The sequence below is a fragment of the Cupriavidus sp. UGS-1 genome, assembly GCF_021213615.1.
Taxonomy (GTDB): domain Bacteria; phylum Pseudomonadota; class Gammaproteobacteria; order Burkholderiales; family Burkholderiaceae; genus Cupriavidus.
Genome location: NZ_JAJQJF010000007.1, coordinates 172,808 through 229,990 on the forward strand (window position 1 = coordinate 172,808; position 57,183 = coordinate 229,990).

Genomic DNA, 57,183 nt, shown 5'->3' on the forward strand with positions numbered 1-57,183 from the left:
TCTGACGCTGGTCAAGGGTATCCGCCGGCTGAGCCTGGGCGAGCATGCGATTCTCGGCAGCCTGAACTGGGTGTCGGGATTCCCGCAGGGTCTGACCGACTCGCCGCACTTTCGCGACGCTGCCGACCGCGATCCGGCGCTGGTGATCGGGCGGCATGCCGCGATCACCTCGCGCCATATCCTCGATTGCACCGATACGATCACGGTCGGTGCCTATTCGACGGTGGCCGGCTATCGCAGCCAGATCCTGACGCATAGCGTGTCGATCCGCGAATCGCGCCAGCGCTGCGCGCCGGTGACGATCGGCGCCTACTGCTTCGTCGGCACCGGCTCGATCCTGCTGCCGGGCGCGGCGCTGCCCGACTACAGCGTGCTGGCCGCCGGCGCGGTGCTGAACCGCAGCATGGCGGCGCCGCACATGCTGTACGGCGGCTGCCCCGCCAAGGCGGTGCAGGAACTGCCGGAGGACCTGGCGTATTTCCGCCGCGAGGAAGGGTATATCGTCTGAGGCCGCACGGCGTGCGAAGCGGCCCGACGTCGTCCCCGCGAAGGCAGGGATCCAGCGACTTCGGAAGACACCCGCTTCCCGCATGCGCGCGCGGGAATGACGCGTCGCACGGCCGCATGTCACGGCCGGCATTCACGGCCGGCATGTCACGGCCGGCATGTCACGGCTTCACCAACGCCCCCGCCAACCCATGCCGTGCGAATCCATGGATCTGCGGCAGCAGCACCAGCAGGATCAGCAGCTCGGTGGCCAGCACGCCGAACGACACCGCCGGCTGCCCGAACAGCTTGCCACCGACCACCGCGATCAGCAGGCCCGCGACATTGGCGCCCAGGTAAACCAGCGACAGCCGCGCATGGTTGTTGGTCGAGGTGACCATCACCGAGGCCGTGTGCCACAGCGAATTGACCACCGCGGCGGCCAGCAGCCAGCTGTAATCCGGATGGATCGGCGCGATCTTGCCGTGCGTCCACAGCTGGCAGATCCATTCGCCGGCGACGTACAGGAAGATGCCGCAGGCGGTGGCAAGGCCGACCGATGCGGTCAGCGCGTGGCGGAACAACGCGCGCAGCGCGGTGGCGTTGCGCTGGCCATAGAGCCGGCCGATCTCCGGCGACAGCGCCTGGCTGATCAGCTGCCCGAGCTGGTAGGGGATGCGCGACAGCGTGCGCATCGCGCTGAAGTACGCCACGAAGGCCGGCCCGAACACAAAGCCCGCGCACAGCACCATCCCCTGCATATTGAGCGCATTGCCGATCGGGAAGGCATTGAGCGCCAGCGCCGGCAGCAGCATCTCGCGCACCTCGGCGCGCGAGAAGGCCGACACGCCGGCGCGCGCCCACGGGGCGAACGCCATCATGCGGCGATACATGACGACCACCAGCAGCACGCGGACGATCGCCAGCAGCGTCAGCAGCAGCAGGAAGCCGCCGTCGAACAGCAGCACGCCGGCCGCCAGCGCGCCGAACTCGAGCAGCCGGAACAGGTTGAACCACATCGTGGCCTCGGCGTAGCGGCCCGCGCTCCAGAACACGCCGTGCGACAGCAACGCCAGCATATAGGTCGAGACCTGGATCGCGATCATCAGCATCGCCAGCACCGCGGCGCCGCCGGCCAGGCCGGTCCAGCCCTGGATCGCGTTGCCGAACGCCGCGCCCAGCAGCATCGACAGGCCCGCCAGCACGGCACCAATCGCCAGCAGCAGCACCAGCGCCGACTGGTAGCAGACCACCGCGGCGCGCTGGTTGCCGGCGGCGATGCTCATGTTGATGCGGTTGACCGCCACGCCGGTGAAGCCCAGGTCGGCCAGCCCCAGATAGACCGGCACCGCGATCACCATCAGCCAGGTGCCATAGCGCTCCGGACCCCATGCCGCCAGGAACATCGGCACGCTGAGCAGCTGGGTCACGATGGTGACCGCCTGGCCCAGCGCGTTCGCGCCGATTCCGCGCAATATCCGCTCCACGCTCGCCTCTTCCGTTTGCGGCCCGGCTGCCGCGGCAGGCCCGGGCCGTCATGCCATGCGCTTATGCGTTCAAACTCGTGTCCACCGCATCATTCGTGATGGTCGTAGGCGCGGAAGCCCGCCAGCTTGCACAGCGCATCGCGCCGCGCCGCCGCGTAGTCGGCGCCGATCATCTCGCGCACCAGTTCGTCGAAGCTGGTGGTCGGCGACCAGCCCAGCCGCTCGCGGGCCCGGCTCGGATCGCCGAGCAGCGTGTCGACCTCGGTCGGGCGGAAGTAGCGCGGATCGACCCGCACGATCACATCGCCGACCTTGCGCCCTGGCGCCAGTTGCTGGCGGCTGTTGTCGATCGCGGCGATCACGCCGATCTCGTCGACGCCGCTGCCCTCGAAGCGCACCGTGATGCCTAGCTCGGCGGCGGCGCGCTGCACGAACTCGCGCACGCTGTGCTGCTCGCCGGTGGCGATGACGAAGTCCTCGGCCTGCTCCTGCTGCAGCATCATCCATTGCATCTGCACGTAGTCGCGCGCATGGCCCCAGTCCCGCAGCGACGACAGGTTGCCCAGATGCAGCGTGTCCTGCAGCCCAAGCGCGATCCGCGCGATGGCGCGCGTGATCTTGCGCGTCACGAAGGTCTCGCCGCGCAGCGGGCTCTCGTGGTTGAACAGGATGCCGTTGCAGGCGTACATCCCATACGCCTCGCGGTAGTTGACCGTGATCCAGTACGCGTAGAGCTTGGCGGCCGCATATGGGCTGCGCGGATAGAACGGCGTCGTTTCCTTTTGCGGAATCTCCTGCACCAGGCCGTACAGCTCGGACGTCGAGGCCTGGTAGAAGCGCGTGGTCTTTTCCAGGCCGAGGATGCGGATCGCCTCCAGCAGCCGCAGCGTGCCCAGCGCATCGGTATTCGCCGTGTATTCCGGCTCTTCGAACGACACCTGCACATGGCTCTGCGCGGCCAGGTTGTAGATCTCGTCCGGCTGCGATTGCTGCACCACGCGCACCATGCTGGCGGTATCGGTCATGTCGCCGTGATGCAGGATCAGGCGGCGGTCCGGGGCCTGCGGGTCCTGGTACAGATGGTCGATCCGCTCCGTATTGAACAGCGAGCTGCGCCGCTTGATGCCATGGACCTCGTAGCCCTTGGCCAGCAGCAGTTCGCACAGATAGGCGCCGTCCTGTCCGGTAATGCCGGTGATCAGCGCCCGCTTGCGGCGCGAGCCGCCGCCGGCCGTCGCCTCGTCGTGCTGCCGCGGCTGGAGTTCGAGATCGCCGGCCGCCAGCGGGCCGAGCGGTTGCAGGTCAAGTGCGCCCATAAATATCTGCCATCCTGATGATGTCGTCTTCGCCAAGGTACGAGCCGGACTGGATCTCGATCAGTTCGAGCGGGATCCGTCCGGGATTTTCGAGACTGTGGGTTTCGCCGATCGGGATATAGGTGGACTGATCCTCGGTCAGCAGGAATTCGACGTCGCCGCGGCGCACCCGCGCGGTGCCGGACACCACCACCCAGTGCTCGGCGCGGTGGTGATGCTTCTGCAGCGACAGCTTGGCGCCGGGTTTGACGCTGATGCGTTTGACCTGATAGCGCTGGCCGTGGTCGACGCTGTCGTACGACCCCCAGGGCCGGTAAACCTGCCGGTGCTGCGTGGCCTCGGGACGCCCCTGTGCGCGCAGCGCTTCGACCAGTTGCTTGACGTCCTGCGCATGGTCCTTGTGGACGACCAGCACGACGTCGGGCGTTTCCACCACGATCACGTTCTCCAGTCCCGCCACCGCCACCATCCGGTGCGAGGCATGGACCAGGCAATCGCGCGCGCCGTGCGTGACCACATTGCCGACCGCCGCGTTGTTGCCTTCGGACTTGTCGGCGGCCTTCCAGACCGCGTCCCACGAGCCGATATCGCTCCAGTCGGCCGCCAGCGGCGCCATGCGCCCGTCGCGCAGATGCTCCATCACGGCGTAGTCGATCGAATCGGACGGGCACGCGCCGAACGCATCGGCATCGAGCCGGCAGAAGTCCAGATCGGATTTGCCGCGCGCCACGGCCTGTTCGGCGGCGCGCAGGATCTCGGGCGCGAACTGCCGCAGCGCGTCGAGATAGACCGACGCTCGGAACAGGAACATGCCGCTGTTCCAATAGCAGTTGCCCTCGCCGAGAAAGTCGGTCGCCTGCTCCAGCGAAGGCTTCTCGACGAAGCGCTTGACCGTCAACAGGCCGGTGTCATTGGTCGGTACCGCCTTGATATAGCCATAGCCGGTCGCGGGAAAGGTCGGCACCACGCCCAGCGTGGCGATCGCACCGGCGGCCGCGCCTGCGCTGGCCGCCGTCACGGAACGCGCGAAGGCCGCGTGGTCGCGCACCAGATGGTCCGACGGCAGCACCAGCAGGATCGGATCGTCGCCGCCGGCCTGCGCCTTGAGCGCGGCGACCGCGGCGGCCGGCGCGGTGTTGCGCGCATGCGGCTCGAGCAGGATCGCCGCCGGTTCGCAGCCGATCTCGCGCGCCTGTTCGGCGACGACGAAGCGATGCGCTTCATTGCTGACCAGGATCGGCGCGCCGACGCCGTCGATGCCGCGCACGCGCAGCAGCGTGTCCTGCAGCAGGGTATGTTCGCCAAGCAGACGCAGGAACTGCTTTGGATGGCCGTCGCGCGACAGCGGCCATAACCTCGAACCGGTGCCGCCGCACAGCACCACCGGTACGATTCGATTCTCGCTTGCCATGACACCTCCAATCGGCCGCTGCGCGCGTGCCGATGCGATTGGGTGAAACCGTCAGGGCAAGTGTATCGACCGCTGTGCTGCAGCAATGTTTGCTAGGCAACAGAGGTCGACGGTCACCGATTGGCGCCGCAGGTGGCGCAGCGATGACAAAAAGGGCCGGCGCAATGGCCGGCCCTCGGTGAGGTGACGTGAGCGGATGCAGGCGGTTCTGGCGCCGGGGCGAAAGCGGGCGGCCAGTGGCTCAACGTGCCTGGAACCCCGCCTTCGCAGGGACGGTGGCGGGATTCACCGCACCCAGTGCCCCGGCCGCATCACCCACCCATGCGGCCCGCGCACCCAGCGCTCGGGCACATAGCGGTAGCCGGGGCGGGCGCGTTCCCAATGGCCCGGTTGCCACACATAGCGCGGACCGGCCGCGCGCCAGTAGCCCGGCACCCACACCTGTCCGCGGCGTGCGGCTCGTGGCGCTTCGTAGCGCGGCGGTGGCGGCGCAACGCGGCGGTAGCCGTGGTCGCGATCGTAGCGATGGCCATCATAGGCCTGGGCGGGCGACACGAATCCGAAGGCCGAGCCGGCGGCGAGGGTGGCGAGCGCGAGAATCAAGGGGCGGGTCATCGGGTACTCCTGCTTCGGGGAACAAGCTTGGGATTGCTCTGATGCGGTCCGGCCGGTCGGCGCGACCGCATTTCAATCAATAACGGTGATGGCGATGGTGATGCCCGTGTCCGTGTCCATGCGGCACGACGATGCAGGCGGACAGCATGGCGGCGGTGGCGGACAGCAGCACGAGAATCGACAGCGTTCGTTTGGTTCGTTTCATCTTTGGCTCCTTGGCGGGGCGCGTTGAACATGGCTGCAATGTAGCGGTGCGCATGCTGCGGCGGCCGTTGCACTTGTAAGGCTCTCTCACAGCGCAATCGGACGGCCATGACCTCACCGGTCAAACGTGCCGATCGGCGTATCTCCTTGCGAGGCAAGGCTTTTTTGGCGGGATGAGGACGTGCGGAAACGGCGCGGCGCATGGCGCGCCGCATTCCGCACGTAATGCGGCGTTACATCGGAAAAGAATGCGGGCAGCGAACAGCGATTGCGCCAGGGAGAGCGCGTGCTGATCAGCGAGAGCTGTGGATCAACAGACGATCGGCAGAGACCGTTGGCCTACGCAGAAACGGGTACGGACGGCGTCAGCATCGCGGCCACAGTACGCAGAAATTGGTACGCCACTAGAGGTTGGGGATGACGCATGCATGTCTGGACGGTCGGGATGTGAGATCCGTAAATCGAGGCCGATCGAGACCGTGACGCGCAAAGTCGACGGGAGGAAAAGTGCATGGCGAGGCGAAGACCGAGGCCTTCGCCTTCGCAGGGCAGGCCGTCAGGCCCGGCTCGGCATCGCGGCCAGATACCGGCGCGGATCGAAGCGCGTGGTGGCGAGCATCACCAGCACCACCGCGGCGAGGTGGTACCACCAGGCCGCGGCGAAGCTGCCGGTGGCGTCGTGCAGCACCGCCGCCAGCCACGGGGCGCAGCCGGCCAGCAGGAAGCCGCCGCCCTGCATCAATGCGCCGAGCGCGGCGGCGTCCTCGGGGCGGGGCAGGTGGTCCAGCGCGACCACCAGATAGAGCGAGAAGCAGCCGCCGAGACCGGCGCCGCCGATCACCGCCCATGCAAGCGGCGCAAGGTCCGGCCAACCGGCCAGGCCGGCGAAGCCGATTGCCTGCAGGGCGAGCGCGAGCGCCAGCCAGGCGCGGCGATCGGGACTGCGGGCCGCCAGTGTCGGCAGCGCCAGCGCAGCAACGGCCTGCGCCACCGACATCACTGCAATCAGGCCGCCCGAGGCCGGACCGCTCCAGCCGCGCTCCTGGTAATAGGCGGCGAGCCACGCGATCAGCGAGGCATAGCCGCCGTTCATCACGCCGAACGAAGCCATCAGCAGCCAGGTGCGTGGGCGTCCGAGCAGGCGCAGCACCGGAATCGTGGTGGGGCGGCTGGCATTCGCGTCGGCTTTCGCTTCGGCTCTGGCGTTTGCGTCGGCGACGTCGCCGGCAAGAGCCGCTGATGCGACGGCCGCATCGCGCGGCAGCGTGCGCCATGCCAGCAGCCATCCCGCCCACGCCGGCAGCGCCCACACCGCGAGCCCTGCATGCCAGCTGCCGCTTACCCCGGCGACCCACGGCGTCAGTTGTGCACCGAGGGCGCCACCCGCCATCAGCGCGGCCGAATACAGGCCCATCACCATCGCCATCCGCCCCGGAAACTGCCGCTTGACGATGGCGGGCAGCGCCGCCTGCGCCGCCGCCGTGCCGAGGCCGCACAGTGCCGCGGTCGCAATCAGCGCCGTGCCGCCGGGCCAGGCGAGCCGCAACAGCGAGCCGATGCCCACCAGCGCCAGCGCAAGCAGTACCGCTCGACGCTCGCCCAGCCATCGGCGCATCGACGGGGCGAGGCAGGCGCCGACGCCGATCAGCACCATCGGCAGCAGCGTCAGCCACGCCATGCCGCGGTAGTCCAGGCCGGTGCTGTTGCGGATGACCGGCGCCAATGGGCCGATGCCGGTCAGGAAGGGACGCAGGTTCAGGCCGGCCAGCACGATCGCGGCCAGCGCCCAGCCGGGTGCGCCGATGCGCGGCCGGCCGGCAGAGACTTCAACTGCCATGAAGATCAACGGCCATAGACGGCATCGGCGCTGATTCCCACATCGAGCCGGATCAGCGGCAGCGGCGCCGGATCGAGCGTCAGCCGCAGCGCCTGGTAGGTGGCCTCGCTGGACAGGCCATACGGCGCCGCGTCGTTGTTGTCGAAGGCGTAGTAGACCTCCTGCACGCCGCTGATCACCAGCGCCGCCAGGCACATCGGGCACGGATGGCCGCTGGCATAGACGGCGCAGCCGCGCAGGTCAGGGCTTTGCAAGCGCCGACTGGCGGCGCGGATCGCCTCCATCTCGGCATGGCTGGTCGGATCGTGGCTGTGGACGATGCCGTTGACGCCGGTGGCGATCAGCTGGCCCTCGCGCGCCAGCACGGCGCCGAAGGGCCGGCCGCCGCGCGCGCGGTTGGCCTGCGCCAGATGCACGGCCTCGCGCAACAGGGATTCGTGGGTGGACATGGGATTGCCTCGCGAAAAAGAGCCTGCGGGTAGAGGAGCAGACTGTACGCGCGCGCTTGGCAATTGGGAAATTAAATGATGGAATGCGCTGCAGTGAGAAATCAAATAACGCGCTCTTGCCCGCGTCCACGACACCTTTGAACGACATCCTCGATCCGCAACTGCTGCGCAGCTTCGTTGCCGTGGCCGACAGCGGCAGTTTTACCCGCGCGGCCGAGCGCGTCCACCTGACCCAGTCGACCGTGAGCCAGCAATTGCGCCGGCTCGAGGAGCAATGCGGCTGCGTGCTGCTGGACAGGGGCGGCCGCTATGTCACGCCGACCCCGGAAGGCGAACGCCTGCTCGGCTATGCGCGGCGGATCCTGCAGCTGTCGGGCGAGGCTGTCGCGGTAATCCGCGACAGCGCGGTGCAGGGCGAAATCCGGCTCGGCGTGCCGGAAGACTTCGCGGCGCAGACGCTGACGCCGGTGCTGGCCGCTTTCGCCGACGCGTGGTCCGGCGTGCGGCTCGAGGTCACCAGCGGCCTGAGCCACGAACTGTGGCAGGGCTTCCAGGAGGGCGATTTCGACCTGGCGCTGATCAAGCAGCGCGAGGGCAGCGCGGCAGGGCTGGCGAACTGGCCCGAGCCGCTGTGCTGGATCGACAGCCGGCGGCGCCCTGCGTTCGAGCGCGATCCGGTGCCGCTGGCCGTCTTTCCCGGTGGCGCACTGTATCGCGGCGAGATGACGCATGCGCTCGAGGCGAGCGGCCGGCGCTGGCGCATCGGCTTCGTCAGCGCCAGTCTCGCTAGCCTGAGCTCGGCGGTGGCGGACGGCCTGGGCATCAGCCTGTTGCCGCGCCGCGTGGTCACACGCGCGCATCGGGTGCTCGACGAGCCGGCGCTGATCGGCGCGGTGCCGCCGGTCGAGCTGAGCCTGCATGTCAGGCCGGAACCGTCGGCGCCCTCGCGGGACATGGCGGCGCGCCTGCAGGCGATGTGCGATGCCGTGATGCGGCGCGACCAGCGGCGGGGGTAGCGGGCCAATCGCGGCCCAGCAGCGGCCCCAGCAGCGGCCCAGTAGTGGCGCGGACTCGCGGCGCTCAGCGGTCCGGGCGGATCGGACCGAACTGGACCGGCACCCAGGTATAGCCGTTGCCGTCGGCCCGCACATGGCCGATGCCGGGGAAGGGCAGGTGCATGCCCGCGACCCACAGCTTGTTGCGCGCGGCGTCGTTGAACAGGCGTTTGCGCGTGCGCACCGCGGCGCGGCTGTCCACGTCGAACTCGATCGCCACGTCCGGCCGGCGGAACTGGACCGCATGGCTGTGCACGATGTCGCCCCAGACCAGCAGGTTCTGCGCCTTGCCGTTCTTCTCCGAGCGCACCAGATAACCGGTATGGCCGGGAGTGTGGCCATACGCGGCCACCGCGGCGATGCCCGGCAACAGTTCGTCGCCGGCCTTGAAGGTACGGAAGCGCCCGCCCGCCTGATAGGGGGCGACCGAATCGCGCGCCAGCTTGAAGAAGGGCTGGGCATCGGCCGGCGCCTTGTCGGCGACCTCCTGCGAGAGCCAGTAGTCGGCGTCGATCTGCGACGCGTAGACGGTGGCCGTCGGGAACACCGGCTTGCCGTCGACCGCAAGGCCGCAGGCGTGGTCGCCGTGCAGATGGGTCAGCAGCACCGTGTCGACCTGCATCGGGTCGTAGCCGGCCGCGCGAACGTTGTCGGCGATCTTGCCCAGCGCGGGGCCGAAGCACGTGCCGGCGCCGGTGTCGATCAGCACCAGGTTCTTGCCGGTGTGGATCAGGAATCCGTTGACCGCGGTCTGCACGCCGGGGGTCGACTCCACGAACATCCGCGCCAGCAGGGTTTGCACCTCGCGGGCGCTGGTGTTGCGCAGCAGCTTGGGGTCCAGATCGATATAGCCGTCGTACAGCGCGGTGATCTCGAACTCCCCGAGCATCATCCGGTAATAGCCGGGCACCTGGCTCTGCTGCTGCGCGGGCACGCCTTGCGCGTGGGCCGGCGCGCCGGCCAGCGCGGCGCACGCCAGCGCGGCGGCGAGCGCGATGGGAAGAACACGGCGCGGGAGGGCAATACGGGACGGGCTCATGCGGCGCTCCATGGGCGTACGGTGACCGTGAGGACGGGTGAACGGGAAAGGCGGAACAATGCAGGAACAATCGTCCCGCTAATGTAGCACTCGTCACATTTTCTTGCAGTGAGTGTCGCGTAGGCGACTCGCTTGCCGACGCTGTGCCGTCCCCCTATAGTCGGGCCAATGTCCTTCAACTCGGGAAACGGCATGACCAACAGCGATTCCGCTCCGAAACGGCAAGGGGCCGACCTCTCGACGCCCAGCACGGCCGACTCGCGTGGCCACGTCGTCGAGCAGCCGGTGTCGGAGCGCATCCGCGCGCGGCTGATCGCCGCGCGCCAGCGCTTTCACGCCAACGACAATATCTCGCGCTTCATCGAGCCCGGCGAACTCGACCAGTTGTCGAAGGAGGTCGAAAACCGGCTGGCCGACGTGCTGCGCAGCCTCGTGATCGATATCGACAACGATCACAACACGCAGGAAACCGCGCGCCGCGTCGCCAAGATGTACCTGAAGGAAATCTTCGCCGGCCGCTATGTGCATGCGCCGAGCGTGACGGAATTCCCGAATGTCGAGCAGCTCAGCGAACTGATGATCGTCGGCCCGATCCGCGTGCGCAGCGCGTGTTCGCACCATCTGTGCCCGATCATCGGCAAGCTGTGGGTCGGCGTCATGCCCAACCAGCATTCGAACCTGATCGGCCTGTCCAAGTATGCGCGGCTGGCCGAATGGATCATGTGCCGTCCGCAGATCCAGGAAGAGGCGGTCAGCCAGATGGCGGACCTGCTGCAGCAGAAGATGAATCCGGACGGCCTGGCCATCGTGATGGAGGCAGAGCACTTCTGCATGCACTGGCGCGGCGTGCGCGATACCGACGCCAAGATGACCAACAGCGTGATGCGCGGCTCCTTCCTGAAGAACGACAGCCTGCGCCGCGAATTCCTGACCCTGCTCAATCTGAACCGCGGCTGAAGGAGGCCACCATGCTAGTTCGTCTGCTTTACGCGAGCCGCGCCCGCCAGCCCGCCGGCGAGGATCTGGTCGACACCATCGTCGCCACCAGCATCGAGCGCAATCCGCCGCAAGGCATCACCGGCGTGCTGTGCTACGGCAACGGCGTGTTCCTGCAGGCGCTGGAAGGCGCCCGCGCCGAGGTATCGGCCCTCTATCACCGGATCGCAAAGGACCCGCGGCACGAGGACGTCGTGCTGCTGCACTACGAGGAAATCGGGGAGCGGCAATTTGCCGGCTGGGCGATGGGGCTGGTCGACACCTGCCGCATCAATACCGCCACGCTGCTGAAGTACTTCCCGCGGGCGGAGTTCGATCCGTACCGCACCAGCGGCCGCGCCTCGCTGGCACTGCTCGGCGAGCTGATCGCCGGCAATGCCGTGGTGGCGCGCAGTGCGGAGCGGACACGCTATTGAGTTGCTGAGGACGACGTCGTCCCCGCGAAGGCGGGGACCCAGCGGCGGTCAGAGGCGCCGGATTCCCGCATGCGTGGCAACGACAGACCGGGCCCGTCAGTCCTTGCCGAGCTCGTGGCCGATATAGCCGCCGACTGCCGCCCCGCCGATCGTGCCCCACGGGCTGCCGTCAGTGACTTCGTGGCCGACCGCACCGCCGGCAACCGCGCCGCCCAGCGTACAGCCCTGCATCGAGATGGTCATCGCGCCCGCCGCAACGAGCGTTGCTATCAGCTTCCACATGATGATCTCCTGAGCGGCGTGGTTGCCGCCTGATGCGTCCAGCTTAGGCCCGCCCGAGGCGCCGTCGATTCGGCCCGGGACTGAATTGCCTGTAGGAAAGGGACGACACCTGGTGCGGCGAGCGTGTCACAGTCTGGGTGCTCGCTGTGCGGTGCCGCATGCCAACTGGGCATGCTGGCCATGCCGAGGCCGCGCTTGAGCGCCGCCGGATCCGTGGGCGATCATCGTGGCGTCGTTGCAGCCAACGAGGAGAGACGATGCGCCCCGCACCCCCGCCCACGCTGGAGTTCTGGTTCGAGTTCGGCAGCAACTACAGCTACCTGAGCGCGATGCGGATCGAGCCGCTGGCGGCCCGGCACGGCGTCACGCTGGCGTGGAAGCCGTTTCTGCTCGGCCCGGTGTTCTCCGCCCTGGGCTGGCAGGGCTCGCCGTTCGTGGTGCAGCGCGCCAAGGGCGCCTACGCGATGATCGATACCGCCCGCCAGTGCGCCAAATACGGGCTGCCATGGCGGCAGCCGAGCCAGTTCCCGCGCCGCGCGCTGCTGCCGATGCGCGTGGCGCTGCTGGGTGCCGGCGAACCGTGGATCGGGGCCTATTGCCGCCGCATCATGCGGATGAACTTCGCCGAGGACCGCGATATCGACAACGCGGAGGCGGTCGGCGAGGCGCTGGCCGAACTCGGCCTGCCGGCCGACGCGCTGCTGTCCGCCGCGGTGCTGCGGCAGAACAAGGAGGCGCTGCACGCGCAGACCGACCGGGCCCTGCACCGCGGCGTCTTCGGCGCGCCGACCTTCTTCGTCGGCGAGCAGATGTTCTGGGGCAACGACCGGCTGGAGGACGCGCTGGCGTTCGCCATCGAACAGCAGGCGGTAATAGGATAAGGAGGATAAGGGCCTGACGGCATGCGGCGGGGGCGCGCAGGCACGCGTGCTACCATCGTCGCCCCATGCCGACCAATATCGAAATCAAGGCCCGCGTCGACGACCGCGACGCCCTGGCGCCCCTCGCGGCCGAACTGGCCGACCACGGTCCCGAACTGCTGCAGCAGGACGACACCTTCTTCCATTGCGGCAACGGCCGTCTCAAGCTGCGCGCGTTCCCCTCGGGCCGCGGCGAGCTGATCTTCTACCGTCGCGCCGACGACAGCGGTCCCAAGCCAAGCCACTACCAGATCGTGCCGACCGCCGAGCCGGACCGGCTGCGCGCCGCGCTGGCGGCCGCCTACGGTGAGGCCGGACGCGTGCGCAAGGCCCGCATCCTGTACCTGGTCGGCCGCACCCGTGTGCATCTGGACCGGGTCGAGGGACTGGGCGACTTCCTCGAACTGGAGGTGGTGCTGCGCGACGGCGAAGCGGCCGAGCAGGGCGTAGCCGAGGCGCATGCGCTGCTTGGCAAGCTGGGCGTCGATGCCGGCCAGCTGGTGCCGACGGCCTATGTCGATCTGCTGCGAGCGCGCGGCTGACGCCCTCCGGCTTTTCGCAGAGGACTTAATTCACCGCGCTGTTTTCCGGCGGACCAGCCTCGCTTCAGCCGGTGCCATTCCCGTGAACACCCTGATTTCCACTTGCCTTGATGTAGTACATACTGAACGTCCATTCGGTAAACACTACATCAACGGCGCCGCCGCGCGGGTCCGTCTGCCAGCGCACTGCCGGCCGGCGAGCGCGAAGCCGATTGACATGGCATGCTTGTACGGATTGGCTGGGCCTGCCGCTGGCCCGTTCCTTGCGTCAACCGGTCCGCCGCAGTTGATGTAGTGAATCCTGAATGAAAACAGTGCGCGGCGCACCGCCCGGGCGGGCGTGCCGCACCAGCGCTGTGCCGGCCGGGAGCCGGCGTGCCACGCTGTTGCAACCTCCGTTTCACCGTCGATCCAACGTCCATCCCGCCTACCGGCGACCCGCTTCAGCAAAGGAAGAACGATGCCCAACCGAATCCGCCCCCAACGACGACTGCGCCGCGCCACCGCCGCCGTGGCAGTCACCGTGTCGGCGCTGCTCGGCAGCGCCGCGGCGCTGGCGCAGAACACCATCAAGATCGGCGAGATCAACAGCTACAAGGCACAGCCGGCGTTCCTCGAGCCGTACAAGCGCGGCTGGGAGATGGCGGTCGAGGAAGTCAATGCGGCGGGAGGCGTGCTCGGCAAGAAGCTGGAAGTGGTCTCGCGCGACGATAACGGCAACCCGGGAGACTCGGTGCGCGTCGCGGAAGAACTGGTGGCACGCGAGCGCGTCGCGCTGCTGTTCGGCGGCTTCCTGTCGAATACCGGCCTCGCGTTGACCGACTATGCCAAGCAGCGGCGCGTGTTCTTCCTGGCCGCCGAGCCGCTGACGGACAAGATCGTCTGGCAGAACGGCAACCAGTACACCTACCGGCTGCGTCCGTCGACCTATATGCAGGTCGCGATGCTGGTGCCCGAGGCGGCCAAGCTGAAGAAGAAGCGCTGGGCCATCGTCTATCCCAACTACGAGTACGGCCAGTCGGCGGTCGCCACTTTCAAGAAGCTGCTGAAGCAGGCCCAGCCCGATGTCGAGTTCGTCGCCGAGCAGGCGCCGCCGCTGGGCAAGGTCGACGCCGGCTCGGTGGTGCAGGCGCTGGCGGACGCCAAGCCCGATGCGATCTTTAACGTGCTGTTCGCCGCCGACCTCGGCAAGTTCGTGCGCGAAGGCAATACGCGCGGCCTGTTCGAGGGCCGCGAGGTGGTGTCGCTGCTGACCGGCGAGCCGGAATACCTCGATCCGTTGCGCAGCGAGGCGCCGAAGAACTGGATCGTGACCGGCTATCCGTGGTATGCGATCGATACGCCCGAGAACAAGAAGTTCGTCGAGGCCTATCGCAAGAAATTCAACGACACGCCGCGCGTCGGCTCGGTGGTCGGCTACGCCGCGGTCAAGTCGATCGCGGCCGGGCTGCAGAAGGCCGGCACCGCCGACAGCGACAAGCTCGCGGCCGCGTTCTCGGGCCTGCGCGTCGACACGCCGATGGGGCAGATCGTCTACCGCCCGCAGGACCATCAATCGACGATGGGCGCCTATGTCGGGCGCACCGGCGTGCGCGACGGCAAGGGCGTGATGACCTCGTTCGTCTACGTCGACGGCGCCAAGGTCCAGCCCACCGACGCCGAAGTGAAGGCGATGCGGCCGGCGAAATAAGCAAGATGCACTAGGCGGATGCAACAAGGCCGGCGCGTCCCGGCTGGAGTCGACACATGACACTGACAAGCTTGCTGGCCCAGTTGCTGAATGGCCTGGCCGAAGCCTCGACGATGTTCCTGGTGGCCGCCGGGCTGTCGCTGATCTTCGGCGTCACGCGCATCGTCAATTTCGCGCACGGCTCGTTCTTCATGCTGGGCATCTACCTGTCCTATACGGTGGTCAGCCGCATTGGCGAGACCGCCGCGGGCTTCTGGGGCGGCGTGCTGGTGTCCGCGCTGCTGGTCGCCGCGATCGGCGCGCTGGTCGAGTGCGTGATCCTGCGGCGCATCTATCAGGCGCCGGAGCTGTTCCAGTTGCTGGCGACCTTTGCGCTGGTGCTGGTGATCAAGGATGCGGCGCTGTTCGTCTGGGGGCCCGAGGATCTGTTCGGCCCGCGCGCGCCGGGCCTGAGCGGCGCGGTGGAAATACTGGGCCAGCGCTTCCCGCAATACGATCTGGTGCTGATTGCGATCGGCCCGCTGGTGCTCGGCCTGCTGTGGCTGCTGCTGACACGCACGCGCTGGGGCACGCGGCTGCGCGCGGCGACGCAGGACCGCGAGATGGTCGGCGCGCTCGGCATCAATCAGGCCTGGCTGTTCACCGGCGTGTTCGCACTCGGCTGCTTTCTCGCGGGTCTGGCGGGCGCGCTGCAGGGTCCGCGCGTGCCGGCCAACCTCGCGCTCGATCTGGAGACCATCGGCAGCGCCTTCGTCGTCGTCGTGGTCGGCGGCATGGGCTCGATTCCCGGCGCCTTCCTGGCTGCGCTGCTGATCGCCGAGATCAAGGCGCTGTGCATCGCGCTCGGCACGGTGTCGTTCGGCGGCGTCGAGATCGCGCTGACCAGGATGACGCTGGTGGTCGAGTTCCTGGTGATGGCGGTGATCCTGGTGGTGCGCCCTTGGGGGCTGCTGGGCAAGCCGCAGGCGCCCTCGCGCAACGGCGCCGAGCTGGAGGCGCCGCTGCGCGCGCCCGGCAGGGCCGTCAAGCTCGCCGGCGCGCTGACGATCGCGGCGCTGCTGGCGGTGCCGCTGCTGGCGCAAACCTATCCGTACCTGACGGTGCTGCTGGTCGAAATCCTGATCGCGGTGCTGTTCGCCGCCAGCCTGCACTTCATCATGGGCCCGGGCGGACTGCATTCGTTCGGCCATGCCGCCTACTTCGGCCTGGGGGCCTATGCGGCCGCGCTGCTGCTGACCAAGTGGCAGCTGCCGATGGAGAGCACGCTGCTGCTGGCGCCGCTGGTGGCCTGCGCCGGCGCAATCGTGTTCGGCTGGTTCTGCGTGCGGCTGTCCGGCACCTATCTGGCGATGCTGACGCTGGCCTTCGCGCAGATCGTCTGGTCGGTGATCTACCAGTGGGACGGCTTCACCGGCGGCAGCAACGGTCTGCTCGGCGTGTGGCCGGCCGGCTGGCTGTCCTCGCCGACCGCCTTCTACTACCTCACCATGGGGCTGTGCTGCCTGTGCGTGCTGGCGCTGCGTCGCATCCTCTTTGCACCGTTCGGCTACGCGATGCGCGCCGGCCGCGATTCGGCGCTGCGCGCGGCGGCGATCGGCATCGACGTCAAGCGCGTGCAGTGGGTGGCGTTTGCCATCGCCGGCCTGTTCTGCGGTATGGCCGGCGTGCTGTTCGCCTATTCGAAGGGCAGCATCTCGCCCGAGGCGATCAGCGTCGGCCGCTCGGTCGACGGCCTGGTGATGGTGCTGCTCGGCGGCGTGCAGACGCTGGCCGGGCCGCTGGTCGGCGCCTCGGTATTTACCTGGCTGCACGACACCATCGCGCGCGAAACCGAATACTGGCGGGCGCTGCTGGGCGCCACCATGCTGCTGCTGGTGATCCTGTTCCCGGCCGGCATCGTCGGCTCGCTGCGCAAGCGCTTCGTGCGCGAGACGGAGCCTGCCGAGGCCGAGCCGGCCGCTGGTGCGCCAGGTGCCGCCCCCTCGCCGTGGCAATCCCCCTCGCTGAAGGAGCCGGCATGACGCTGCTGCAAGTCAGACATCTGGGCAAGGCGTTCGGCGGCGTCAAGGCGGTCAGCGACGTGTCGTTCGACCTGCCGGCCGGCCAGCTGCTGGCGCTGCTCGGCCCCAACGGGGCCGGCAAATCGACCTGCTTCAACATGCTGAATGGCCAGCTGAAGCCGGACCAGGGCTCGATCCGTTTCGACGGGCACGAGATCGCCGGCATGCGGCCGCGCGATATCTGGCGGCTCGGCGTTGGTCGGACCTTCCAGATTGCCGCGACCTTCGGCTCCATGACGGTGGTCGAGAACGTGCAGATGGCGATCCTGTCGCGCGAGCGCAAGCTGTTCCAGCTGTGGCGGCCGGTGCGCGGACACTATCGCGACGAGGCGATGGCGCTGCTCGAACAGGTCGGCATGGTCAGCCAGGCCGAGCGCGCCTGCGGCGTGCTGGCCTATGGCGACGTCAAGCGCGTCGAGCTGGCGATCGCGCTGGCCAACCGGCCGCGGCTGCTGCTGATGGACGAGCCGACCGCCGGCATGGCGCCCGAGGAGCGCCGTGCGCTGATGGCACTGACGAGGCGGCTGGTCGAGCGCCACCAGTTGTCGGTGCTGTTCACCGAGCACAGCATGGACGTCGTGTTTGCCTATGCGGACCGGATGATCGTGCTGGCGCGCGGCCAGCTGATCGCCGAGGGCGATGGCGAGACGATCCGCAACGATGCGAAGGTGCGCGAGGTGTATTTTGGCACCGGCAAGACCTTCGAAAGCCGGGCCGGACACCACCGATCGGCACAGACGCAGGAGGGCTCGGCATGAGCGCCGACACGTTGTTGGAAGTGAGCGGCCTCAATGCCTTCTATGGCCGCGCGCATATCCTGTTCGACGTCGGGCTGGAAGTGCGGCGCGGCGAGGTGGTCGCGCTGATGGGCCGCAACGGCGCCGGCAAGTCGACCACGATGAAGGCGCTGATGGGGCTGCTCGATCGCGCGCACGGCAGCATCCGCTTTCGCGGCCGGGATCTCGCGCGCGCCAAGCCGTACCAGATCAGCCGCATGGGCATGGGCTTCGTGCCCGAGGACCGCCGCATCTTCACCGACCTGACGGTGATGGAGAACCTCGAGATCGGCAGGCAGCCGCCGCGTGCCGATGCGGTCGAATGGACGCCGCAGAAGCTGTTCTCGCTGTTTCCCAATCTCGGCGAGATGCCGAACCGTCCGGGCGGGCAGATGAGCGGCGGCGAGCAGCAGATGCTGACGGTGTCGCGCACGCTGATGGGCAATCCGTATCTGGTGCTGCTCGACGAGCCGTCCGAAGGCGTGGCACCGGTGATCGTGGAGCAGATGGCCAACATGATCCTGGCGCTCAAGCGCGAGGGCATGGCGATCCTGCTGTCCGAGCAGAACCTGCATTTCGCCGAACTGGTCAGCGATCGCGCCTATGTGCTGGAGAACGGCCACATCCGCTATCACGGCACCATGCCGGAGCTGGCCACCAACGACGCGGTGCGGCGCGAGTACCTGGCGGTATAGCGGCAGCTGGACCAGGCTGGACTCAGCGCCCACCGTCCTCGATCAGCCGCAGCAGCGCATCGGGGCTGACCGGCTTGACCAGATGCTGGCCGAAGCCGGCAGCCTTGCTGCGATCGCGGTCGGTGTCCTGCCCGTAGCCGGTCAGGGCGACGAAGCGGCACGGATGGTCGCCCAGCGCCTCGCGCAGCCGCCGCACCAGCTCGTAGCCGTCCATCACCGGCAGGCCGATGTCGAGCACCGCGACGTCGGGCGCAAAACGTTCGACGATGCGCAGCGCCGAGACTGGGTCGTAGACCACTTCGACGTGATGGCCGTAGGCCGTCAGCAACTGCGCCAGCGCCTGCACCGAATCGACGTTGTCGTCGACCAGCAGCACGCGGCGCGCATCGGCTTGCGCCACCGCGGCGGCCGGCTCCTCGCGGTGCGCCGCGGCGACCAGTTCGGCGCTGGCGGCCGCGGGCAGCCGGATCGTGAATTCGCTGCCGTGGCCCGGCCCTGCGCTGGTGGCCGACACGCTGCCGCCGTGCAACTCGACCAGATTCTTGACCAGCGCCAGGCCGATGCCGAGCCCGCCCTCCTGGCGGTCGATCTTGCGCGGGCCCTGATAGAACAGCTCGAACAGATGCGGCAGCATTTCCGCGGCGATGCCGATGCCGTTGTCGCGTACCTGGATCACGATGGTGCCGGTGGTGCCATTGGTGCCATTCGTGCCGTCCGTGCGGCCCGCGCCGACCTCGTCTCCTTCGTCATCGCGCCGTGCCGACAGCTGGATCTCGCCGCCGATATCGGTATAGCGCGCGGCATTGGTCAGCAGATTGGCGACCGCCTGCGCCAGCCGCACCGGGTCGCCTTGCCAGACCAGCGAGCGGTCCACTTCGAACGACAGCCGATGGCTGCGCTGCTCCAGCAGCCGGCCCGCCATCTCGACGGCCTTGGTCAGCACGTCGGCAAGTTGAACCGTCTCGACCTTCAGTTCGATGTTGCCGCGCGTGATGCGCGAGACGTCGAGCAGATCGTCGATCAGCCGCACCAGATGATCGACCTGGCGCTCGATGATGGCCCGTTCGCGCTGGGTCTCGGTGGAACCGCGCATGCGCATCAGCTGCAGCGCGGTCACGATCGGCGACAGCGGATTGCGCAGCTCGTGCCCCAGCATCGCCAGGAATTCGTCCTTGGCCTGGCTGGCGCGCTCCAGTTCGCGCAGCAGGCGTTCGCGCTGCTGCTCGGCCAGCTCGCGCGCGACGCGGTCGCTGGCGTCGCGCGTGAAGCAGCGCGTATAGCGCAGCTTGCCGTCCTCGAAGCAGCCGTTCGAATGGATCAGCACGGGCTTGATGCTGCCGTCCTTGCAGCGCAGCCGGGCGGGCTGGTCGTACAGCGTCTCGCCGGCCTTCAGGCTGTCCAGAATGTCCTCGATCACCGCCGCATCGACGTGGAAGTCGGTGATCGGGCGTCCCACATACTCGTCGTAGCGATAGCCCAGCATCTCCAGTTCGGCCCGGTTGGCCCACAGGATGGTGCCGTCCGCCGCGACGCGATGCACGCCCTCGGCGGCATTGTCGAGGAAGTCGGTCAGCTCGATCTCGCGCCGGCGCAACGTCGATTCGGCCTCGCGCAGCCGCTTGACCTCGTTCTCCAGCGCCAGCGCCTTCTGCTGCCATACCGCGGCGCGCAGCGTGCTGTCGGCGATATCCGGTGCCTTGCCAGCGGCGGTGGCGTAGAAGTGGGTGTGGACGTCGCAGACGCAGCGGAAGTGCCGCGCCTGCTCGTCGCTGGCGAACACCCGATGCGGATACGCGCACAGCAGCCTGAAGCCGTGGCGCCGGATCAGATCGTTCCACAGTTCCTCGAGCCGCAGCGCGGCGTCGTGCATGCCTTGCTCGCACAGCAGCGCGACCATCTCGCCGAACGCGTGCAGCGGTGGGGCACGCCGCGCTTCCGCGGCCACCAGCTCGCCGACGCTCGCCAGAAAGCGCTGTTCGTCCGGCCATCCGTCGACCATGAAGCGGTCCAGCGTCGCCTGCGCTGGCAGCGTGATCAGATTGCCGGTGTACCAGGGCCGATCGTCCCGTCCCGGACCGAGGCCGCTCAGCAGCGGCAGCAGGGCGTCCAGATGTTCCTCGGTGGCGATCAGGATCGCGCTGCCGCCACAGCGCAAGGCCTCGTCGGCGAACTCGCGCACGTCCGCGAGAAGGATCGAGTCCTCGTCGTAAAAGCGGACCATGTGCGAGGGATCGGGCTTGGCCAGATGCCCCGGGATGACGGCTGACATGGGAACGGTGTGGGCGCGCTGCGTCGTGGAGAAGGTCCCATGATACTGCGCGCGCGTGCGGGCACGGTCAAATTGCTCGGCGACCGGGACGAAATGCCGGTGGATGCCGGGCGGAAAGCGGCGGCGAAGGCCCCGTAGCGAGGCCGTGCCCGATATACTCTGCGCAACACTCCCACCGATGCCGCCACGCAAAGTGTCCACCTCGTCATCCAACAAGAACAAGACGCCGGTCCCTTCCTACGATTTCACCGATCAGGTCGGCCACCTGCTGCGGCGGGCCTATCAGCGGCATGTCGCGATCTTCCAGCAGACCATTCCCGATTCGCAGCTGACCGCGGCGCAGTTCGTCGTGCTGTGCGCGGTCAAGGAGCGGCAATCGTGCTCGCTCAGCGAGATCGTGCGCGCCACGGCAATCGACCAGGCCACGGTGCGCGGCATCATCGAGCGGCTGAAGGCGCGCGAGCTGATCGCGGTGTCGCACGATCCGAGCGACCGGCGCAAGGTAGTGGTCACTGTCACGCCGGCGGGGCTGGCGCTGATCGACGAGACCATCCCGTTCGCGCACCAGATCACCGAGCAGACCTTCGGCGACCTGAATCCTGCCGAACGCGTTGCGATCACCTATCTGCTCAAGAAGATGAGCGAGTTCGACGAGCGGGAGCCGGGGGCGTAAGGTTCGAACGCGGTGGTTGTCGTTCCCGCGCAGGCAGGACCCAGCGGCTTTCAACCGGCAAGAGCAGAGACACTGGGTCCCCGCATTCGCGGGGACGACGATGCTCCGTTCGCCGCCGCTTCCGCCAACGCCGCCCGCACCGATTCCGGCGTGAAGGGCGGCCGGCGCAGCCGCAGGCCGGTGGCATCGAGCAGCGCATTGGCCAGTGCCGGCGCACCCGGCAGCGAAGCCGATTCGCCGGCGCCCAGCGGCGCCTCGTGCTGGCGCGGCATCAATACCACCGAAATCGGCGGCAGCTCCGGGAACGTCAGCAGCGGATAGCTGCCCCATTCGCGGCTTGCCACGCCGTCCGCGTTGAAGCGCACCTGCTCCTTCAGCGCGCGGCTGAGGGTCTGCACCACATTGCCATGCACCTGATGGCGGACGCCGTCGGGGTTGACCATCATGCCGGTGTCCTGGCCGACCACCACGCGCAGCACGCGGATGCTGCCGCTGTCGGGCTCGACCTCCAGATCGACGACCCACGCCGACCAGGCCGCGCCAAAGCCGGGAAACTTGCTGTGGATATAGCGGGCATAGGCGATGCCGCGGCCGCGCAGCTTGCCATCGGCATCGGGCGTGCCGCGCGTACCGCGCTGCCCCTCGCGCCACAGCGCTTCGTTGGCGACAGCGCGCAGCAGCTCGGCCGCGCGCTCGTCGCGAAGGTGGCGCAGCCGAAAGGCCAGCGGGTCAGCGCCGGCCTCGTGCGCGAGTTCGTCGATGAAGGACTCGTGCGCGAAGGTATTGGGCAGCGCCGACACGCCGCGCAGCCAGGCCGCGCGGACGATGGCCGGCGTATCGTCGCAGGCGATGCGGGTTCGCGCGTAGTCGTAGGGCGGTACCGCGGTGCGGTCGCCCATTTCCAGCATGCGCGGCGCCGGATCGACGGTGCCGGTCAGCAGCAGCGCCAGCGTCGGCGCGTCATTCGACGGATAGCGGCTGACGAAGTCGTAGCCCAGCAGCGCGCCGTCGGCGCCGAGCGTGCCCTGCACGTCCATCAGCTGTGCGGCGCCCTTCGGCTCCCACAGATGTTCCTGCTCGCGCGACAGCTGCACGCGCACTGGCCGGCCTACCGCGCGGGACAGAAGCACCGCGTCGGCGCAGACATCGTCGGCGCAGTTGCGGCCATAGCAGCCGGCCGCCTCCATCCGCACGATCTCGATCCGGCCTTCGTCGAGGCCGGTCAGGCGCGACAGGTCAATGCGCAGCACATGCGGATTCTGCGTGCCGGACCAGACCGTCAGCGCGCTGCCGCGCCCGTCGTTGCCCTCGCCGTCGCGCCACTCAGCCACGCCGCAGGACGGCCCGATCGATGCATGCATCTGGTAAGGCCACACATAGCTGCGCTTCAGCGTGGCGGCGGCCTGCCTCGGTGCCTCAGCGGCCAGGTCCTCCGCGCGCAGCGCGCGCCGTTTGGCCGGATTGGCGCGCAGCGCCGGCTCGGGGTCGTCCAGCGGCGGCAACGGCGGCGCGGCGCGCCAATGCACGCGGAGCCGGCGCGCCGCTTCGATGGCCTGCTCCTCGCGCTGCGCGACCACGCCGACGAAATCGCCGATCGTCACGACGTCGACCACGCCCGGCACGTCGCGGATCGAGTCCCGATCCACCGAGACCAGGCTGCGGCCGACGAAGTCGCCGGCATCGCGCCCCGCATACGGGGGACGGATCACTCGCCCATGCAGCATGCCGGGCACGCGCACGTCATGGACGAAGGTCCGCGCGCCGGTGGCCTTGGCCGGAATATCGACGCGCGGCGCGGCCCTGCCGACCACGCGATAGGCGCTGGCCGGCTTGGTCGCGATCTCGTCGGCGAGCGGCAGTTCGACGTGATCGTCGCCGAGCAGCGCACCGTAGTCCAGGCCCGTTTCGGCCGGGGTATCGTTGCCAGGTCGGGCCGGCTGACGGGCCCGAATGCGGCCGTCGTCGACGAACAGGCTGTTGGCCGACACACCGAGGCGCTCGGCGGCACGCGCCAGCAGGAACGCGCGCGCCTGCGCCGCGGCGCGGCGCAGCGGCTGCGCGGAAATCTGGATCGTTGCGCTGGCGATGGTCGGGCCCTGGTTCGGCGTGGCATCGGTATGCCCGAGCACCATGCGGACCGAAGCGAGCGGCACGTCCAGCTCCTCGGCGACGATCTGCGCGAGCGCGGTGCGGATACCCGTGCCCAGATCGACGTGGCCATTGAAGGCCAGCACCTCGCCGTCCGCGCGCACCGCGACGAAGACATCGGGCAGCGCCGGTACATAGTCGGACGCAGCGCCGGGCTGGCCGGGCGCCGGTTTGGGCGCGGCCTGCGCGGCGCGCGTGATCAGCAGCACGCCGCTGGCCTGCGCCAGCGCCCTTCTCAGAGCCCGCGGAGAGTCATCGTCGTGCATCGGCATTGGCTTGGTTTCCCTTCGATGGCGGACGCGCCGCCATGACCTCGACATGGCCTTGTGCGGCCGGCAGGGCCCGCGGCCGCCCGCACCTTCGACAGTTATACTGGCAGCTTCGCAACGCCAGATCCTCGCAACCGACGACATGACCACCGCGACGGCAAAAACCAGGGCAGCGGCCGGCACGCGGGCCCGGCAAGCCCAGGATACGCGCGCCAAGATCCTGAAGGCGGCCATCAAGGTGTTCGCCGAGCGCGGCTACGACGGTGGGCGGGTCGAGCGGATCTCGTCGCTCGCCAAGACCTACGACCGGATGATCTACTACTACTTCGGCAGCAAGGAAAAGCTGTTCGTCGAAGTGCTCGAGACCATCTACACGCAGTTGAACGAGGCCGAGCAGGCGCTGGAGCTCGATCCGGACAATCCGGTGCGCGCGCTGATGCAGCTGACCGATTTCGTCTGGCACTACTACCTGGACCACCCCGAGTTCGTCGCGATCCTGACCAGCGAGAATATCAGCCAGGGCCGGCATGCGAAGAAGTCGGGCCGGCTCAAGGAAATCTCCAGCTACGCGCTGTCGGTGCTCGACGGCGTGCTCGAGAGGGGCAAGGCCAGCGGCCATTTCCGGCCGGAGGTAGGCGCCCGCGATATCTACCTGGTGATTGCCTCGCTCGGCTACTTCTACAACTCCAACCACCATACGCTCAGCGCCTTCCTCGGCGAGCCGATGATGAGCAAGCCGGCACTGGAGCACTGGCGCGACGTGATGCAGCACACCGTGTTGAACGCGGTCTGCCGGCCTGCCATTGCCGCGGAGCAGGCCGCTGCGGAGGAACCGCTGGCGGCTTCGCAACCGGTCAAGGCCGCGCGCAAGCCGGCGCGCAAGCCGGCGCGCAAGACCGCGAACAAGACCGCGAACAAGACCGCGATCAAGAGCCGGCAGAGCGCCCGCGTGGCGGCGGCGGGTTGAAGCGGGGCGCATCGGCGGTCTCGCGCTTCTCGTCGAAGCCTTAACGGGCCTGCGCCGCGGCGATCGCGGCCAGCGCCTCGTCGCGCGGCATCACGGTCGCGTACTTCTGCTCCATATCGAACAGATTGGCCTGATGCGGCCCCAGCGCGCGATCGCCGACGCAATCGGACAGCACCAGCGGGCGGAAGCCGTACGACATCGCGTCGACGACGCTGGCACGCACGCAGCCGCTGGTCACGCAGCCAGCCACCAGCAGCGTGCGCACGCCGCGGTGCGCCAGCCAGGCTGCCAGCGACGTGCCGAAGAACGCCGACGGTACCGTCTTGCGCACCACCAGCTCGCCGTCTTGCGGCGCCAGTTGCGGAACGATCGCGCTGTCGTGGCTGGCCTCCTTCAGCGTCAGCATGCCCGGTACCTTTTGCGTGAAGACATTGCGGTCGGCGTCGTCGTCGGCAAAGACGATGCGCGTATGCGCGATCGGCCAGCGCTGCTCGCGCGCGGCCGCCAGCAGCGGCCCGGTGTTGGCGATTGCCTGCGGGATATTGCCGCCGCCGAACACCGCCGGATCGGCGAAGCCATTGACGAAGTCGATGATCAGCAGGCCGAACGGCGCGGCGATCTCCATGGTCGCGCCAAAGCCCTGGCGCTGGTACGTCGACACTTCATCCTGCATGTCTGGCTCCATCGGTTCGATAATCGAAGGCTTGCTGCATCGGCGCGCCGCCATCCATCACGCGGCCACGTTCCACCACCGTCTCGCCATCGAGGCTGACGGTGCAATGACGCACCGGAATGTCGATGTGGCAGGCGGTGGTGCGGCTGCCGCCGGCCTCGTTGTTCGGGCCGAACGAGCACAGGAAGTTGCCCTCGTAGGCGCGCGCGTCCATGCCGATGGTGGCCTCGCGGTCGTACATCGCCAGCGTGGACCAGCGCGCCCGTGGCTGCAGGCCCCAGCCGATATGCGACATCGCATAGGCCTCCGGGTCGTTGAACGAGGCCATGTAGTCGGCCAGCAGCTCGGCGTCGAGCTCGCCGTCGATCGACGTGACATAGCCGTTCTCGACGGTGATATCGATCGGCGCCTGCAGATAGGACTTCATCGGCAGCAGGATGTCGCCGCGATCGAGCACGATGCGGCCGTTGGTACCGCCCTCGTTGGGCCAGGTCAGCACGAAGCCGCTGGGCCAGTGGTCCCAGCGGCCGGGTTCGTCGACGAAGCCGTACTCGCTGATCGCCGGGAATTCGCCGAGCGCGCAGCGCAGGTCGGTGCCGGCGTCGGAGACGATATGCATTTCCCGCGCCCGCGACAGCCGCGCCGTGGCCGCGCGCACGCGGGCGCGGTCCGCTTCCGTCGGCACGAGCCGCACCAAGACCTCGGGCGGCTCGACGGCCAGCAGGATCTTCGTGCCGGTAGCCAGGATCTCGTGCTGCTCGGGCGAGAACAGCAGCGTCATCAGGTCGAGCACCAGGTCGCTGGCCTTCAGCGCGGCAATCGCCGCCGGATTGCCGGTCAGCGGCGTGGTGCCCAGATACGCCAGCGAATCGCGGCTCAGCGCCTTCTCGGCATTGACCGGCGGCAGGTCCAGCCGGTTGACGATGGCGCCCATCGACGAGGCCGCCAGCAGCGCGGTGCGCATTGTCTGTGGATGCGTGGCGGCGCTGGTCAGCACCGTGACGCTCTGGCCCGGCTGCAGCTTCGACAGCGTCAGCACCTGCTTCCAGGCCTGCGTCAGATCATGATCGCTTACCGGCATGCGTTCTCCTTGCTCGGTGAATCGGTGAGTCGGTGATGAGTCGCGGCGCGCTCATGCCTGCAGCGGCGCGCCGAGGAAATCGCCGAAGGCGCGATAGAAGCCAGCCTCGTCGTCCCACGGAATCATGTGGCCGGCGTCGGGCACGCGCGCGACCTGCAGCTGTGGCATCAGGCCGCGGATTTCCTCGACGTCTTCCGGGCGGATCACGTCGCCGCGGCCCGCGACCATCAGCAGCGCGGGCACGGCGACATGCGGCATGTCGGCATGCACGTCGTCCTGGTGGAAGCCGTCGAAGCTCGCCACCACCGCGCGCTCGTCGCAGGTATGCAGCCATTCGGCGCGCAGCCGCAACTGCGCCTCCGTCCAGGTCGGACAGAACGCGCGCATGCCGTCGACATCGATGCCCCGGCGCGCCAGCCGGATCGAATCGACATACCAGGGCAGCTGCGAGGGGTAGGGCCGGCGGCCAGGGCCAGACACCGGCGGGTCGATCATTGCCAGGCGAACCAGGCCGGCCGGCTTCGCGCGCGCCGCCCGCAGCCCGATGCGCGCACCCATCGAATGGCCGACCACGCTGTAGCGCTTCAGGCCCAGCGCCTCGGCGAAGGCGATCACGTCCGCCGCCTGTGCATCGAGGCTGTAGTCCAGCGCCTCGCCCGCTTCGGACAGGCCGCGGCCGCGCACATCGAGCACATAGGTGTCGAACTGGCGGCCGAAGTGTTCGCCGACGAAGCCCCAGGTCACGGCCGGGCTGGTGATGCCCGGCACGACGATGACCGGGTCGCGCGCCTCGCGGCCCTCGCCAGGGCCGCCGTAGCGCAGGTAGTGCTGGCGGATGCCGTTAGCGAAGACGTTGGCGCCGTAGAGAAAGGAGGTCGTCATGGCTGTCTCCGCGCGGCTCAGTACGCGCCCGACAGCAGCGTGCCGCCGCCCGGCACCACCGCCTCCAGGTCCAGCGCCTTCAGCATCGCGTAGGTCGTCGCGATCGCCGCGGTGATCACCGGCTTGCCGGTCATCGCCTCGACCTTCTCGACCACCGGCAGCGACGGCATCTGCACGCAGGCCGACAGCACCACGGCATCGACATCGCCCGTATTCATCTGCGCGACGATGGCCGGCAGGCGGTTCGGATCGTGGCGGCCCACTTCCAGGTTGTCGGGGATCTCCAGCGCGCGCCAGTCGACGACCTCGTAGCCTTCGTTCTGGATGTAGTCGACCACCAGCTCGGTCAGCGGTTTCATATACGGCGCCACCAGCGCAATGCGTTTGGCGCCGATTACCTTCAGTGCGTTAACCAGCGCGCCGGCGCTGGTCACCACCGGCGCGGTGCCGTCGTTCTCGGCGGTGCGCGACTGCAGCCGCTCCTCGGACACGCGGTGATAGCCGCGCCCCATCGACATGATCGCGACGAGGCACGCATAGCCGAGCACGTCGACGCGCGCATCGCTGAGCTCGATCGCGCAGCGGTCCGATTCGGCGTCCATCGCGGCGAGTTCCTCCTTCCTGACCGTCTTCATCCGCATCCGGCTCGAATGGAAGGTGAAGCGTTCCGGCCGCACCAGCTGGCGCGCCGCCAGCATCGCAGGGATCTCGGTTTCCATGGTGGTGTTGGAGCTCGGCACGATCTGGCCGATCCGAAAGACTTTCTGCACTGTCGACTCCGTTTTGTCGGTATAGAGGGGCGCTACGGCGAGCCGTCTTGCGCGTGTGTCGGACCATTGTAGTGTACACACTGTATTACTACAACCAGATCCGACACCGTGCCGAATGCACCATTTTAGTAAGCACTCAACGAACGAAGGACGCGAATGGTGCTTGATTTCACGCGTTCGGCGCATTGCAACGTTACAGGCACGTCGATACCTAGGGATTACACTGAGTCCGGGCAATCCGCCTTTACGCACAAAAATATGGTGTGTACACTCAATTCAAATCGCTGGCCTCGGCCGGCGCGGACCCTGTTTGATTGGAAGTGATGGCCAGGAGAAAAACGTGCAAGGCAAACCTCGTATCGCCGTGATCGGTGCAGGACTGGGAGGAACGGCCGCGGCGGCGCTGCTGCAGCGTCAGGGTTTCAACGTCAGGCTGTATGAGCAGGCCCCGGCGTTCTCGCGGCTTGGCGCCGGCATCCATGTCGGGCCCAACGTGATGAAGATCATGCGCAGGATCGGCATCGAGGACGGACTCAATGCGATGGGCTGCCATCCAGATTACTGGTACAGCCGCGACTGGGAGACCGGCGAGGTGATCGCGCAGATCCCGCTGGGCGACTACGCGGTGTCGCACTATGGCGCCACCTATCTGACCGTGCACCGCGGCGACTTCCATGCGCTGCTGACCGATGCGGTCGCGCCCGGCACGCTGCTGTTCGACAAGAAGCTGACGCAGGTCGAGGATCTGGGCGACGTGGTGCGCCTGAGCTTCGCCGACGGCACCGTCGAAGAGGCCGATATCGTGATCGGCGCCGACGGCGTCAATTCGAAGATCCGCGAAACGCTGCTGGGCGCCGAGCCGCCCAAGTACACCGGCTACATCGCGCACCGCGCGGTGTTCCCGATTTCGCGCGTCAAGGGCTTCACGCACGACCGCTGCACCAAGTGGTGGTCCGACGATCGCCACATGATGGTCTACTTCGATACGAGCAAGCTCGACGAGATCTACTACGTGACCGGCGTGCCCGAGCCCACCTGGGACATGAGCAAGAGCTGGCTGCCGAGCAGCATCGAGGAGATGCGCGCCGCGTTCGATGGCTGGCACCAGGGCGTGCAGTCGTTGATCGAAGGCACGGTCGAGGTCACCAAGTGGCCACTGCTGGAGCGCGATCCGCTGCCGCTGTGGAGCCGCGGCCGTCTGGTACTGCTCGGAGACGCCTGCCATCCGATGAAGCCGCATATGGCGCAGGGCGCGGCGATGGCGATCGAGGACGCCGCGATGCTGACGCGCTGCTTCGTCGAAGCCGGGCTCGATGACTTCGGCACGACCTTTGCGTTGTACGAAGCGAACCGCGCCGAGCGCGCCAGCAAGGTGCAACGGGTCTCGCACGAGAACACCTGGCTGCGCACCAACGAAAATCCCGACTGGTGCTTCGGCTACGATGTGTTCGAGGTGCCGTTGGTCGGGCCCGCCGCCGCCCCGGCGGCAGCCAGCGCGGCAACCGCAGCCGCAGCGGCCTGAGCGCAGGCCTTGCGCGGGTCCCCGGGCCCGCCGGTGCGGTGCGGCCGGCGCGGTTCGGCCGGAGATGAACCGTGAATCCCGGAGGCGCGGCAACTTCGCATTGCCGCCCCCAAGCCAAGCCAGCCCCATGAGCGTGTCCCGCCCCCCCAGCCAGCTCGCGCTGAACGTCAATCGCACCGAGCGATCGGTCTGCGCCGACCCCGCGACGCCGCTGCTCTATATCCTGCGCAACGACCTGGAATGCAACGGCCCCAAGTATGGCTGCGGGCTGGGCCAGTGCGGGGCCTGCACGGTGCTGATCGACGGCGTGGCGGCGCGTTCCTGCGTGGTGCCGGTCAGGGCCGCGGTGGGGCACGCGGTCACCACGCTGGAAGGCCTTGCGCAGGGCGAGCGGCTGGACCCAGTGCAGCAAGCCTTCATCGATGAACAGGCGGCCCAGTGCGGTTACTGCCTGAACGGCATGATCATGACCGCCAAGGCCTTCCTGTCGACGCATCCCGACCCCACCGACGAACAGATTCGTGAGGCGCTGCGCTTCAATCTGTGCCGCTGCGGCACGCACGTCGAGATCGTCCGCGCGGTCAGGCGCGCCGCGGACTTGCTGCGGCAGGCCCGCGCACAGGCGGAGCGCCGATGAACGATCTGGCCAAGGTGCCGGGTAGCGGCGAACTTTCTGAAGGCGCGGCCGTGACGATGCCGGTCCGTCCGCCGCCCGCGCGCGAACAATGGCTGTTCGGCGAAGTCGTCCGGCCCCGCGGTCCGCTCGGTGCGAGGCTGCGCGCTTTCGATGCCGAGGCGGCACGCGCGGTGCCCGATGTGGTCGCGGTGGTCGCGCGCGGCAACTTCCTCGCCGTGGTGGCGCGCTCCCCGGAGCAGGCTGCCGCCGGTGCCGCCGCGTTGCGGCCGGTATGGTCGGATGCCGGCGGACGTGCCGACCAGCGCGTTCCGCGCCGGCGTCGCATCGTGGCTTCGCATGGCGACGCAGCCTCGGCGCTTGCCGCCGCGCCCTCGCGGCTCGAACAAACCTATCGCTGGCCGCTGGCCGGCATCGCGCCGCCCGCGGCCACCGCGATCGCCGACTGGCGCGAAGGCGAGCTGCGGGTCTGGCTGCCGGACGGCCGGCCCGGTGCGCTGCGCGCCGAACTGGCGAAGCTGCTCGATATTGCCGAAACCGCCGTCACGCTGGTCTGCTGGCACGACGGCGCCGATATGGTCGATATGGCCGGCGGCGCGGCGGGGGCGAGCGTGTCCCACCATGCGGCCGCCGATGCCGCGCTGCTGGCGCAGGCCGTCGGTGGGCCGGTGCTGGTTCGCTTCGATGCCGCCGCGTTCGACGATGCTGCCGGATGGATCGAGACCCGCATCGCCAGTGCCACGAACGGTGGCGGCCCGGCCGGCAATGTGGTCGCCATCTCCGCCTATCAGGTCACGGCCACGCCGATGCCCGTGGAGTCCCGGCCGCTGGCCTCGCTCCAGACCGGTACGCCGTCCGCGCTGTCGGATATCCGCGTGGACGATGACGCCGCGCTGGTGCCGCCGTATTGGATCGACCATCTGGAAGCCGTGTCAACGGACACGGCGCACCCGACCGCTGCCCTCGCCGTCAATCCATTGGCAGGCGCCGTTGCGCAGGTCTTCGCGCGCGAGTCGCATCTGGACGAAGCGGCCGCGCTGGCCGGCGTCGATCCGGTCGCGCTGCGTCTGAACCATCTGCAGGACGAGCGAGGCGCGGCACTGGTTCGGCAGGTCGCGCTGCAGGCCGCATGGCAGACCCCTGCGCTGCGCGGCGCTACTCGCGACGCGTCGGCAGGCGTTCGCCGGGGGCGCGGCTTCGCCTACGCCAGCGTGCTGGACGCCGATGGCGGGCAGCCGATGCAGAGTTGGGCGGCGTGGGTCGCCGACGTCGAGGTGGATGCGTTCAGCGGCGAAGTCAGCGTGACACGAGTCACGCTGGGCCATGACAGCGGCGAATCCACACCATCGCCTTCGTCCCGTGGCGGGCGGGCCCATGCGCCGGCGCTGGAACACGATATTGCGGAGGCGACGCGTCGATTGACCGCGCCGGCGCCGTCGTTCGACAGCTGGCACGTTGCGCCCGATGCCGCCACCGCGCTGCCCGCGACGGTTGGCACGCTGCCTCCCGAGGTCCGCGTCGTCGGCGGCCTGACGACGACCGCGGGTCTGCGCGGCAGTGCCGCCGCGACGCTGCCCGCCGCCGCCGCGATCGCCAACGCCATCTTCGACGCCACCGGCGTGCGCCTGCGCGAGCCGCCGTTCAGCGGCGAACGCGTGCGCCTGGCCCTCGCCGGCGAATGCGCGGAGGACCGGCCGGCAAGGCGCAAACGCAATTGGCTGCTTGCGGCCGGCGCGGCCATCGCCGCGCTGTGCGCCACCGTGATGCCATGGCGATCCGCGATCGCGCCCGTTGCGCCCCCCGAGCCGGGCTTCTATTCCGCCGCGACCATCGAACGCGGCCGCCTGGTGGCCGCGGCCGGCGACTGCGCGGTCTGCCACACCGCGCCCAACGGCGCCAGGAATGCCGGCGGCCTGCCGCTGGAGACGCCGTTTGGCACGATCTACAGCACCAATATCACGCCCGATGTCGACACCGGCATCGGCAACTGGTCGTATGCCGCGTTCGAGCGCGCGATGCGCGAAGGCATCCATCGCGATGGACGCCGGCTGTATCCGGCCTTCCCCTACACCGCGTTCGCGAAGATCAGCGACGGCGACATGCGTGCGCTGTACGCCTATCTGATGTCGGCCGAACCGGTGCGGTCGCAGGCGCCGGAGACCGCGCTCGCGTTCCCCTTCAACCTGCGGCCGCTGATGGCGGGCTGGAACCTGCTGTTCCATCGCAACGAGCCGTTCCAGCCCGACCCGTCGCGCTCGTTGCAATGGAATCGCGGCGCGTATCTGGCCGAAGGGTTGGGACACTGCAGCGCATGCCATTCGCCGCGCAATGCGTTTGGCGCGGAAAAGGGCGGCCGCGCCTACCTGACCGGCGGCGAGGCCGAAGGATGGGAAGCACCGGCATTGACCGCGCTGTCGCGCTCGCCGATTCCCTGGACCGAGGAAGACCTGTTCCAGTATTTGCGCACGGGTTACTCGGCGCGCCATGGCGCGGCGGCCGGGCCGATGGCGCCGGTCGTCGAAGAACTCGCGCAATTGCCCGAGAGCGACGTCCGCGCGATCGCGCACTACGTCGCATCGTTCAAGGCGCCGCCGCCGGATGCCGCCGCGCTGGACCGGCAGGCGCGCGCGCTGGAGCAGCGCAGCGCGACACTGGCCCGCACGATGACCGGACCCGCCGACCGGCTCTACCAGAGCGCCTGCGCGGTCTGCCACCAGTCCGACCAGGGCGTGCCGATGTTCGGCGTCAAGCCGTCGCTGGCACTGAATACCAATCTGCATGGCGACAAGCCGGACAACGTGATCCAGGCCGTGCTGAAGGGCATTCCGGCGCCGCCATCGAATGCGCTGGGCGAAATGCCCGGCTTTGCCGACAGCTTCGATGACAAGCAGGTCGCCGAACTGGTGCACTACCTGCGCGCCCGCTTTGCGCCGGACAAGCCGGCCTGGCAGGGCGTCGACCAGGCGGTGGCGCGAATACGCGGCAGCGCGTCCGCCGCCGGCCACGGCGCGCAATAAGTTCGACGAGGTCGCCGCCACCCGCCAGCGCTTCCGAAGACATTCCCGATCACGATGCAGCACGCACTGCATCGGACCCCAGTCACGCCGACTCCGCACCTTGCGTCATCGACGCCGAGGCGGGGACGGTGTTGACGCCAGCACCCGAAGGTAGACCAAGCAAGGAGCGAAGATGTCGTATCAGTACCCTCAAGGAACGGCCGGCGTGCTGGCCCCAACGACGGAACCGGATGTCTACCGCAAGGTGACATGGCGTCTGATTCCGTTCTTCTGTCTGTGCTATCTGGCCGCCTATCTGGATCGGATCAACGTCGGCCTGGCCAAGCTGCAGATGCTCGACGACCTGAAGTTCAGCGAGACCGTCTACGGCCTGGGCGCCGGCCTGTTTTTCGTCGGCTATATCCTGTTCGAGGTGCCGAGCAACCTGGTGCTGCAGAAGGTCGGGGCACGCATCTGGATCGCCCGCATCATGGTGACCTGGGGCCTGCTGTCGGGCGCGACCATGTTCGTCACCACGCCGACGCAGTTCTATATCGTGCGATTCCTGTTGGGTGCGGCGGAAGCAGGCTTCCTGCCCGGCGTGCTGCTGTATCTGACCTACTGGTATCCCACGCATCGCCGCAGCAAGATCATCGCGCTGTTCATGATCGGGCTGCCGCTGGCCAGCATGATCGGCAGCCCGATCTCGGGCTGGATCATGACGGCGTTTGCCGGCGTCTACGGCTATGCCGGCTGGCAATGGCTGTTCTTCCTCGAGGCGCTGCCCTCGGTGCTGCTCGGCGTGATGGTGTTCTTCTATCTGCCGAACAATATCGACTCGGCGAAATGGCTCGATGCCGGCGAGAAGCGCACGCTGCAACGCAATCTCGAAGCCGACGTGCTGGTCGAGAACCAGCATTCGCTGAAGGCAGCCTTCACCGATCGCCGCGTCTGGATGCTCGGCGTGATCGACATGTGCCTGCTGATGGGGACGTACTCGATCGGCTTCTGGATGCCGACCATCATCCGCGATTCGGGCGTTGCCAGCCCGCTGCATATCGGCCTGCTGACCGCGATTCCGCACGCCGTGGCGGTAGTCGCCATGCTGATCAACGGCGCACACTCGGACCGGACCCGCGAACGCCGCTGGCATATCGTGGTGCCGGTGCTGTTCGGCGCCGTCGGGCTCGTCGCCAGTACCTTCGTCACCGGCCATACCGGCGCGACGCTGGCACTGCTGACGCTGGCCAACGTCGGCATCGTGGCAACGTTCCCGGTGTTCTGGTGCCTGCCTTCGACCTTCCTCAGCGGTACCGCGGCGGCCGCCGGCATTGCGCTGGCCTGCTCGATCGCCAATCTGGGCGGGTTTGCGGCGACCTATCTGCTGGGGTGGATGAAAGACACGTTCCACAGTCCGAGCGCCGGCCTGATCCTGTTCGCGGTGTGCCTGCTGGGGAGCTGCCTGCTGGTGCTGGCGATGCCGGCGAAGACGGTCAATCGATAGGCGCGCGGCAATGTTGGCCGGGGCGCTGCGGCGTGCCCGGCCCCGTTGCCCGGCCGCGGCCCGGTGAAGGTCCTCGCCTTCGCCGGGCTTTTTTACGTCCGCCGATGTCCGTCGTGGGCCGGCGGATCATTCCATGCAGTGGAATTGCGGGGGTGTGAGCCAGCGTCGCAGGCCCTAAGCTGTCACCAACAAGAAAGCGCGCCGGTGCGGTCGGTCCGACTGCCAAGGCGCTCCCATCTACAGGAGACAGACATGCATTGCACCCGCACTGGATTCTTCCGACGTCTTGCCATGGCGGCCGCCGCCATCTCGTTGACGATGGCCGCCGCCGGGCCGTCGTTGGCGGCTTACCCCGACAAGCCGATCCGCATGGTGGTGCCGTTTGCGCCCGGCGGCGGCACCGACCTGATCGCGCGTGCCATGGGCGTCACGATGAGCGAGGACCTTGGCCAGCCGGTGATCATCGACAACAAGCCCGGCGGCGGCACCATCATCGGCACCGAGGCGGTCGCCAAGAGCGCGCCCGATGGCTACACGCTGGTGATGGCCACCATTGCCCATGCCGTCAATCCGAGCCTGCACCGCAAGCTGCCGTTCGACACCGACAAGGCATTCACGCCGGTGATGCTGGTGGGCCGCTCGCCCAATGTGCTGGTGGTCAAGCCGGACAGCCCGATCAAGACGGTGCAGGACCTGATCGCCGCCGCGCGAGCGAAGCCCGGCAAGCTCAACTATGCGTCGCAGGGCGCGGGAACCTCTGCCCACCTGGCCGGCGAGCTGTTCAAGAGCATGGCGAAGGTCGACCTGATCCATATCCCCTATCGCGGTGCCGGCCCGGCGATCACCGATCTGCTCGGCGGCCAGGTCGACATGATGTTTGCCACGGCGGCCGCGGTGGCGCCGCACCTGGAGAGCGGCAAGCTGCGCGCGGTCGCGGTGACGACGGCGCAGCGCTCGCAGGCCCCGGGCCTCAGCAAGGTGCCGACGATTGCCGAGAGCGGCGTGCCGAACTACGCCGCCGATAGCTGGTATGGGCTGTTGGCCCCCGCCGGTACGCCGCCGGCGGTGATTGCACGGTTGAACGAGGCGGCGAAGAAGGCGGTGCAGACGGAGTCGTTCCGCAAGCGGGCCGAGCAGGAGGGCTTGAACATCGGCGGCGGCACGCCGGAAGAGTTCGGCCGCTACGTCAAGGGCGAAAGCCAGCGCTGGAGCAAGGTCGTCAAGCAAGCCAACATCACGGTCGACTGAGCGCGGCCGGACAACGAGACAACGAGACAACGAGACAACGAGACAACGAGACAACGAGAACAGGATCATGGACCCATATTCCCTTATCGAGCTGCGGGTGGAGTCGGGCATCGCGCTGATCACCTTCAACCGCCCGGACAAGCGCAACGCGATGAGCGACGACATGCGCGCCGAGTTCATCGACGCCCTCGAACGCGTGGCGGCCGACAAGACGATCCGGGCGCTGGTGCTCACCGGCAATGGCAAGGGCTTCTGCGCCGGCGGCGACGTCGCCGGCATGCAGCGCCGCATGGAAGCGCCGCAAGGCGAAGTGGCCTTCAACGGCTGGAGCCGCCAGCAGCGCGTGCACCACACCGTCAAGCTGCTGCACACGATGCCGAAGCCGACGATTGCCGCGGTCAACGGCGCCGCGGCCGGCCTCGGCGCCGATACCGCGCTGTGCTGCGACTTCGTGCTGGCCTCCGAGGCCGCGTCGTTCTCCTGGTCCTATATCAACCGCGGACTGATTCCGGACGGCGGCGGCATGTATTTCCTGCCGCGCCGCGTGGGGTTGTCGAAGGCGAAGGAACTGGTGTTCACCGGCCGCAAGGTCGATGCGCAGGAGGCGAAGGCGCTGGGTATCGCCGACCGCCTGAGCCAACCGGAGACGCTGATCGCCGACGCGCTGGCCTGGGCGAAGGAACTCAGCCAGGGCTCGGCCACCGCGATCGCGCTGGGCAAGAGCATCATCAACCAGTCGTTCGAACTGCCGGCCGACCAGATCTTTGCGCAGGGCAGCCAGGCGCAGGGCATCTGCTACACCAGCACCGAGCATCGCGAAGCCGTGCTGGCCTTCCTGAACAAGACTGCCAGCAAGGGCTGATTCATGAATGCCATCCAACGACTCGTCAGTCCGCGCAGCGTCGCGGTGATCGGTGCATCGGCCGATCCCGCCAAGACGGCCGGCCGTCCGGTGTCCTACCTGCGCAAGCACGGCTTCGGCGGCGCGATCTATCCGGTCAACCCGAAGGTCGAATCGATCGACGGCTTGCGCTGCTATCCCGATATCGCGTCGCTGCCGGAGGTGCCGGACGTCGGCATCGTGCTGCTCGGCGCCGAGCGAGCGCATCTGGCGGTGCGCGAACTGGCCGACAAGGGAGCGGGCGCCGCCATCGTGCTGGCGAGCGGCTATACCGAGACCGGTGCCGAAGGCGCGCGGCGCCAGGCGCAGCTGATCGAGGCGGCCGGCAGCATGCGCCTGCTTGGCCCCAACACGATTGGCCTGGTCAATCTGACCGACAACATCCCGCTGTCGGCCAGCGGCGCGCTGGAAATGGACGCGTTTCCCGCCGGCAATATCGGCGTGGTATCGCAAAGCGGCGGCATCCTTGGCGCGTTGCTGTCGCGCGCGGCGGCACGGGGCATCGGTCTTTCCAAGCTGATCTCCACCAGCAACGAGGTGGACCTGGACCTGGCCGACTTCATGGACTACCTGGCTGACGACGATGCGACGCGCGTGGTGGCGCTCTACATCGAAAGCGCGCGCAATCCCGAGGCGTTTCGCCGCGCCGCGCTGAAGTGCGCCCGTGCCGGCAAGCCAGTGGTCGCCTTCAAGATCGGCCGATCGGAGAGCGGCGCGCGCGCCGCGGTGTCGCATACCGGTGCGCTCGCCGGCGCGGACCGCATGTACGACGCACTGTTCGAGCAGCTGGGCGTGATTCGCGCGCAGTCGTTCTCCGACCTGCTGGACATCCCCGCGGCACTGGCCACAGGCCGCAAGCTCGAGGGCAAGCGCATCGCGATCCTGACTTCGACCGGCGGCGCGGGAACGCTGGTATCCGACAGCCTCGGCCTGGCCGGATTCGACACGCCGCCGCCGGACGAGGACACCGCGCCGAAGCTGCGCGCGTTGCAGAAGGGCGACCATGCCGCGCTCGATCGCAATCCGATCGATGTCACGCTGGCGGGGCTGCAGCCCGATCTGCTGCGCGCGGCGATTCGCACGCTGCTCGACAGCAAGGGTTACGACGCGGTGACCGTCATCGTCGGTTCGTCGGGCGTGGCCATGCCGGACCTGATGGCCAATGCGATCGGCGATTGCCTGGCCGAGACCGACAAGCCGGTGGTCGCCTACGTCAGTCCGCATGCGCCGCAGGCGCTTGCGCTGCTGAACCGCAACGGCGTGCCGGCCTTTGCCGACCCGGAGGGCTGTACCGTTGCGTTCGATGCGATGCTGCGCGCGGCACGGCTCCCAGCCGACGAGGACGCCGGTACCCCGGCGCCGCCGGCACCGCAACTGGATCGCTTCGGCACGGGTTCGCTCGACGAAGCGGCCGCAAAGGCGCTGTTCGCCGCCTTTGGCGTGCCGGTCGCTCGCGAGGTCGTGGTCCGCAATGGCGACGAGGCGGCCGCCGCGGCGCAGTCCTTCGGCGGCAACGTCGTGCTGAAGATGCTGTCCGCCGAGGTCACGCACAAGAGCGATATCGGCGGGGTCGCGGTCAATGTTCCGCCCGAGGACATCGCCGCCCGGCTCGAACGCATGGCCGCCGATGTCCGCGGCGCGACCGGCAGCGCGCCGAAGCGCTTTCTGGTGCAGGAAATGGTCAGGGATGGGGTCGAAGTCATTGTCGGCATGCACCGCGATGCGCTGGGCACGGCCATCCTGCTCGGCATGGGCGGCGTGACGGCGGAGCTGTTCAGCGACACCACGTTGCGGCTGCTGCCCAGCAACGGTGGACTGACGCGCGCCGCTGCGTTGCAGATGGTGCAGCGCCTCAAAACCGCCCCGTTGCTGCAGGGCTTTCGTGGCCGGCCGACCGCCGACCTCGATGCGCTGGCCGATGCCATCGTGGCGTTCTCGCGCATGGTGGCCACGCTGGGCGACAGGCTGGTGGAGGCCGAGATCAATCCACTGTTCGTGCTGCCGCAAGGGCGGGGCGTGGTCGCGGCGGACGGCGTGGCGGTACTGGCCGACGGCGACAACCGCTGAGTGGCATCGGCATGGATCACGCGGCGGCCGCTATCATTGGCAGCCTCTGCGATGCCCCGACGTTGATCATGCCGAACAGCCGCCCCCAGCTCGCGCGCACCCTGCCCGGTCAGGGCAAGGCGACGCCGAACCGGTCCCTGGAGCGGGGCGTGGCGATCCTGCGCGCGTTCCGCGCCGGTTCGTCGATGCTCGGCAACAGCGAGATCGCCGAGCGCACCGGGCTGTCGCGCTCGACCGTCAGCCGGCTGACCCAGACGCTGGTCGAGACCGGCATGCTCGACTACATCCCGCAGGCCCGTGCGTATCGCCTTGGCGTGCCGGTGCTCAGCATGGCGCATGCGATGCGGGACAGCTCCCAGGTTCTCAAGGTGGCCACGCCGATGATGGTGGACGTCGCGATGCGCCACCGCATCAATGTCGGCCTGGCCGTCGCCGATGGCGACGAGATGGTCTACCTCGAATCGTTCCGCTACAACCGCAGGCAATCGCTGCGTACCGTCGTGACGGGCCAGCGCATTCCGATGGCGCTGACATCGCTGGGCCGCGCCCATCTGTCGACGCTGGGCCCCGACGATTTCGCCCGGATGATGGCGTCGTTCGCGAGCAAAGGCGGCGGCCGCGGCTGGCGCGAGCTGCGCAAGGAGATCGAGGCGGCGGTGGACTCGGTGCATCGGCACGGCTACTGCGCGGCCTCGTGGCAGCCCCAGGTGGTGGCCCTGGCCACGCCGATGCGGTTTGACGGCTACGCGGTCCATGTGCTGAACGTCAGCGTTTCCGGGCAGCAGGACATGGCGGCTGCGCAGTCAGCACTCGCGGGGCCGCTGATGTCGCTGGCGGCGGCGATCGAACAGGGAATGCGCGGCGTGCAGTGGTGAGAGGGCGGGCGGATTGTTTGCGCTGCCGATATACACTCGTCGCGCCGCCGCCGTACAATAGTCGCTCCACAGCCCGCATCCGGATTGACCATGCCTCGAGCGAAAGCCGCGCGCCTCGACACCGACAGCCCTGCCGAACCGCTGGACGACGGCAAGACCGTGTCCGGCATCCAGGTGGACGAGATCGCCGAGCGTGTCCTGGTCGCGATCTGGGAGCACCGCCTGCCGCCGGGGACCAAGCTGGTCGAGGAGAAACTGGCCAGCGTGTTCGGCGTCAGCCGGACCAAGGTGAGGCTGGCCTTCACCAAGCTCGCCCACGAGGGCGTGGTGACGGTGTATCCGAATCGCGGCACCTTCGTCTCCAGCCCCAGCGTGCAGGAGGCCCGCCAGGTCCTGCATGCGCGGCGGCTGATCGAGCCGGAACTGGCGCGCGACCTCGCGGCCGGCATGACGCGGGAGCGCCTGCGGCCGCTGCGCGCGATCACGCGCGAGGAGGCGCAGGCGCGGCGCAAGAATGACCGCCGCACCATCATCCGCCTGTCCGGCGAATTCCATGCGCGGCTCGCCGACCTGTCCGAGAACCAGTACCTGGCGAAATATCTGCGCGAGCTGTGCTCGCTGACCTGCCTGATCATCGCGCTGTACGATGCGCCGGGCGTCCCGTCGTGCCCACATCACGAGCACGACGACATTCTCGATGCGCTGGAAGCGGGAGACGGCGAACGTGCGGCGACGCTGATGACCGAGCATCTGGCGCATGTCGAAAGCACGCTGCATCTGGACGCGCCGGCCGACGAGGAGGTCGATCTGGAGGCGGTCTTCGCCTCCGTCTGACGCGGCCGCGGCCGCGTTCCGCGGACCAACGACCCTACGACCGAACGCCCCGACGGCTAACGTCTAGCGATGCTCGATGCGGGCCGCCAGCGCATCGGGGAGCCTCAACGTGGGCTTGGCATCGGGACGGCGGAACGTACCGGCGGTCGCCTTGCGCGTGTTCAATGCAACCAGTCCCTCGGCCTGCTTGACGGCGGCCGCCATCTGATCGACCACGGGCACCGGGATGCGGTCGCGCACCCGCGCCGCCAGCCCGGCCAGCGGCGCGCCGGCGAGGATCACCACATCGGCCTCGTCCTCGGTGACCGCGCGATTGGCCAGCGCCACGAGCAACGCTTCCTTCTCGTCCTGCACATCCGATACCGACGCGAAGGCGTCGTCGAGCATCCGGATGCCGGCCAGCCGGCCGCGCAGCCCATGCATGTCGACGCACTCCTCGTACCACGGGCCCAGCGCGCGGGCGAAGGTGACGATGGCAAAGCGCCGCCCGAGCATGCAGGCGCTCAGCATCGCGGCCTCCGCCATGCCGACGACCGGCAGGTCGAACAGTTCGCGCGCGCCAAGCAGGCCCGGGTCGCCAAACGCCGCGATGATCGCGGCATCGACGTTCACATGGTGTTCGGCGAGCATCTCCAGCGCGATGGCGCCGCCGATCTGCGCCTCGGCACGGGTGGCGATATAGGGCACGCCGCGCGGGGCGGTCAACGGCACCAGTTCGGTACCGGGGGCGGCGGCGTCGGTGCCCGCGGCCATCAGTCGTGCCGTGATGCCTTCGCTGGTATTGGGGTTCAGGACAAGGATGCGCATGGTGTCTTGGGATGGAATCGCGGGTTCGTCAGGCTCGGTCCCGGCGGCCGTGTCAGCCGGCCGCCAACAATTGTTCGATCAGCCGCGCCGCTGCCAGCACGCGCCAGTCGGCGCCGCGCGGACCGGCAATCTGCAGTCCGACCGGCAGGCCGTCGCGTCCCGTGCCGCACGGCACCGAAATCGCGGGTGCCTGGGCGTGATTGAAGAACGGCGTGAAGACGGCATGCGCCCGCGGCTCGACCGCGACGCCGCCGATCCGCTCGGGACCAAGGCGGTCGTTGGGCCATGCCACGCAAGGCGTGGTCGGACACAGCAGCAAGTCGTGTTCGGTGAAGAATGCCGCCAGCGCCAGGCCGATGCGGCGGCTGGCTTCGCGTGCGCGCGCAACCTCGGCGCCGCTCCAGGTGAAGCCGCGCTCGATCTGCCGCGCGATGTCGGGATCGAAGCGATCCGGATCGCGTCGCCACGCGTCGCCATGGAGATTGGCCAGGCCGACATGCTGCAGCGGCATCAATGCCGCTTCGCCGGCCCCGTCGGGCCAGACCGGATCCTGCCGCGCCACGCGAAGGCCCGGCACGCCGGCAGCACGCAGTCTTGCCACTGCCGCCTCGAAGGCCTCGGCCACGTCGTCGTCCACCGGCGTGTCGAGACCCAGGCGGGGACTGACGGCGATGCGAAGCCCATCCAGCGGTCCGGCAGGGGCACACCGAAAGCCGGCCGAATCCGGGTCGCGCGGATCGGGCCCGCACAGCACGCGGAACATCAGCGCGGCATCGTCGACGGTGCGCGCGATCGGCGCCATCACCTGGATGCCGGGAAACGCGTGCGGGAAGCCCGCGGCATCGGGAATGGCGCCGAAGGACGGCTTGAAGCCGACCACTCCCGCATGGGCCGGTGGCCGTCGGCTGGAGCCACCGCCGTCCGTGCCCAGCGCCAGCGGCGCCACGCCGGCGGCCACCGCCACCGCGCAGCCGCCCGACGAGCCGCCGGCCGTCAGCGCGGTGTCTTGCGGATGCCGCGTCAGGCCATAGACCTTGTTGGTGGTCAGGCCCTTGCAGGCGAACTCCGAGGTGTTGCCCATGCCAAGGACGATGGCGCCCGCCGCGCGCAGCCGTTCTACCGCAATGGCATCAGCCGGCGCGACGAAGTCGCGGTACAGCAAGGAACCCTGCGTCACGCGGCGCCCGCGCACCCACACGACGTCCTTGACGATCACCGGCACGCCGGCAAGCGGCGGCCGTTCGCCCGCGGCCAGGCGCTCGCACAGTTGCGCGACGTCGGCGTCGACCAGGTCGCGGCGCTCCTCGAACACCGCATTGAGCTCACCATTGCGCGCGTCGATCCGTGCTTGAAATGCCGACACCACGGCGCCGGGATCGAGTTCGCCGGCGTTGACCTGGGCGGCGATGGCGGCGGCGTTCGGATAGGGCGGTGCGTTGTCGCAGCGCGTTTCGTGCTCGGTGCGATTCGGATGGGGCATCAAAGGCTTCCTCCCGAAGTGCGATAGCGCGGCTTTGCCATCTCCGGCAGCGCGCAGGTCAGGAACTCGCCGTGCCCCGCCGTCGCCGTCAGCCTGCCTTCGTGCGCGACCACCTTGCCGCGCACCAGCGTCGTGACGGGCCAACCCTTGACGCGCGTGCCCTCGTACGGCGTGTAGTCGACCGCGTGGTGCAGGTCGGCGTTGCGGATGACGACCTCGCGCGCCGGATCCCAGATCGCCAGATCGGCGTCCGCGCCGATCGCGATCGTGCCCTTGCGCGGATGCAGTCCATAGAGCTTGGCGGCGTTGGTCGAGGTCAACGCGACGAACTGGTTCAGCGAAATGCGTCCGCCTCCGACACCCTCGGAGAACAGCAGCGGCAGCCGCGTCTCGAGCCCGGGGATGCCATTCGGAATATAGCGGAACGGCACCTGCTCGCCGCCCGGCTGCTTGCCCTGCGGATCGTCGTAGCGGAACGGCGCATGATCCGACGAGAAGATCGTGAACAGGCCATCGGCCAGGCCGTCCCAGATCACCTCCTGGTTGGCGCGGTCGCGCGGGGGCGGGCTGCAGACGCATTTGGCGCCGTGGTAGCCGGGCTGATCGAGATCCGAGGCGGTCAGGAACAGGTACTGCGGACACGTCTCGGCGAAGATCTTCATGCCGCGCGCTCGGCTCCAGCGGATCTGCTCGACCGCTTCGCGCCCGGATACATGGACGATCAGGATCGGCACGTCGACCAGCTCCGAGAAGGTGATGGCGCGGTGCGTGGCCTCGCGCTCGATCGCCATCGGCCGCGCGATCGCATGAAAGCGTGGCGCGGTCTTCTGCTCGGCCTCCAGCCGGTCGGTCAGCCAGGCGATGCAATCGGAGTTCTCGGCGTGGATCATCACGAGTGCGCCTTCCTGGCGTGCCACCGTCAATACCTCGAGGATCTCGCGGTCGCAAAGCTTCAGGTCGTCGTAGGTCATGTAGACCTTGAACGACGTGTAGCCCTTGCGGATCAGGCCGGGCAGCTCCTCGCGCAGAACCGTCTCGGTCGGGTCGGACACGATCAGGTGGAAGGCGTAGTCCACCACGGCGCGTCCTTCGGCACGGCGATGGTAGTCGGTCACGGCCGCGCGCAGCGACTGGCCTTTTTCCTGGGCGGCGAACGGAATGACGGTGGTGGTGCCGCCGCATGCGGCCGAGATCGTGCCCGACTCGAAGTCGTCCGCCATCTTCAGGCCATCGGGCATCGGCTGGTCGAGATGGCAATGCGCATCGACACCGCCGGGCAGTACCAGCTTGCCGCTTGCATCGATCTCGTCGCGGGCACTGCCCAGGTCGTGGCCGAGTTGCACGATGCGGCCGCCGGAGATCGCGATGTCGCATTGGACGGTGTCGCTGGCGGTCACCACCGTGCCGTTGCGGATCAGAAGGTCGAACTGTTTCACAGGAATCTCATGACGGTTGTTGTTCTGGTCCGGGCCGTCCCCGCGCGTTCAGCGCGCGGCCTCATTGCCGAGGTCGGACAGGCGCGCCCGTGCCGTTTCGCGTGCGACGCCGGCGGCGACCGCAATCAGCACGCAGACCGCGGCCAGGTAGATGGCGACCGGCGTGCTGCTGCCGAAGCGGTCCAGCAGGCCGACCGCGATCAACGGGGCCAGCGCGCCGCCGAACACGCCGGCGAACTGGAAGCCCAGCGAGGCGCCGGTGACTCGCACCTGCGTGGCGAACAGCTCCGGCAGGAAGGAAGCGAGCGGCGAGAACATGAAGGACACCAGCACCATGCCGATGAACGAAGCCAGCATGATCAGCGCCGGGCTCAGCGTATGCACCAGCGCGAAGAAGGCGAACGCCCACAGCGCGCCGCCGATGCCCCCGATCATCAGCACCGGGCGGCGGCCGATGCGGTCGGCCAGCACGCCGGCCACGGGGATGAACAGGATCTGCGCGACGGCCCCGAGCAACACGGCATTGAGCGCGATGCTCTTGGGCAGCCCGAGCTTGGTCGGCACGTAGTACAGCAGGAACAGCGTGAAGACGTAGAAGGCGATATCGCCGCCCAGACGCGCGCCGAAGGCGATCAGCAGTTGCTTCTTGTAGTGGCGCAGCACCTCGGCGATCGGCGCGCGCGCTTCGGCATGCTGGGCCTCGGCCTTCTCGAACACCGCCGACTCGCGCACATTGGCGCGGATGTACATGCCGACACCGACCAGCAGTGCGCTGAGCAGGAAGGGCACACGCCATCCCCAGCTCAGGAACGCTTCCTCCGACACCATCCACGTCACCAGCGCGAAGACACCGTTGGCGAGCAGCAGCCCGATCGGCGCTGCCAGCTGCACCAGGCTGCCCAGCAGTCCGCGGCGCCGGCCTTCGGGATCGAGTTCGTTGACCATGATTGCCGCACCGCCCCACTCCCCGCCCAGTGCAAGACCCTGGATCACGCGCAGCAGCACGAGCAGCAACGGCGCCAGCATGCCGACGCTGCCGTAGGTCGGCAGCAGCCCGATGCCGAAGGTCGCCAGACCCATCATCAGCAGCGTGACAATCAGCACCGACTTGCGGCCGAACTTGTCGCCGAAGTGGCCGAAGATTGCCGCGCCCAACGGCCGCGCGACAAACGCGACGCCGTAGCTGGCGAAGGACAGCAGCGTCGCCGTCAGCGGATCGCTCTGCGGGAAGAACAGCTTCGGAAAGACCAGCGCGGCGGCCGATCCATAGATGAAGTGGTCGTAGAACTCCAGCGTGGTCCCCGCCACGCTGGCACCGGCGACCCGCGCGACCGATTGGGGACGGTCCTGCGCGGTACGCGCGGCTGCGTCGACACTGACTGCTTGCATGATGCGTTCTCCTCCGGAGGGGCCGCCTGTCGGCGGTTGGCATGTTGGCGTAGTGGGTGGGACTGCCGCATCCGTGCCGTCGGCACGGCCCTCGCATGGCGTCTCACTGTCCCGTACAGTAGTCCAATAACCGCCATACAATCAAGACGAAGATTGTTTATCGAAAGTGGTGGGTATGCATGCCGGATATTGGTGCGGTGCACCGATTCCGTGCCTCGGCACGGGCTTGCCGGCCAATGGCGACAAGGGCTTGCGGGAAGGAGCGCAGCCTGGCCGCGGTGCAGTGCGCGGGCGGGGGAGCCGCCGAGTACGGTCTGCCGGCTAGGGAAAACGAGGAGGGCGCCCGGTTGTGGGACGCAGTGCTGCCGTCACACGGCGGCGATCGCGAGGCTCAACAACTTCGCCCCCGTGCCGATATCCGAATGATCCGCACCGGTGTGTGGATCGTCGGCGGTTCCGACGCTATCGAACGCCTATACCGAAACAAACAACATGCTCAAGGCAGCCATCTACAGGGTCATTCCGGTCGCGCTATGTATCGCCACGCTGGCCGGCTGTGCCACCTTCAACAATTCCGAGCCCTTTCCCAAGGAACAGAAGCAAGTGGCGGTGGATATCAGCAAGGAGATGCCGTCGACGTGGTCGGAAATGCCGACCGGTGTCTATGCCGTGCCGAATACCCGCCTGCTGGTCAGCGGCCATCAGACCGGCTCCGGCGCGGCCATGCTGTTTGGCCCGCTCGGCGTGCTGGTCGGCAGCGCGATCAATGCGGAGCGCGCGAAGTCGCTGCTCGGCGATGACAAGGCGATCGCCGACCACGATATGGTCGCGGTCACCGAGAAGCTGCTCAAGGAAGGACTTGCAGCCGACGGCGCCGCCACGCTGACTTACGGCCCGGCCGCCGCTGGCGCCTCGCAACTGACGCTGACCCCGTTCGGCGTGCTCAGTTACATCAACGACAAGGACGTTCGGCCGTATGTCGTGGTCCGAACCGCGCTGAAGGACGCGTCGGGCAAGCAGCTCTGGAGCACGCGCTATATCTCCGCCAGCGCGGAAGCCAAGCCATTCGCGGGTGAGAGCGGCTGGTTTGCCGATAATGCGAAGTCGCTCCGCGCCGCGCTCGACCAGTCGCTGAAGCGAAGCATCGACGTGATGCTGCGCGATATCGCCGGCAAGACGCTGCGCGACGCGACGAAGTGGACCTACGTCAGTGGGCAATATGCCTTCGTCAAGGAACCGCTGAAGGTCAAGGGCACCGTCGTTGTCGACGAGCCTGACTACATTGCGTTCACCCCTCGGCTCGGCGACGTGATCGTCTTCACCGGGGTCAATATCTTCGACCGCAAGATCGTGTCGATTGCCGAGGCGACCGAGCAGGATCCGAACTTCGCCAAGTACGAGCCGATGCCCGTCGAGCCCGCGAAGAGCGCGGCCACGACGGTGTCGGCGCCGGCGGCCCAGTAGTCGGCTTGCGCGTTACGCGCCTGGCGGCCATTCAACGGCTGCGGCGCAGCGCCGCGCGAAATCGCGGCGCCGCCTTGCCCAGATGCTCCCACAGCCGGTTCGCGACGGGCCCATGCGGCCTGTCGCGCCGGCGGGCGGCAACCAGCTCCTCGATGCGCCCCGGCAGATAGCGGCCAGCGATCGACAACAGCCTTCCTTCGGCCAATTCCCGTTCGATCAGGAAGCGGGGCAGATGGCCCCACGCCATGCCCTGCACGATGATCTCCTTCTTCATCATCGGATCGGGCACCGTACACTGCGGCGCGCCTGCGACGACGAAATGCTCCTGAGCCAGCGGACGGCGGGCGCTGTCGCGGATCACGCATTGCGTCAGCGCGCGCAATTGCTCCGGGCGGATCGCGCGCGAGATCGGGAATGGCAGGAAACCGGGCGCCACAACGGGAATCAACTCGATCCTGCACAGGTCCAGCCATTCGACCCGCGTGTCGCTCTTGTCGATCCGATGCACGATCAGATCGGCTTCGCCGTCGAACAGGCGCTCCCACGGTCCGGTCACCGCTTCGACATGCAAGTCCAGCCGCGTTGCCGGATGTTGCGCGAAGAACGGGCTCAGCAGCCCCAGCGTCTGTGACGGCGGACACAGGTCGCCGATCACCACACGCAGTTCGCTTTCCTCTCCCATCGCCAATTGCTCGGCATGAAGCTGCAGCGCATGCAGCTCGCGCAGCAGCGACTGTGCGTGCCGATGAAAGGCACGCCCCGCCTCGGTCGGGGTGACCCGGTACCCGCTGCGATCGAGCAAGGCCAATCCGAGCTGCCGCTCGAGCCTTGCCACAGCCGCGAATACCGCAGGATGGGTTCGATGCAAGACCGCAGCGGCTGCCTGGAAGCCTCCTTCGCGGACGACGGCGTCGAAGCACTGCAGGTCTTGCAACGTGAAGCGGGGCATTGTTCGGTTTCCTGACAGAGAGTGTGAGAACTTTGTAATTTTCTCAGATTCGCTGCGCGACTACGATGGCTTCCGTGCTGGCCTGGGGACGCCGATCGGCGACGGGCCTTCCTCAAAACTTTCAGGAGAACCCAGATGTCCGCGATATCGACCTTCACCACCAGCGATGCCCAACGGATTGCCTACCGCCTCGAAGGCGAGGCGGGCCGCTCTGTGCTGATGCTGTCCAATTCGATCGCGACCGATATGTCGATGTGGGACGGCGTGATGCCGCAATTGCTGCAGCGTTTCCGCGTGCTTCGCTACGACATGCGCGGCCACGGCGCCTCCGACGTACCGGCCGGCGCCTATTCGCTGGACCGGCTCGGGCGCGACGCGCTCGAACTGATGGATGCGCTGGCGCTCGAACGCGTCCACTTCCTCGGCCTATCGCTGGGCGGCATGGTCGCGCAATGGCTAGGCATCCATGCCCCCGAGCGAATCGACCACCTGGTGCTCGCGCATTCCGCCGCCTACCTCGGCCCGGCCGCGGATTGGGAGCCGCGCATTCAAACGATCCTGACCGCGACGCCGAACGAGACGGCCGACGCGTTTCTAGCGAACTGGTTTCCCGCCGAGATGCGCGAGAAGAACGACCCTGCGCTCGAGCCGTTTCGCAAGGTCCTGCTCGAGACCAAACCCCACGGCATCGCCGGCGCGCTCGCCGCGGTGCGTGACATGGACCTGCGACGCACCATCACGCTGATTTCACGACCGACGCTGGTGCTCGGCGGCAAGTTCGATACAGTGACCCGGGCCGAGCACAGCGAAGAGATCGCGGCCGCGATTCCGGGCGCGAAGCTGGTGTTGCTGCCGGCGGTGCATATGTCCAATGTCGAATTGCGCGAGGCGTTCCTGGCGGAGGTTCGTGGCTTCCTGCGCTGATGCGGCCGCTACCACGCGGCTTGGTTTCCCGATGACTACGCGTTTGCGCAGCAATTGAACCGCTCCCCTGGTGTACGTGCATACGACGGCATCGGTTGCAATGAGACGCTATCCCCCATCGGTGGGGTCTTGAACCCTCTACGAGCCCCGATACTATACGATCCGGTATTGCTATTTCGGCGAAATACTTGAAGCGAAGGGATCAGGAGATTTACGCTTTTTTGTGCCGGAATATTGGATCATGACTTGCTCAATTGGAGAGTATCCGGATCCTACAGTACCAGCGGGCGGGTCCGCTATTTCAACTCATAAAATAAGGGGAACAAGTTGGACTTTATCGACGAGGTTCGATCGCTCGCCGCCAGGGTCGCGGCTGCCAAGGATATGCTTCAGACTGAAGAAGCAACGAAGAACGCGATGGTGATGCCGTTCATCCATATGCTCGGCTATAACGTCTTCGATCCTCTAGAGGTCACACCGGAACTCGTCGCCGACGTTGGTACCAAGAAAGGGGAGAAGGTTGACTACGCCATCCTGAAGGATGGAAAGCCGATCATGCTCTTCGAGTGCAAGAAGTGCGGTGGCGATCTGCATATCAACCATGCTAGCCAGCTATTTCGCTACTTCCACGTGACGGAGGCTCGGTTCGGCGTGCTGACGAATGGTTTGGTCTATCGGTTCTTCACGGATCTGGAGAAGCCAAACAAGATGGATGACAAGCCCTTCTTCGAGTTCAACATTCTGGATTTTCGGGACCAGGATGTGGAGGAGTTGAAGAAGTTTGCGAAGACCGCGTTTGACGTCGACAACATTCTGACGACCGCTAACCATTTGAAGTACACCCGCGCAATCAAGAACACCTTGAACGAGTGGATGGTTAATCCGCCGGAGGACTTCGTCCGGCTGGTATCGTCCGAATTTCTCGCAGGCAAGCAGTTCAGGAACGCTGTGAAGGATCAATTTACGATGATCACAAAACATGCGTTCCAGCAGCTCGTTGGCGACAAAATCAACGAGCGTCTCAAAGGTGCCATGTCGCCTGAGCCTTCGCTTTCGCCGGAAGTCGCAATGGGCGAATCACAAGAGGAAGGTCCGAGCGTACCGACGCCCTCCGCAATGGAAATGGAGGCGTATCAGATCGTCAAGGCGATTCTTCGGCCCGTCGTCAAGCCCGACATGGTGGCGATACGCGATGCCGCAAGCTACTGTGCCATCCTCTTCGATGACAACAACCGTAAGCCAATTTGCCGCTTGCGTTTCAACAATGAAAACCGGTTGTACATCGGGTTGTTCGACGAGAACAAAGAGGAAGAACGCATCCCGCTGGGGAGCCTTGACGACATCTTCGATCTCGGAGACAGATTGAAGGCGACCGTTGCATCTTATATCCCCGTTGCGACGGCATAGTAGTAAATGGAGGAGGTCTCATTGCGTTGCCACTAGGCAAGCAATGTCCTCCCTCAAGATCGGTGATGCGGAGGCGCGACCTGGTTTCAAGTTGACACGTCGGTCGTTCAAAGTAAAGAAGTGGGATTCCGGCCCGGCCGCCGCTCGACCATCAAGACGTGACTCTCAAGGTGGTCAGCCGTGTCACCAATTCCCCCACGCCCGTGTACGGTTCCGGCGCCATCTCCGCAGTGAACCGCCGGCTCAGTTCCATTGCTCGCTGTCTCGCGGCGTCGAGATTCGGTCTGGTGATTGCAAATGCGTTCCGCATGCCTTTCCTGTACTGCGGGACATGTTGCTTCAATCGCTGAATCACCTCGTCGCGATGCACGGGCGCGTGGACCTGCGCGTAGTGCAGCAGTAGCCAGAGCTCGAAATTCGGTACAGAAGCGACCGCGTGGAAGGCGACGCTTTGTCTGGTATCGTTTTTCAGCTGGCCATCCAATTCGGCAGCGTATCGCAAGGCATCGAAGTAGCTGTCGTGATCGTCCCTGTCGAACACCGCGTAGACCTGTTCGAATGCACGGGGCTGGATGCGCTTGTGGCGGTCGCCGTTTCGGAATAGCGATTCGGCGTACTGCACCACCTGGATTGGCGATGTCCCGGTCTCACAGTGGCGGACTTCCACATTGGTGGTGTGCAAACGATAGGCGGCCCGGATTTCGCAGAAGTAGTTCGGCTCGGTTTTCGCGCCTTCGGACACAATCAGGATGCGGTCGTAACTGGCGCGCTGGCTAATCCTGCGCGCCAACTGGTCTCGCTGACGGACCTTGGGACAATAATCGCGAGCCATCAGTGACGTCTTCCGAGATCGCTGCGTACGAACGGGATGCCGCCATATCGGCCCATCAGATATCCCCGCTCCAGCGCTTCATTCTTGCGAGGGCTGAATTCCGCGAGCGCGATCAGGTTCGTCGCTTGTTCGTTGTCTTTCTCGACGAGCCAAATCTGGTCGCGCCGGAGGAGATCCGGCGCATCGAGCAGCGACGTATCGTGGGTCGTAAATATCAACTGCGCGTGACCGGTATTGACGTCGGGGCGATGGAACAGCCTGACCAGTTCGCGCACCAGAAGCGTATGAAGACTGGTGTCGAGTTCATCGATCACCAGTGTCTGGCCCTTCTCGAGGATATCCAGCACAGGCCCAGCGAGGAACAACAGGTTGCGTGTCCCGTTCGATTCGTCCATCAGATCGAACACGGCTGTGCCGTGATCGGTGCTATGGGAAAACCGCAACTGATGCTCTTCAACTTCCTCGGAGCGCAGCTCGGATTTTCCGGCGGCGACATCGAAATGCAGAGTCTGCCCTGGCACTTTGCGCGTCACGACTTCGATGTCCGCAATGCTGATGTCAGCGGAAGTCAGGAAATCGCAGATCCGCTTGCGTCCTCCGGGCTGCTTCAGCATCTCGATCGATACCTGCGGGTTGAGCCGCGCCTGCTCGTTGAAGACGACGAGACTGCTGGCAAACCAGTCGAACAGCGGACGCAGTGCCTCGCTGTTGAGCTGAGCGGCCATCGACAGGAAAAGCGCATTGGGTCGCGTGGCGTTTTCCCACAGCGCCTTCGAGCCCTTGAGCCCGGTGCCGAACTCGTAGACGTCCTTGCCCGAATGCGCATCGTAGTGCCGTTCGAACCAGCGCTGCGGCTTGAACGCTTTGTAGACGAGAAGATATTCGCTGACGATGCGGTGCTGCGTCATGGCGAAGCCGTACTGGTGCCGCACGCCGGCCAGGATGACGGTCACCTCGAACTCGGTCGGCTCTTCCGCCGAAACGGCGTCGAGGCGGAACGGTTGGACGGCGTATGTCTGCCCCGGTTGTACGACCGTCGCGGATTCGACGACCACGCCGCGCATGTATTGCAACGCCTTGATCAGATTGGATTTGCCGCTCGCGTTGGCGCCATAGACTACGGCGCTGCTCAACAGGCGGGGGGCAGCCTTCAGGTCCGTTTCGACCGTATTGGTGTCGGCAAGGGAGCTGTCCTTCGAAGCGACGAGGGTGAGGACCTGTTCGTCCCGCAGGCTCCGGAAGTTCTTGACGCGGAATTCGACAAGCATATCGCCCACCAAGTCGGCATAAAAATAAAGCCGAATTTTGCGCTACAAACGCAAGAAGTCAAGATATTAGTGAGTAGGACATGCGAATTCAATAACATGACGCTTTAGGCTCATCAAGGGGGTGGCCGAGCTTCATGCCACCGCGAGGGACCAAAAAAAACGCCGCCCAAAGGCGGCGCAATCAGGCTTCGTCCATTAGCCCAGTGTCGATATTCTTCCCCAGCTCTGATCAGAAGCGGTAGGTAACGCTCCCCACCACCGTCCGCCGTGCGCCGAAGTAGCAGTCGCCGCGGGCAAGGCAGGTCGTCAGGTATTCCCTGTCGAACAGGTTGTTGACGTTCAGCGCGACGCGGACCGGGCCGTGGTCGTAGGCCAGCACGGCATCGACGAGCGTGGCGCTGCCCACCTTGTTGCGGTCGGTGCCGTCATAGCTGGCGCTGAAGTACCGCACGCCGGCGCCGGCCGAGAAGCCGGGCTTGTCGAACAGGTTGAACTTGTAGGTGCCCCACAGCGAAGCCATATGCTTCGGAATGCTGGCGATGCGCTTGCCGACTTCGACGGGATTGCCGGCGAGGATGCGGGTGTCGAGGTAGGTGTAGTTGGCGATCAGGTCGACCCGATTGCGCAGCGACGCGAGGGCTTCGATCTCGAAGCCGCGGGTGCGTGCCTCGCCGATCTGCACGGTGTCGGGCATGCCGTTGACGATGCCGGATGCGCGGCGGTTCTTCTCGCGCATGTCGAACACGGCCATCGTGACCATCGCGTTCTTGCCGGGCGGCTGGTATTTGATACCCGCTTCCCATTGCTTGCCGCGCAGCGGCTTCAGCGGACCTGCGCGGTTGTTGCCAGGCACACCCTGGAAGGACTCCGAATAGCTGATGTACGGATTCAGGCCGAAGTCGGTCTGGTACATCAGGCCGAAACGCTTGGTCAGCTCATTGTCGTCGCGCGAGCCGGCCGGCGTGTTCACTTGCGAGGCGCGCGACCAGTCATAGCGCAGGCCGGCCATCAGCAGCCACTGGTTCCACGACATCTGGTCCTGCATATAGATGCCAGTCTGGATCTGCTTGGTGGGATTGACGGGGTTCAGCGTTGGTGCGACGTAATTGCCGTAGACCGGATTGACGATGTCGATCGGCGCCGCGCTGCCGCCCGCGCCCCGGCTTCCGTCGATATCCGCGTGCTGGTAGTCCATGCCGGTCAGCAGGGTGTGGCCCACGCTGCCGGTGCGGAAGTTTGCCTGGGCCTGGGTGTCGACCAGGAAGGATCGGAGCCGCGGGTTGTCCCAATAGACAGTGCGTTTCAACAGCCGGTCACTGCCTGCCACCCACGGGCCCTCGCGATCGTTGAAACGCGCGTAGATGCTGCGGTAATCCACCGTGCTGTACGAATACCGCAGGTTCTGGCGGAACGTGAAGACCTCGTTCGCCTTGTGCTCGAACTGATAACCAATGGCCGCCTGTTCGGCCTTGAAGCGATCGAAGCCGGGCTCGCTGACGAAGAAGCTGTCGCGGATCTTCAGGCCGCCGGGATTCGGATACAGCATGCCCTGCCAGGGGAAGAACCCCGCGGTCGTATTGCTGTCATCGCGCTGGAAATTCGCCAGCAGCGTGAACGACGTATCGCTGTTCGGCCGATACGTCAGCGACGGCGCGATCAGGTAGCGATTGTCCTGGGCGAAGTCGACATGCGTGTCGCTGTCGCGCGCCAGCGCAACCAGCCGATACAGCCATTTGCCGTCCGCATCGAGCGGCCCGGTCAGGTCGGCCTGGACCTGCTTGCGGTTGTTGTTGCCGAACTGCACGCCGATCTCGCGGGCGGCTTCCGCTTGCGGGCGCTTGCTGACGAGGTTCAGGATGCCGCCAACCGCGCCCTGGCCGAACAGCATCGACGATGGGCCGCGCAGGACGTCGATCCGCTCCAGCGCGTACACGTCGGGGCGGACATTGTTGTAGAAGCCGACCGCATTGAGCAGCCCGTCCTGGTATTGCGTGAAATCGGTGCCGCGGAAGCGTCCCCAGTCGCCGCGATTGTCGTTGCCGTACAGGCCGGCGTGGACGCCCGCGGTATAGCCGATCGCCTGCTGCACCGATTGCGCGCCCTGCGCCTCGATGCGGTCGCGCGTGATCACGGTGATCGACTGCGGCGTTTCCATGACGGGGGTGTCGGTCTTGGTCGCGGTGGCGCTGCGCTTGGCGACGAAGCCGAAGACCGGGCCGGTGGCGGTTTCGTTGTCGCTGGTGGCGCGCACGGTGACCGCCGGCAGTTCGGCGGCTGCTGTGGCACCGGCGGTGGCACCAGCGGTGGCGGAGGCAGGAACGGCGGGAGCGGCAGCCGGCGCCGAAGCGTCGGCAGGCGCGGACTGCTGGGCCCATACCATGCCGGCGGCTTGCAGGCCCAGGGCGAGAGTCGTCAGGCGAAGGGCATGGCCGCGGTGGCGGCCACGGCGTTGGGTTGCGCGCTGTGGCATGGTCGGATCCGTCTATATTTTTTCAGAACGCCCGCGCAATGCCGCCGCGGTGCGGCAGCGCGGACCGTGACGTCGGTCCGTGCGGGTCGAAGGCCCAGTGGACGAACGATAAATGCGAATCGTTCTTGTTAACCTTCGCATTGTAACGGCATGTGTCGAGCCGGACATAAAAGGGTGACCGCGCCACAGGGTTAATGCACCCGTGCGCACGCCGGAACCGCCCGGGGAGCACCAACAGGACAGGAGGGCCGCGATGCCGCTGCCGCCGTATTTCGCCGATCGCCGCGACGCCGGCGTCCATCTGGCGCGCCGCCTGAGCGAACTTGGCCATGCGAAACGGGACGGAGAGCCGCCGCTGGTGCTGGCGCTGCCACGCGGCGGCGTGCCGGTCGCCTTCGAGGTGGCCCGCGCGTTGGGCGCCACGCTCGACATCCTGCTGGTGCGCAAGATCGGCGCGCCCGGCTATCCCGAGCTGGCGCTGGGCGCGGTGGTCGAGGGCGATGCCACCGGCTCGCCGCCGCATACCGTCGCCAACGACGATGCATGGACGCGCCGCGCAGTCGACAGCGGCGCATTCGAACTGGAGCGCGGCCGGCAGTTAGGGGAGATCGCCCGGCGCCAGCAGCGCTATCGCGGCGGCGCGCCGGTGGCGGCGATGCGCGACCGGGTCGTGATCATGGTCGACGATGGCGTGGCGACGGGCGCGACGATGCGCGCCGCGCTGGAGAGCGCGCGCCACGCCGGGGCGGCTCGCGTGATTGCCGCGGTGCCGGTCGCGTCGGTCGAAGGGTTGGCGTCGCTGCGGGACGCGGCCGACGAATGCGTATCGCTGTCGGTGCCGGAAGATTTCGGCGCGGTGGGCGCGTATTACGCAGATTTCGAGCAGACCACCGACGATGAGGTGATGGCGTTGCTGCGCGAGGCTCGCAACGCCGAAAGGGGGTGAGGGCGAGGCATCGTCAGGCGCGCTGCTGCGCCAGCCGCCGCTTCAGATGCGGAATCAGCCCGCCGGCGCGCAGCATGTCGAGCAGGAACGGCGGGATCGGCTCGCATGGCACACGGCTGCCATCGGCCAGCACGATGGCGGCGCCGTCCAGATCCAGCGTTGCGCGTGCTCCATCGACCAGTCCGTCGGTATGCGTGCAGACCAGCGCCGGCAGGCCGAGATTCAGCGCATTGCGATAGAACAGGCCAGCGAACGAGGGCGCGATCACCGCGGCAACACCCAGATGGCGCAACGCCTGCGGCGCCTGCTCGCGCGACGAGCCGACGCCGAAGTGCCGTCCGCCGACGACGAGGTCGCCCGGCCGCACGGTCGCAGGGAATTCGGGGCGCAATCCGGCCAGGCAATGGCGCGCGATCTGCTCGATGCCGCCTTTCATCTGCGTGGCGGGCGCCATCGCATCGGTATCGACGTTATCGCCGAAGCGCCAGATACGGCCGGCGGTGCGATGGTCGGCGGCGGTATTGCCGGGCGTGTTCGTGCGGAGCGAGGTCATGACAGCAGCGTGCGCGGATCGGTGATGCGGCCCGTGACCGCAGATGCCGCCACGGTCATCGGCGAGGCAAGCCACACCGCGCTGCCGGCATCGCCCATGCGACCCGCGAAATTGCGCGCGGTCGAGGCAATCGCCCGCGTGCCGGCGGCAAAACGCGTGGGACCGTAGCCGGCGCAGGCGTTACAGGCATTGGGCAGCAATTGCGCGCCGGCATCGAGCAGCGCCGCCAGCGTGCCTTCGCGCTCGGCCTGCTGCTGATCGCGCAGCGAGGCCGGCGCCAGTTGCAGCGACACCCCGGGCGCGACCTTGCGTCCGCGCAGGATGCGCGCAGCCATGCGCAGGTCGTCGAGCTTGGCGCCGGTGCAGGCGCCGAGATAGGCGACGTCGATCGTTTCGCCCTGGACCTCGGTCACCGGCGCGCCGTTGGCCGGCGAGTGGGGCGCGGCGACCTGCGGGGCCAGCGTGGTCGCATCGAAGCGAAGGGCCTGCAGCACCGGCGCATCGGCATCGCTGCGCCAATGCCGCACGTCGATCTGCCCCAGCGTGGCCGCGGGCACGCCGGCCTGTTCGAGCCATTGCAGCGTGGTGGCGTCGGGTGCGACGAGGCCCGTCTGCCCGCCCAGCTCCGCGCTCATATTGGTCAGCGTCATCCGTTCGTGCATCGACAGT

At 67.4% G+C, this 57,183-nt stretch carries 50 protein-coding genes (2 of these 50 only partly in view); 25 read left to right on the plus strand and 25 right to left on the minus strand.

Annotation, left to right across the window (positions count from 1 at the left end; genetic code table 11):
• Window positions 1-508 carry the 3' portion of a hypothetical protein gene (locus LRR16_RS12010; protein WP_006577967.1) on the plus strand. It extends 167 nt beyond the left edge of the window, so the window shows 508 of its 675 coding nt (coding positions 168-675); its start codon lies off the left edge, out of view; the stop codon is at window positions 506-508.
• Between the two features lie 160 nt (window positions 509-668).
• Here LRR16_RS12010 and LRR16_RS12015 read toward each other — a convergent pair whose 3' ends face one another.
• The 7 genes from LRR16_RS12015 to LRR16_RS12040 form a co-directional block, all read right to left on the minus strand.
• Window positions 669-1,961 (minus strand): lipopolysaccharide biosynthesis protein, encoded by a 1,293-nt coding sequence (locus LRR16_RS12015; RefSeq protein ID WP_006577966.1) that lies wholly within the window; start codon window positions 1,959-1,961, stop codon window positions 669-671.
• 101 nt (window positions 1,962-2,062) lie between these two features.
• Entirely contained in the window at window positions 2,063-3,289 is a 1,227-nt protein-coding gene (gene gmd / locus LRR16_RS12020) for a GDP-mannose 4,6-dehydratase (RefSeq protein WP_006577965.1), read from the minus strand.
• The gene (locus tag LRR16_RS12025) at window positions 3,276-4,700 is read right to left on the minus strand and encodes a mannose-1-phosphate guanylyltransferase/mannose-6-phosphate isomerase (RefSeq protein WP_006577964.1); all 1,425 of its coding nucleotides are present in this window, start codon (window positions 4,698-4,700) and stop codon (window positions 3,276-3,278) included. The genes gmd and LRR16_RS12025 overlap by 14 nt, the downstream gene beginning before the upstream one ends.
• A gap of 285 nt (window positions 4,701-4,985) precedes the next feature.
• The gene (locus tag LRR16_RS12030; RefSeq protein WP_232205992.1) at window positions 4,986-5,315 is read right to left on the minus strand and encodes a hypothetical protein; all 330 of its coding nucleotides are present in this window, start codon (window positions 5,313-5,315) and stop codon (window positions 4,986-4,988) included.
• Between the two features lie 76 nt (window positions 5,316-5,391).
• Window positions 5,392-5,520, minus strand: a complete 129-nt coding sequence (locus LRR16_RS24410) for a hypothetical protein (protein WP_023263369.1) — start codon at window positions 5,518-5,520, stop codon at window positions 5,392-5,394.
• Between the two features lie 555 nt (window positions 5,521-6,075).
• Window positions 6,076-7,356: an MFS transporter gene (locus LRR16_RS12035; RefSeq protein WP_232205993.1), complete on the minus strand. Its 1,281-nt coding sequence runs from the start codon at window positions 7,354-7,356 to the stop codon at window positions 6,076-6,078.
• Window positions 7,357-7,361: 5 nt separating this feature from the next.
• Window positions 7,362-7,805 (minus strand): nucleoside deaminase, encoded by a 444-nt coding sequence (locus tag LRR16_RS12040; protein ID WP_064576759.1) that lies wholly within the window; start codon window positions 7,803-7,805, stop codon window positions 7,362-7,364.
• Between the two features lie 146 nt (window positions 7,806-7,951).
• Here LRR16_RS12040 and LRR16_RS12045 point away from each other — a divergent pair, with 146 nt between their 5' ends.
• Window positions 7,952-8,821 carry a LysR family transcriptional regulator gene (locus LRR16_RS12045; RefSeq protein ID WP_064576835.1) on the plus strand — a complete coding sequence of 290 codons (870 nt, stop codon included), beginning with the start codon at window positions 7,952-7,954 and terminating at the stop codon, window positions 8,819-8,821.
• Between the two features lie 64 nt (window positions 8,822-8,885).
• Here the strand turns inward: LRR16_RS12045 and LRR16_RS12050 are convergent, their stop codons facing one another.
• On the minus strand, window positions 8,886-9,899 hold the full coding sequence (locus LRR16_RS12050; protein ID WP_232205994.1) for an MBL fold metallo-hydrolase: 1,014 nt from the start codon (window positions 9,897-9,899) through the stop codon (window positions 8,886-8,888).
• A gap of 192 nt (window positions 9,900-10,091) precedes the next feature.
• Between LRR16_RS12050 and folE the strand changes: the two genes are divergently transcribed.
• Window positions 10,092-10,856, plus strand: a complete 765-nt coding sequence (gene folE / locus LRR16_RS12055; protein ID WP_043436845.1) for a GTP cyclohydrolase I — start codon at window positions 10,092-10,094, stop codon at window positions 10,854-10,856.
• Between the two features lie 11 nt (window positions 10,857-10,867).
• Complete coding sequence (locus LRR16_RS12060) at window positions 10,868-11,311, plus strand: BLUF domain-containing protein (RefSeq protein ID WP_232205996.1); 444 nt, start codon at window positions 10,868-10,870, stop codon at window positions 11,309-11,311.
• A 96-nt stretch (window positions 11,312-11,407) separates the two neighbouring features.
• Here the strand turns inward: LRR16_RS12060 and LRR16_RS12065 are convergent, their stop codons facing one another.
• Window positions 11,408-11,554, minus strand: a complete 147-nt coding sequence (locus LRR16_RS12065) for a glycine zipper 2TM domain-containing protein (RefSeq protein WP_370646799.1) — start codon at window positions 11,552-11,554, stop codon at window positions 11,408-11,410.
• Window positions 11,555-11,850: 296 nt separating this feature from the next.
• Here LRR16_RS12065 and LRR16_RS12070 point away from each other — a divergent pair, with 296 nt between their 5' ends.
• The 6 genes from LRR16_RS12070 to LRR16_RS12095 all read left to right on the plus strand — a co-directional run bounded on the left by LRR16_RS12070 (window position 11,851) and on the right by LRR16_RS12095 (window position 18,276).
• Window positions 11,851-12,474, plus strand: coding sequence for a 2-hydroxychromene-2-carboxylate isomerase (locus LRR16_RS12070; protein WP_232205997.1), 624 nt, complete (start codon window positions 11,851-11,853; stop codon window positions 12,472-12,474).
• Window positions 12,475-12,539: 65 nt separating this feature from the next.
• Window positions 12,540-13,055, plus strand: coding sequence for a class IV adenylate cyclase (locus LRR16_RS12075; protein WP_006577589.1), 516 nt, complete (start codon window positions 12,540-12,542; stop codon window positions 13,053-13,055).
• A gap of 460 nt (window positions 13,056-13,515) precedes the next feature.
• Window positions 13,516-14,745 carry an ABC transporter substrate-binding protein gene (locus LRR16_RS12080; protein WP_006577590.1) on the plus strand — a complete coding sequence of 410 codons (1,230 nt, stop codon included), beginning with the start codon at window positions 13,516-13,518 and terminating at the stop codon, window positions 14,743-14,745.
• Window positions 14,746-14,801: 56 nt separating this feature from the next.
• Window positions 14,802-16,766, plus strand: a complete 1,965-nt coding sequence (locus LRR16_RS12085; protein ID WP_232206006.1) for an ABC transporter permease — start codon at window positions 14,802-14,804, stop codon at window positions 16,764-16,766.
• Window positions 16,763-17,563 carry an ABC transporter ATP-binding protein gene (locus LRR16_RS12090; RefSeq protein WP_232206008.1) on the plus strand — a complete coding sequence of 267 codons (801 nt, stop codon included), beginning with the start codon at window positions 16,763-16,765 and terminating at the stop codon, window positions 17,561-17,563. The genes LRR16_RS12085 and LRR16_RS12090 overlap by 4 nt, the downstream gene beginning before the upstream one ends.
• Window positions 17,560-18,276: an ABC transporter ATP-binding protein gene (locus tag LRR16_RS12095; RefSeq protein WP_232206009.1), complete on the plus strand. Its 717-nt coding sequence runs from the start codon at window positions 17,560-17,562 to the stop codon at window positions 18,274-18,276. Before LRR16_RS12090 ends, LRR16_RS12095 begins: the two co-directional genes overlap by 4 nt.
• A 22-nt stretch (window positions 18,277-18,298) precedes the next feature.
• Here LRR16_RS12095 and LRR16_RS12100 read toward each other — a convergent pair whose 3' ends face one another.
• Window positions 18,299-20,545, minus strand: coding sequence for an ATP-binding protein (locus LRR16_RS12100; protein ID WP_232206011.1), 2,247 nt, complete (start codon window positions 20,543-20,545; stop codon window positions 18,299-18,301).
• Window positions 20,546-20,723: 178 nt separating this feature from the next.
• Here LRR16_RS12100 and LRR16_RS12105 point away from each other — a divergent pair, with 178 nt between their 5' ends.
• Complete coding sequence (locus tag LRR16_RS12105) at window positions 20,724-21,218, plus strand: MarR family winged helix-turn-helix transcriptional regulator (RefSeq protein WP_006577596.1); 495 nt, start codon at window positions 20,724-20,726, stop codon at window positions 21,216-21,218.
• Window positions 21,219-21,268: 50 nt separating this feature from the next.
• On the opposite strand, the gene LRR16_RS12110 is transcribed toward LRR16_RS12105, so the two are convergent.
• Window positions 21,269-23,638, minus strand: coding sequence for a molybdopterin cofactor-binding domain-containing protein (locus LRR16_RS12110; RefSeq protein WP_232206013.1), 2,370 nt, complete (start codon window positions 23,636-23,638; stop codon window positions 21,269-21,271).
• 139 nt (window positions 23,639-23,777) lie between these two features.
• Between LRR16_RS12110 and LRR16_RS12115 the strand changes: the two genes are divergently transcribed.
• Window positions 23,778-24,602, plus strand: a complete 825-nt coding sequence (locus LRR16_RS12115; protein ID WP_232206015.1) for a TetR/AcrR family transcriptional regulator — start codon at window positions 23,778-23,780, stop codon at window positions 24,600-24,602.
• Between the two features lie 40 nt (window positions 24,603-24,642).
• On the opposite strand, the gene LRR16_RS12120 is transcribed toward LRR16_RS12115, so the two are convergent.
• From LRR16_RS12120 to LRR16_RS12135, 4 genes are read right to left on the minus strand one after another with little or no spacing between them, the layout of a single operon-like run.
• The gene (locus tag LRR16_RS12120; protein ID WP_232206016.1) at window positions 24,643-25,275 is read right to left on the minus strand and encodes an N-carbamoylsarcosine amidohydrolase; all 633 of its coding nucleotides are present in this window, start codon (window positions 25,273-25,275) and stop codon (window positions 24,643-24,645) included.
• Entirely contained in the window at window positions 25,265-26,356 is a 1,092-nt protein-coding gene (locus LRR16_RS12125) for a hypothetical protein (RefSeq protein WP_064576752.1), read from the minus strand. Before LRR16_RS12125 ends, LRR16_RS12120 begins: the two co-directional genes overlap by 11 nt.
• A gap of 51 nt (window positions 26,357-26,407) precedes the next feature.
• Entirely contained in the window at window positions 26,408-27,238 is an 831-nt protein-coding gene (locus tag LRR16_RS12130; RefSeq protein WP_006577601.1) for an alpha/beta fold hydrolase, read from the minus strand.
• Between the two features lie 17 nt (window positions 27,239-27,255).
• Window positions 27,256-27,957: an Asp/Glu racemase gene (locus tag LRR16_RS12135; protein WP_232206067.1), complete on the minus strand. Its 702-nt coding sequence runs from the start codon at window positions 27,955-27,957 to the stop codon at window positions 27,256-27,258.
• Window positions 27,958-28,348: 391 nt separating this feature from the next.
• On the opposite strand from LRR16_RS12135, the gene LRR16_RS12140 reads away from it, so the two are divergent.
• The 9 genes from LRR16_RS12140 (at window position 28,349) to LRR16_RS12180 (ending at window position 40,589) form a co-directional block, all read left to right on the plus strand.
• Window positions 28,349-29,530, plus strand: a complete 1,182-nt coding sequence (locus LRR16_RS12140; protein ID WP_232206018.1) for an FAD-dependent monooxygenase — start codon at window positions 28,349-28,351, stop codon at window positions 29,528-29,530.
• A 127-nt stretch (window positions 29,531-29,657) separates the two neighbouring features.
• Window positions 29,658-30,167: a (2Fe-2S)-binding protein gene (locus LRR16_RS12145; RefSeq protein WP_232206019.1), complete on the plus strand. Its 510-nt coding sequence runs from the start codon at window positions 29,658-29,660 to the stop codon at window positions 30,165-30,167.
• Window positions 30,168-30,223: 56 nt separating this feature from the next.
• Complete coding sequence (locus tag LRR16_RS12150) at window positions 30,224-33,181, plus strand: c-type cytochrome (RefSeq protein ID WP_370646800.1); 2,958 nt, start codon at window positions 30,224-30,226, stop codon at window positions 33,179-33,181.
• Window positions 33,182-33,353: 172 nt separating this feature from the next.
• Window positions 33,354-34,664, plus strand: coding sequence for an MFS transporter (locus tag LRR16_RS12155; RefSeq protein WP_052511234.1), 1,311 nt, complete (start codon window positions 33,354-33,356; stop codon window positions 34,662-34,664).
• A gap of 252 nt (window positions 34,665-34,916) precedes the next feature.
• Entirely contained in the window at window positions 34,917-35,912 is a 996-nt protein-coding gene (locus LRR16_RS12160) for a tripartite tricarboxylate transporter substrate binding protein (RefSeq protein WP_232206026.1), read from the plus strand.
• Window positions 35,913-35,979: 67 nt separating this feature from the next.
• Complete coding sequence (locus tag LRR16_RS12165) at window positions 35,980-36,774, plus strand: enoyl-CoA hydratase/isomerase family protein (RefSeq protein ID WP_232206027.1); 795 nt, start codon at window positions 35,980-35,982, stop codon at window positions 36,772-36,774.
• A 3-nt stretch (window positions 36,775-36,777) separates the two neighbouring features.
• The gene (locus LRR16_RS12170; RefSeq protein WP_232206028.1) at window positions 36,778-38,880 is read left to right on the plus strand and encodes an acetate--CoA ligase family protein; all 2,103 of its coding nucleotides are present in this window, start codon (window positions 36,778-36,780) and stop codon (window positions 38,878-38,880) included.
• A 68-nt stretch (window positions 38,881-38,948) separates the two neighbouring features.
• The gene (locus LRR16_RS12175) at window positions 38,949-39,755 is read left to right on the plus strand and encodes an IclR family transcriptional regulator (protein WP_064576833.1); all 807 of its coding nucleotides are present in this window, start codon (window positions 38,949-38,951) and stop codon (window positions 39,753-39,755) included.
• A 90-nt stretch (window positions 39,756-39,845) separates the two neighbouring features.
• Complete coding sequence (locus tag LRR16_RS12180) at window positions 39,846-40,589, plus strand: GntR family transcriptional regulator (protein ID WP_023263358.1); 744 nt, start codon at window positions 39,846-39,848, stop codon at window positions 40,587-40,589.
• Between the two features lie 63 nt (window positions 40,590-40,652).
• On the opposite strand, the gene LRR16_RS12185 is transcribed toward LRR16_RS12180, so the two are convergent.
• The 4 genes from LRR16_RS12185 to LRR16_RS12200 are packed head-to-tail and all read right to left on the minus strand — an operon-like array spanning window position 40,653 to window position 45,701.
• Window positions 40,653-41,396, minus strand: coding sequence for an aspartate/glutamate racemase family protein (locus LRR16_RS12185; RefSeq protein WP_232206029.1), 744 nt, complete (start codon window positions 41,394-41,396; stop codon window positions 40,653-40,655).
• A gap of 52 nt (window positions 41,397-41,448) precedes the next feature.
• Window positions 41,449-42,876, minus strand: coding sequence for an amidase (locus tag LRR16_RS12190; RefSeq protein WP_232206031.1), 1,428 nt, complete (start codon window positions 42,874-42,876; stop codon window positions 41,449-41,451).
• Entirely contained in the window at window positions 42,876-44,312 is a 1,437-nt protein-coding gene (gene hydA / locus LRR16_RS12195) for a dihydropyrimidinase (protein ID WP_232206033.1), read from the minus strand. Before hydA ends, LRR16_RS12190 begins: the two co-directional genes overlap by 1 nt.
• 48 nt (window positions 44,313-44,360) lie before the next feature.
• Window positions 44,361-45,701, minus strand: a complete 1,341-nt coding sequence (locus tag LRR16_RS12200) for an MFS transporter (protein WP_232206034.1) — start codon at window positions 45,699-45,701, stop codon at window positions 44,361-44,363.
• A 492-nt stretch (window positions 45,702-46,193) separates the two neighbouring features.
• Here LRR16_RS12200 and LRR16_RS12205 point away from each other — a divergent pair, with 492 nt between their 5' ends.
• A complete protein-coding gene (locus LRR16_RS12205) occupies window positions 46,194-47,165 on the plus strand; it encodes a hypothetical protein (protein ID WP_023263355.1) in 972 nt (323 codons plus the stop codon).
• 31 nt (window positions 47,166-47,196) lie between these two features.
• Here the strand turns inward: LRR16_RS12205 and LRR16_RS12210 are convergent, their stop codons facing one another.
• A complete protein-coding gene (locus LRR16_RS12210; RefSeq protein WP_232206036.1) occupies window positions 47,197-48,114 on the minus strand; it encodes a LysR family transcriptional regulator in 918 nt (305 codons plus the stop codon).
• Between the two features lie 135 nt (window positions 48,115-48,249).
• Here LRR16_RS12210 and LRR16_RS12215 point away from each other — a divergent pair, with 135 nt between their 5' ends.
• On the plus strand, window positions 48,250-49,038 hold the full coding sequence (locus tag LRR16_RS12215) for an alpha/beta fold hydrolase (protein ID WP_232206043.1): 789 nt from the start codon (window positions 48,250-48,252) through the stop codon (window positions 49,036-49,038).
• A 327-nt stretch (window positions 49,039-49,365) separates the two neighbouring features.
• On the plus strand, window positions 49,366-50,445 hold the full coding sequence (locus LRR16_RS12220) for a type I restriction endonuclease (protein WP_232206044.1): 1,080 nt from the start codon (window positions 49,366-49,368) through the stop codon (window positions 50,443-50,445).
• A 151-nt stretch (window positions 50,446-50,596) separates the two neighbouring features.
• Here LRR16_RS12220 and LRR16_RS12225 read toward each other — a convergent pair whose 3' ends face one another.
• The 3 genes from LRR16_RS12225 to LRR16_RS12235 all read right to left on the minus strand — a co-directional run bounded on the left by LRR16_RS12225 (window position 50,597) and on the right by LRR16_RS12235 (window position 54,925).
• Window positions 50,597-51,277, minus strand: coding sequence for an RloB family protein (locus LRR16_RS12225; protein WP_232206046.1), 681 nt, complete (start codon window positions 51,275-51,277; stop codon window positions 50,597-50,599).
• Window positions 51,277-52,545: an ATP/GTP-binding protein gene (locus LRR16_RS12230; RefSeq protein ID WP_232206048.1), complete on the minus strand. Its 1,269-nt coding sequence runs from the start codon at window positions 52,543-52,545 to the stop codon at window positions 51,277-51,279. Before LRR16_RS12230 ends, LRR16_RS12225 begins: the two co-directional genes overlap by 1 nt.
• A 229-nt stretch (window positions 52,546-52,774) precedes the next feature.
• Window positions 52,775-54,925, minus strand: coding sequence for a TonB-dependent siderophore receptor (locus LRR16_RS12235; protein ID WP_370646801.1), 2,151 nt, complete (start codon window positions 54,923-54,925; stop codon window positions 52,775-52,777).
• Between the two features lie 343 nt (window positions 54,926-55,268).
• On the opposite strand from LRR16_RS12235, the gene LRR16_RS12240 reads away from it, so the two are divergent.
• Window positions 55,269-55,961, plus strand: a complete 693-nt coding sequence (locus tag LRR16_RS12240; protein ID WP_006575822.1) for a phosphoribosyltransferase — start codon at window positions 55,269-55,271, stop codon at window positions 55,959-55,961.
• Window positions 55,962-55,974: 13 nt separating this feature from the next.
• On the opposite strand, the gene LRR16_RS12245 is transcribed toward LRR16_RS12240, so the two are convergent.
• Window positions 55,975-56,514, minus strand: coding sequence for a 3-isopropylmalate dehydratase small subunit (locus LRR16_RS12245; RefSeq protein ID WP_006575821.1), 540 nt, complete (start codon window positions 56,512-56,514; stop codon window positions 55,975-55,977).
• Window positions 56,511-57,183 carry the 3' portion of a 3-isopropylmalate dehydratase large subunit gene (locus LRR16_RS12250; RefSeq protein ID WP_232206052.1) on the minus strand. It continues 635 nt past the right edge of the window, so 673 of the gene's 1,308 nt are visible here — the last part of the coding sequence; the start codon falls outside the window, past its right edge — the gene reads right to left on this strand; it ends in the stop codon at window positions 56,511-56,513. The genes LRR16_RS12245 and LRR16_RS12250 overlap by 4 nt, the downstream gene beginning before the upstream one ends.

Bases quoted from the DNA above. Each gene is read 5' to 3' on its own strand.
- LRR16_RS12210 (WP_232206036.1), bottom strand. From the start codon at position 48,114: ATGCCCCGCTTCACGTTGCAAGACCTGCAGTGCTTCGACGCCGTCGTC.
- LRR16_RS12235 (WP_370646801.1), bottom strand. From the start codon at position 54,925: ATGGTATGGGCCCAGCAGTCCGCGCCTGCCGACGCTTCGGCGCCGGCT.
- LRR16_RS12180 (WP_023263358.1), top strand. From the start codon at position 39,846: ATGCCTCGAGCGAAAGCCGCGCGCCTCGACACCGACAGCCCTGCCGAA.
- LRR16_RS12160 (WP_232206026.1), top strand. From the start codon at position 34,917: ATGCATTGCACCCGCACTGGATTCTTCCGACGTCTTGCCATGGCGGCC.
- LRR16_RS12185 (WP_232206029.1), bottom strand. From the start codon at position 41,396: ATGCGCATCCTTGTCCTGAACCCCAATACCAGCGAAGGCATCACGGCA.
- LRR16_RS24410 (WP_023263369.1), bottom strand. From the start codon at position 5,520: ATGAAACGAACCAAACGAACGCTGTCGATTCTCGTGCTGCTGTCCGCC.
- LRR16_RS12200 (WP_232206034.1), bottom strand. From the start codon at position 45,701: ATGCAAGCAGTCAGTGTCGACGCAGCCGCGCGTACCGCGCAGGACCGT.
- LRR16_RS12145 (WP_232206019.1), top strand. From the start codon at position 29,658: ATGAGCGTGTCCCGCCCCCCCAGCCAGCTCGCGCTGAACGTCAATCGC.
- LRR16_RS12225 (WP_232206046.1), bottom strand. From the start codon at position 51,277: ATGGCTCGCGATTATTGTCCCAAGGTCCGTCAGCGAGACCAGTTGGCG.
- LRR16_RS12100 (WP_232206011.1), bottom strand. From the start codon at position 20,545: ATGTCAGCCGTCATCCCGGGGCATCTGGCCAAGCCCGATCCCTCGCAC.
- LRR16_RS12070 (WP_232205997.1), top strand. From the start codon at position 11,851: ATGCGCCCCGCACCCCCGCCCACGCTGGAGTTCTGGTTCGAGTTCGGC.
- LRR16_RS12095 (WP_232206009.1), top strand. From the start codon at position 17,560: ATGAGCGCCGACACGTTGTTGGAAGTGAGCGGCCTCAATGCCTTCTAT.
- LRR16_RS12110 (WP_232206013.1), bottom strand. From the start codon at position 23,638: ATGCCGATGCACGACGATGACTCTCCGCGGGCTCTGAGAAGGGCGCTG.
- LRR16_RS12125 (WP_064576752.1), bottom strand. From the start codon at position 26,356: ATGCCGGTAAGCGATCATGATCTGACGCAGGCCTGGAAGCAGGTGCTG.
- LRR16_RS12230 (WP_232206048.1), bottom strand. From the start codon at position 52,545: ATGCTTGTCGAATTCCGCGTCAAGAACTTCCGGAGCCTGCGGGACGAA.
- LRR16_RS12245 (WP_006575821.1), bottom strand. From the start codon at position 56,514: ATGACCTCGCTCCGCACGAACACGCCCGGCAATACCGCCGCCGACCAT.
- LRR16_RS12025 (WP_006577964.1), bottom strand. From the start codon at position 4,700: ATGGCAAGCGAGAATCGAATCGTACCGGTGGTGCTGTGCGGCGGCACC.
- LRR16_RS12050 (WP_232205994.1), bottom strand. From the start codon at position 9,899: ATGAGCCCGTCCCGTATTGCCCTCCCGCGCCGTGTTCTTCCCATCGCG.
- LRR16_RS12075 (WP_006577589.1), top strand. From the start codon at position 12,540: ATGCCGACCAATATCGAAATCAAGGCCCGCGTCGACGACCGCGACGCC.
- folE (WP_043436845.1), top strand. From the start codon at position 10,092: ATGACCAACAGCGATTCCGCTCCGAAACGGCAAGGGGCCGACCTCTCG.
- LRR16_RS12035 (WP_232205993.1), bottom strand. From the start codon at position 7,356: ATGGCAGTTGAAGTCTCTGCCGGCCGGCCGCGCATCGGCGCACCCGGC.
- LRR16_RS12080 (WP_006577590.1), top strand. From the start codon at position 13,516: ATGCCCAACCGAATCCGCCCCCAACGACGACTGCGCCGCGCCACCGCC.
- LRR16_RS12120 (WP_232206016.1), bottom strand. From the start codon at position 25,275: ATGCAGGATGAAGTGTCGACGTACCAGCGCCAGGGCTTTGGCGCGACC.
- LRR16_RS12240 (WP_006575822.1), top strand. From the start codon at position 55,269: ATGCCGCTGCCGCCGTATTTCGCCGATCGCCGCGACGCCGGCGTCCAT.
- LRR16_RS12040 (WP_064576759.1), bottom strand. From the start codon at position 7,805: ATGTCCACCCACGAATCCCTGTTGCGCGAGGCCGTGCATCTGGCGCAG.
- LRR16_RS12215 (WP_232206043.1), top strand. From the start codon at position 48,250: ATGTCCGCGATATCGACCTTCACCACCAGCGATGCCCAACGGATTGCC.
- LRR16_RS12030 (WP_232205992.1), bottom strand. From the start codon at position 5,315: ATGACCCGCCCCTTGATTCTCGCGCTCGCCACCCTCGCCGCCGGCTCG.
- LRR16_RS12130 (WP_006577601.1), bottom strand. From the start codon at position 27,238: ATGACGACCTCCTTTCTCTACGGCGCCAACGTCTTCGCTAACGGCATC.
- LRR16_RS12060 (WP_232205996.1), top strand. From the start codon at position 10,868: ATGCTAGTTCGTCTGCTTTACGCGAGCCGCGCCCGCCAGCCCGCCGGC.
- LRR16_RS12175 (WP_064576833.1), top strand. From the start codon at position 38,949: ATGCCGAACAGCCGCCCCCAGCTCGCGCGCACCCTGCCCGGTCAGGGC.
- LRR16_RS12135 (WP_232206067.1), bottom strand. From the start codon at position 27,957: ATGGAAACCGAGATCCCTGCGATGCTGGCGGCGCGCCAGCTGGTGCGG.
- LRR16_RS12085 (WP_232206006.1), top strand. From the start codon at position 14,802: ATGACACTGACAAGCTTGCTGGCCCAGTTGCTGAATGGCCTGGCCGAA.
- LRR16_RS12165 (WP_232206027.1), top strand. From the start codon at position 35,980: ATGGACCCATATTCCCTTATCGAGCTGCGGGTGGAGTCGGGCATCGCG.
- LRR16_RS12090 (WP_232206008.1), top strand. From the start codon at position 16,763: ATGACGCTGCTGCAAGTCAGACATCTGGGCAAGGCGTTCGGCGGCGTC.
- LRR16_RS12190 (WP_232206031.1), bottom strand. From the start codon at position 42,876: ATGCCCCATCCGAATCGCACCGAGCACGAAACGCGCTGCGACAACGCA.
- LRR16_RS12115 (WP_232206015.1), top strand. From the start codon at position 23,778: ATGACCACCGCGACGGCAAAAACCAGGGCAGCGGCCGGCACGCGGGCC.
- LRR16_RS12155 (WP_052511234.1), top strand. From the start codon at position 33,354: ATGTCGTATCAGTACCCTCAAGGAACGGCCGGCGTGCTGGCCCCAACG.
- LRR16_RS12205 (WP_023263355.1), top strand. From the start codon at position 46,194: ATGCTCAAGGCAGCCATCTACAGGGTCATTCCGGTCGCGCTATGTATC.
- LRR16_RS12150 (WP_370646800.1), top strand. From the start codon at position 30,224: ATGCCGGTCCGTCCGCCGCCCGCGCGCGAACAATGGCTGTTCGGCGAA.
- gmd (WP_006577965.1), bottom strand. From the start codon at position 3,289: ATGGGCGCACTTGACCTGCAACCGCTCGGCCCGCTGGCGGCCGGCGAT.
- LRR16_RS12170 (WP_232206028.1), top strand. From the start codon at position 36,778: ATGAATGCCATCCAACGACTCGTCAGTCCGCGCAGCGTCGCGGTGATC.
- LRR16_RS12065 (WP_370646799.1), bottom strand. From the start codon at position 11,554: ATGACCATCTCGATGCAGGGCTGTACGCTGGGCGGCGCGGTTGCCGGC.
- LRR16_RS12105 (WP_006577596.1), top strand. From the start codon at position 20,724: ATGCCGCCACGCAAAGTGTCCACCTCGTCATCCAACAAGAACAAGACG.